At 34.4% G+C, this 45,537-nt stretch carries 23 protein-coding genes; 16 read left to right on the forward strand and 7 right to left on the reverse strand.

Translation table 11 applies throughout. The features are described 5' to 3' along the window. Nucleotides 1-591 precede the first annotated feature (591 nt). From HHU12_RS22420 to HHU12_RS22440, 5 genes are all read left to right on the forward strand, one after another. Nucleotides 592-1,398 (forward strand): hypothetical protein, encoded by an 807-nt coding sequence (locus HHU12_RS22420; RefSeq protein ID WP_169658977.1) that lies wholly within the window; start codon nucleotides 592-594, stop codon nucleotides 1,396-1,398. Then, the gene (locus HHU12_RS22425; protein ID WP_169658978.1) at nucleotides 1,391-1,885 is read left to right on the forward strand and encodes a hypothetical protein; all 495 of its coding nucleotides are present in this window, start codon (nucleotides 1,391-1,393) and stop codon (nucleotides 1,883-1,885) included. Before HHU12_RS22420 ends, HHU12_RS22425 begins: the two co-directional genes overlap by 8 nt. Before the next feature lie 60 nt (nucleotides 1,886-1,945). After that, nucleotides 1,946-3,055, forward strand: coding sequence for an AAA family ATPase (locus tag HHU12_RS22430; protein ID WP_169658979.1), 1,110 nt, complete (start codon nucleotides 1,946-1,948; stop codon nucleotides 3,053-3,055). Nucleotide 3,056: 1 nt separating this feature from the next. Next, nucleotides 3,057-3,665: a DUF3226 domain-containing protein gene (locus tag HHU12_RS22435; RefSeq protein WP_169658980.1), complete on the forward strand. Its 609-nt coding sequence runs from the start codon at nucleotides 3,057-3,059 to the stop codon at nucleotides 3,663-3,665. Nucleotides 3,666-4,184: 519 nt separating this feature from the next. Next, nucleotides 4,185-10,172, forward strand: coding sequence for a starch-binding protein (locus tag HHU12_RS22440; RefSeq protein WP_169658981.1), 5,988 nt, complete (start codon nucleotides 4,185-4,187; stop codon nucleotides 10,170-10,172). Nucleotides 10,173-10,651: 479 nt separating this feature from the next. Here the strand turns inward: HHU12_RS22440 and HHU12_RS22445 are convergent, their stop codons facing one another. Next, on the reverse strand, nucleotides 10,652-10,849 hold the full coding sequence (locus HHU12_RS22445; protein WP_169658982.1) for a hypothetical protein: 198 nt from the start codon (nucleotides 10,847-10,849) through the stop codon (nucleotides 10,652-10,654). A gap of 203 nt (nucleotides 10,850-11,052) precedes the next feature. Between HHU12_RS22445 and HHU12_RS22450 the strand changes: the two genes are divergently transcribed. Then, on the forward strand, nucleotides 11,053-11,397 hold the full coding sequence (locus HHU12_RS22450) for a hypothetical protein (protein ID WP_169658983.1): 345 nt from the start codon (nucleotides 11,053-11,055) through the stop codon (nucleotides 11,395-11,397). A 202-nt stretch (nucleotides 11,398-11,599) separates the two neighbouring features. Here HHU12_RS22450 and HHU12_RS22455 read toward each other — a convergent pair whose 3' ends face one another. Continuing rightward, entirely contained in the window at nucleotides 11,600-12,595 is a 996-nt protein-coding gene (locus HHU12_RS22455) for a hypothetical protein (RefSeq protein ID WP_169658984.1), read from the reverse strand. 11 nt (nucleotides 12,596-12,606) lie between these two features. Then, nucleotides 12,607-13,920, reverse strand: coding sequence for a caspase family protein (locus HHU12_RS22460; RefSeq protein WP_169658985.1), 1,314 nt, complete (start codon nucleotides 13,918-13,920; stop codon nucleotides 12,607-12,609). A 428-nt stretch (nucleotides 13,921-14,348) separates the two neighbouring features. Between HHU12_RS22460 and HHU12_RS22465 the strand changes: the two genes are divergently transcribed. Both HHU12_RS22465 and HHU12_RS22470 read left to right on the forward strand, forming a co-directional pair. Continuing rightward, nucleotides 14,349-15,419 (forward strand): PorP/SprF family type IX secretion system membrane protein, encoded by a 1,071-nt coding sequence (locus tag HHU12_RS22465; protein ID WP_169658986.1) that lies wholly within the window; start codon nucleotides 14,349-14,351, stop codon nucleotides 15,417-15,419. Between the two features lie 19 nt (nucleotides 15,420-15,438). Continuing rightward, nucleotides 15,439-21,123: a PKD domain-containing protein gene (locus tag HHU12_RS22470; RefSeq protein ID WP_169658987.1), complete on the forward strand. Its 5,685-nt coding sequence runs from the start codon at nucleotides 15,439-15,441 to the stop codon at nucleotides 21,121-21,123. Nucleotides 21,124-21,559: 436 nt separating this feature from the next. On the opposite strand, the gene HHU12_RS22475 is transcribed toward HHU12_RS22470, so the two are convergent. From HHU12_RS22475 to HHU12_RS22485, 3 genes are all read right to left on the reverse strand, one after another. Beyond that, on the reverse strand, nucleotides 21,560-22,282 hold the full coding sequence (locus HHU12_RS22475) for a GNAT family N-acetyltransferase (protein WP_169658988.1): 723 nt from the start codon (nucleotides 22,280-22,282) through the stop codon (nucleotides 21,560-21,562). A gap of 134 nt (nucleotides 22,283-22,416) precedes the next feature. Next, nucleotides 22,417-27,540: a T9SS type A sorting domain-containing protein gene (locus tag HHU12_RS22480; RefSeq protein ID WP_169658989.1), complete on the reverse strand. Its 5,124-nt coding sequence runs from the start codon at nucleotides 27,538-27,540 to the stop codon at nucleotides 22,417-22,419. Between the two features lie 255 nt (nucleotides 27,541-27,795). Further along, the gene (locus tag HHU12_RS22485) at nucleotides 27,796-28,308 is read right to left on the reverse strand and encodes a response regulator (protein WP_169658990.1); all 513 of its coding nucleotides are present in this window, start codon (nucleotides 28,306-28,308) and stop codon (nucleotides 27,796-27,798) included. Between the two features lie 321 nt (nucleotides 28,309-28,629). Between HHU12_RS22485 and HHU12_RS22490 the strand changes: the two genes are divergently transcribed. The 3 genes from HHU12_RS22490 to HHU12_RS22500 all read left to right on the forward strand — a co-directional run bounded on the left by HHU12_RS22490 (nucleotide 28,630) and on the right by HHU12_RS22500 (nucleotide 34,268). Further along, a complete protein-coding gene (locus tag HHU12_RS22490) occupies nucleotides 28,630-29,985 on the forward strand; it encodes a sensor histidine kinase (protein ID WP_169658991.1) in 1,356 nt (451 codons plus the stop codon). Between the two features lie 189 nt (nucleotides 29,986-30,174). After that, nucleotides 30,175-31,584 carry a glycoside hydrolase family 28 protein gene (locus tag HHU12_RS22495; RefSeq protein WP_169658992.1) on the forward strand — a complete coding sequence of 470 codons (1,410 nt, stop codon included), beginning with the start codon at nucleotides 30,175-30,177 and terminating at the stop codon, nucleotides 31,582-31,584. Nucleotides 31,585-32,369: 785 nt separating this feature from the next. After that, nucleotides 32,370-34,268: a leucine-rich repeat domain-containing protein gene (locus HHU12_RS22500; RefSeq protein WP_205959969.1), complete on the forward strand. Its 1,899-nt coding sequence runs from the start codon at nucleotides 32,370-32,372 to the stop codon at nucleotides 34,266-34,268. Between the two features lie 179 nt (nucleotides 34,269-34,447). On the opposite strand, the gene HHU12_RS22505 is transcribed toward HHU12_RS22500, so the two are convergent. Next, the gene (locus tag HHU12_RS22505; protein WP_169658994.1) at nucleotides 34,448-36,643 is read right to left on the reverse strand and encodes a T9SS type A sorting domain-containing protein; all 2,196 of its coding nucleotides are present in this window, start codon (nucleotides 36,641-36,643) and stop codon (nucleotides 34,448-34,450) included. Between the two features lie 1,052 nt (nucleotides 36,644-37,695). On the opposite strand from HHU12_RS22505, the gene HHU12_RS22510 reads away from it, so the two are divergent. The 5 genes from HHU12_RS22510 to HHU12_RS22530 all read left to right on the forward strand — a co-directional run bounded on the left by HHU12_RS22510 (nucleotide 37,696) and on the right by HHU12_RS22530 (nucleotide 45,435). Continuing rightward, nucleotides 37,696-39,519 (forward strand): arylsulfatase, encoded by a 1,824-nt coding sequence (locus HHU12_RS22510; RefSeq protein WP_169658995.1) that lies wholly within the window; start codon nucleotides 37,696-37,698, stop codon nucleotides 39,517-39,519. 79 nt (nucleotides 39,520-39,598) lie between these two features. Further along, the gene (locus tag HHU12_RS22515) at nucleotides 39,599-40,663 is read left to right on the forward strand and encodes a hypothetical protein (protein ID WP_205959970.1); all 1,065 of its coding nucleotides are present in this window, start codon (nucleotides 39,599-39,601) and stop codon (nucleotides 40,661-40,663) included. Between the two features lie 195 nt (nucleotides 40,664-40,858). Beyond that, nucleotides 40,859-43,207 (forward strand): DUF2339 domain-containing protein, encoded by a 2,349-nt coding sequence (locus HHU12_RS22520; RefSeq protein ID WP_169658996.1) that lies wholly within the window; start codon nucleotides 40,859-40,861, stop codon nucleotides 43,205-43,207. Further along, a complete protein-coding gene (locus tag HHU12_RS22525; RefSeq protein ID WP_169658997.1) occupies nucleotides 43,200-44,435 on the forward strand; it encodes a DUF3999 family protein in 1,236 nt (411 codons plus the stop codon). The genes HHU12_RS22520 and HHU12_RS22525 overlap by 8 nt, the downstream gene beginning before the upstream one ends. 163 nt (nucleotides 44,436-44,598) lie before the next feature. Next, on the forward strand, nucleotides 44,599-45,435 hold the full coding sequence (locus HHU12_RS22530; protein WP_205959971.1) for a WG repeat-containing protein: 837 nt from the start codon (nucleotides 44,599-44,601) through the stop codon (nucleotides 45,433-45,435). The last annotated feature ends 102 nt before the right edge of the window (nucleotides 45,436-45,537 follow it).

Raw genomic sequence — 45,537 nt, forward strand, 5'->3', positions numbered from 1 at the left:
TACAAAAAACAAAACCAAAATAAAATTTGGTTGAATTATGAAATAAATTTGCTTTTAAACACAGTTCGTCACTTGGAACTGACAATTGGACAAGTCTCCCGACTTGCGAAAGGCATCAATTACCTCACTTACCATACATTCATTTGCACAATACTATTATCCCGTTATTGTCATTTTCTCTTAAAAACAAGATTTTAATCTGTATTATGTTATAGTATTTATTGAAATCTGCCTATATTTAAACCGTAGGTTTTTACCTAAGTTTAATGCCGGTAGCACAAAACGACCAATTGAATAAAATCAACTATCTAAGAGATGGATTTTGTAAGAGGCTTCAGTGGACTGCAAATAATATTAAACATAGCTGTCTATAAAAATAGATTAAACGAAAGAATAGAAGTAGGAAACGGGAAGTATGGCAAAAAAACAGCCCCAAACAAGCAAAAGAACAGATCCAATTTCTTTTTGATAGTATGTTAAATTCGAATAATGTAAAAGCATAACTGTTACAAAAACAAACTGAAACTTTAATTGAGCTTAGAGATTTACTTTTCAATAGGTTGATTTCTAGAAAATAACAATATACAAATAATGAAAAATATTACTTTTTATAGTTATTTAATATATGTAGATGGCAATAGATTAAATCATTCACTATTTTCAGATAATTATGTGTCCTCTAAACATAAAGAATATTCTGATAACTCTGGAAAGAGTATATTTCAGATTGAGGTAAAAGATTTTAATAAAGATTATCTCAACCTTTATTTCTTAGATGGAAAAACCAATCCTAGGCCGAATTTTGTTGTAAATGCAGAAAACTCTCAAAAAGAAAGGAATCCTAGAAAAGGTAATCAAGTGGAACCAAATGAACATTTTGCACTTGTAGATTTTGAGAACGGAATTCTTTGGATTGATTCAACCTCTAAGTCTAAAAAAAATAAGCTGAGAAATTTTTTTGATCTTATCTTTATGTCAAATAAGATTGACATAAAAGAAGTTTTTTCTGAGAATGAATTTCTTGAAAATTTAAATGAGTTAACAAAGGTGAAGTTTTCTGCTGTTCCAAATCTATTTTCCGGGTCAATACCTTTATCAAAAAGGTTAATTGACGAAATGTATGGACCTACTGTAGCAACTTTAGAATTAAAATTTGATAATAAAAAGAATATACCTTTTGATTGGATTAAAAATATACTTGACAATAAGGTTAGTATTAAAAACTTAATTATTCAAGGTAGAGATAGTGAAAATAGAGAATTAATTTTTAAGGAATCAATTTTTATGAAAAAGCTGTCCTTTAAAGCTAGAGTTGATCAGCATGGGAATTTTAGTATTCAAAGTGTTTTTGATAAATTATATAATGAAATAGAGGAATTGAAGGAAAAGAATGAGTAAAATTAAATACATAATAATTATTCTAATAGTAACAATTATTGGTTCAAATAGACCTGAAGTCAAAAATGATCCATTGTATAATTATATTCTTACTTTTTTATCTATTACTATAGGTTTTTGTATCACAGCACTAACAATCATTGGAAGCTCTAAATTTTCTATAAAACTATATAGATTAACATCTGAAAAAGATAGATCAAAAACTTTACTTCATGAATTAACAAACAATTTTAAGAATACTTTGTACTTATTTGTATCTGTTGTTATCCTAATAATCATTGATGCACTTGTGAGCCCAATGTTTTTTTATAAACATACTGTCTCTTTGGAACTTGCTTTTCTAAGCACTAGTTTTGAATTTAGTTTGAAATCACTTCTTTTTATCTTTATTATTTTTTTATCGACAATTGGAATAGTCTCTTTTACTAAATTGCTAAAAGAGTTTGTTGATTTTATCATTCAAACAGCAAAACAAACTGATTTATAAATAATCTAAGACAGATTATAAAATCAAGATTATTTGACTTTCAAAGAAAAAACAAATAGAATGACATTCGATACACTAGAAATAAAAGACTTTAAAGGTATACAATCCCTTACGGTAGAAGGATTAAAGAAGATCAACTTTATTGTAGGGAAAAATAATAGTGGGAAAAGTTCGCTATTGGATGCTATGTATTTAATAGCGAAACAAGGCGACCCTAGATCAATCATCGAAATTTTTGAAATTAGACAGTCTTGGGTACGCAAAGGAGAAGATTTGAAATTTTTATTTCCAAAAGGGAATGTTCAAAAATATGCAGATGTAATTGCTCTTGAAGGTGAAAAGTCGTGGGGAGTTAGACTTGAAGCCTATAATGGTGATGTTAATGGAGGTCATTTAATCGGTCTTGAAAATATTGACTTAGAAATAGATGGAGTCAAATTATTAGTGGAGAAGTCTACCAAAAAAGAAAGTCTTTTAAGAAAAGGTGATAAAGGTTTTTCAGGACAATCAAAAAGTTCTATTTCTGTAAGGCAACATAACGACACAACATATTTTAATCAAAAAACACCTTTTGAATTTCAGTTTAATGATACTCAGAAAGGCTTACTTGTAAATTATGTTCCCTCAAGTCCTACTTACCAGAATTTGCTGTCAGGAACTAAAGATGTCGTTCAAAAGAGAAAAAAATCAGAGTTAGTTGCTGTTTTAAATGAAATTGAACCTCTTGTTGAAGATATTGAGATCTTAGGTGAAGAAATTGGGATTGGATTAAAAGGTTGGGAAGAAATCGCCCCATTGAAAACCATGGGTGAAGGTTTTGTAAAACTTTTTGGTTTGGTGGTTGCCATGCTCAATGCGAAAGATGGAATTTGTCTAATTGATGAAATTGAAAATGGATTACATTATAGTGTTCTTGAAAAAATTTGGAAACATGTAATACACGTAGCAAATGAATTAAATGTTCAATTGTTTATTACTACACATAATATCGAAATACTTGAATCTTTTATTAATAGTGTAGAGGATAATGAACAATTGAAGCAAACGAAGAAAGAAACAACATTGAATAGAATCCTCTTTCACCCTGAAAAAGGACATTTGGCTCAAAGCTATTCTTTTGAGGAGATTCAAAAACAAATTGAACTAGGTAACGAATTAAGAGGAAGATAAGATGGAGTTAGTAATATATTTAGAAGGGGATGCAGATATCCGTTTTTTAGAAGACTTTGTTGCTTATCATTTTCCTGATAAAAAAGAGCATGTGTCATTTATCAATGTTGGAGGAAAAACAAGTCTACCTTCGAAGAAAAAAGATTTAGAAGAAGATAGCTTCAATGATAGAAAGTCTATTATCATTTTTGATGCAGATGATACAAGTAAACCTAATGGAGGAAAAGAAGCTAGTCTAACCTTCCTTCAAAACGAACTAGAGAAAATAAATATTTCTCATATTGAAAATGAAGATATTTTCTTATTTCCCAATCATAATGAAGAGGGTGACTTAGAAACTTTACTAGAAAAACTTATTCCTGAAGATAAATTAGATGTATTGAATTGTTTTAGTAGTTTTCAAATATGTTTAGAAGCTGTTAAAGATAATTTTAATCCACCTCTTAATGTTCCAATCAATAAAACTAAAATGTATTCTTATGAAGATGTTTTAGGAACAAATAGAAAAAAATGTGCTGAATCAAATCGTTCTTATTTGACTGATCATTGGGATTTAGAAGCTGAATCAGCAAAACCATTATATGATTTTTTAGAGAAATATTTAACATAAATACCGTTGACTTAACGCTGCATTTATTTTAATTTAGGTGGTCAAATAGGTGGTCAAATAGGTGGTCAAATAGGTGGTCAAATAGGTGGTCAAATAGGTGGTCAAGCAGGAATAATCATATCCTTATCACACAATACTATATTATCTATAGTAGGTTATCTTTATGTATCAATAGAACATTAGTAAGATTTCTCCCCAAAAAAACGTCTCAATTAAAAAAATGCCTCTTCACCAAGTCACTATACACCAATCAAATTCAAATGTTGGAACATCAAAAATCAAAAAAATACAACTCTCCTTTATTCTGCATTACTAAATAATAAAGCCCCTAAAAACCCTTTAAACACTGTTTTTATCAAGTGCCAATCTGTATAATGGCACGTGCTTTTGATTCTTGAAACCCTAAAATAATTCAACGGTGCGATTGAGAAGCCTACGCTATCTACTTTAGCACAAAATGAGTGTAATGATTGACCGGCGTCATTACAATACTGTACACAATTTTTGTATGAAATGATTATGAAACTAATGCTCTCTCAATGGCTCTTATTGATAGGTTGCCTTGTCATACCTATGTCGAGTCTCTACTCCCAACAGGCCGATGGTAAAGAAGTTTACCTTCAAGGCTTCCACTGGGAATCCGCTGATGCTAGTTCTAAGGATTGGTGGATCAACTTAAACAACAAAGTAAACGCTATTCAAGCAGCAGAAATTGATGGGGTATGGTTGCCTCCTTCTTCTGATGCGGCGGATAGAGCAGGTTATTTACCACGTAAATGGTATGACCTTAATTCCAACTATGGTACTCAACAAGAACTAATTGATTTAATTGCTCACCTCAACAGTAAAGGCATCGTATCTATTGCTGATATTGTGATCAACCACAGAGTTGGTTGTACAGATTGGGCAGATTTCTGTGAACCTACATTAGGCTGTAATGCAATTACTTCTGATGATGAGGTGAATCAGCAATTTCCAGGTCAGGGTTGTGGTGACTTTGATACAGGTACGCCTTATAGTGCAGCTAGAGACATCAACCACAATGATTTCGAGACCAGACAAGCCATCAAAGATTGGATGAACTGGCTGAGATCCGACATTGGTTATGCAGGTTGGAGATACGATTTTGTTCATGGATTTGGTGCAGGATTCTTTGCGGAATACAATAACGCTACTAATCCTTATATTTCTATTGGTGAAAACTGGACAGGCGATACGCAAGCAATCATCAATTGGATGGATGGAACACAAGGTACTTCTACGGCTTTTGATTTTCCTTTGAAATTTGCATTACATGAGGCTGTAAATGGCAATTATGGTGCATTGAACAATGGTGGTAAGATGCCAGGTGTGGCAGGGGTTTGGCCTCAAAACTCAGTGACTTTCCTTGAGAATCATGATACAGAACCAGTTCGCCAAGGGGATCACCCAGGTTCGGCTTTCCCGAATGATCCAAGTTCCAACTCTCAAATTCTTCAAGGGTATGCGTATATCCTAACGCATGCAGGTTCACCAATGGTTTTCTACTCTCATTTATTTGATTATGGAATTTATGATGAGATTGCGAAGATGGTGGCATTGCGTAAAGCCAATGGCATTTACAACAACAGTACGGTGAGCATCCAACAATCGGATGGAAACGGGTATGCGGCGATTATTGATAATAAAGTGGCGGTGCGTATTGGTAATACTTCTTGGTCTCCAGGTGGAAACGGATGGGTATTGCAAGCTGATGGATTGAATTATTCTATCTGGGATAAAGGTGAGGGTGTGAATGAAGCACCATTAGTAAACATCGATCCTTCCATTTTACAATCAGACACTCCTGTACAAGTAACGCTTTCAGCAGTGGATGATCAGGATATTAATCTGCCAATTTATTATACAACAGATGGAACAACACCTACTACTTCTTCTACTCAATTTACTGGTGCTTTCACTTTATCTTCAACAGCTACTGTAAAAGCAATTGCTGTGGATAGTGGTGGAAAAACAGGTTTTGCTGAGCAAAAATATTATATAGGTGAGCCTTTGCCAGAAATGGAGGTTTACGTTAGAAAACCTGCAGGCTGGGGAACACTTTATGCACACCATTGGAATGCAGTGCCAGCAGGTGTGAGTGCTGATACAGAATGGCCGGGTGTTGTCATGGAAAAAGTAGCGGATACACAAGACTGGTACAAAGTCACGTTACCTGGTGTTCAAGAAGCTAGTTATGTCTTCCATGATTTCAATGGAAATCAAGATGATGATATTACAATTTCAGGTACAGGATGGTACGATCAAGGTACAGTTTCATCGACTTGTACAGTGGATTGTCCAGATGTGGTTGATCCTGTGGAAGTGACTGCAAGTATTTCACCTCAGTCTACCAATTTTGATAATCAAATAGCAGTAACACTTTCAGGCACACCAAATGCAACACTTTACTATACATTAGACGGTGCTACGCCTTCTACTTCTTCAGCAGTTTATCAAGGAGCCTTGACTATTACAGCTACTACAACTGTGAAAGCAATTGCTGTATTGAATGGTACTTTATCACCGGAAGTTTCTGCTACCTATACTTTGAATGATGATGATACAATTACTCCAATTCCAGCAAAGAAATCGAAATTTACTTGGGATAACGCAACGGTCTACTTTACAATGACTGACCGTTTCTATGATGGAGATGCATCGAATAATAATTCTTATAACAGAGGTAAAAACGGTAATGGCCAAAACTATACGGATGATTCTTCAGCGGGTGAATTCCATGGTGGAGATTTGAAGGGTATGACAGCCAAATTGCGTGAAGGTTATTTTGAGTCTATCGGTGTCAATGCCATCTGGATTACTTCTCCAGTAGAGCAAATGCACGGATGGGTTGGCGGTAGTTCTGATGGTTCATTCCGTCACTACGGTTACCACGGTTACTATGCCATGGACTGGACTGAAATTGATCAGAACATGGGTACAGAAGCAGATTTCCAAGAGTTTGTAGACGAAGCACACAGCAGAGGAATCCGTGTTGTTGTGGATGTGGTGATGAATCATACAGGTTACGTGACCATGCAAGATATGGAACAATACAACTACGGTTCTGTGGATCCGGCTTGGAGATCTTGGCAACCTGCAGGTGGAGAATCATGGCATTCTTACCACGAGAAATTTGTAGACTACAATAGCGGAGGAACTTGGATTTCAAACTATTGGGGTCCTGATTGGATGCGTCACCCAGATATTGACGGTTATGATGGTTGTTCTTCAGGAGGTGGAATTGATAACTGTGTTGGTTTCTTACCAGACTTGAAAACAGAAGATGCAGGAGAAGTGGGTATTCCACCAATTTTAGTGACAAAGTGGACACAAGAAGGAAAATTAGATCAGAAAAAAGCGGAATTAGATGCTTTCTTTAATGCAACTGGCCTGCCGAGAGTAGTTTCCAACTATATGATTTTCTGGTTGACAGATTGGGTGAGAAAATACGGTATTGATGGATTCAGAATTGATACAGCCAAGCACGTTGAAATGGACCGTTGGTCTAGATTGAAGCAATATGCCATTCAAGCTTTAAAAGATTGGAAAGCGGAAAATCCTGAAAAGAAAATGGATGATTTAGAGTTCTGGATGACGGCTGAAGTATGGGGTCACGGTAAAAACAAATCGGAATACCATACAGACGGTCAATTCAACTCTGTGATCAACTTCAACCTGAAAAATGATGCGAGAGTTTCATCACGTGATGCTTCTTCATTGGAATCACTGTATTCTGAATATGCAACAATCAATGACGACCCAACTTGGAACTCATTAAGTTACTTATCATCTCATGATGTAGTGCCATTGTTTGACAGAAATAGCTTACAGTCTGCCGCGCCAGGTTTCTTATTATTACCAGGTGGTATTCAAATTTTCTATGGAGATGAAACAGGTCGTCCAGAAGGAAACTGGAGTGACGCAGAGCAAAATACGCGTTCTGATATGAACTGGGGCAACTTCAATACAAGCCAACATGAAGTGTGGAAGAAGTTGGGTACTTTCCGTAGAGATCACCCAGCAGTGGGAGCAGGTTCTCACCAAAAAATTGGAGATGCACCGTATACTTTTGTTCGTGATTATAACAATCAAGAAATGGAAATTGCAGACCGTGTTATTGTAGCTGTGGGTGCTCAAGGTAATGTGACTTTCAATGTTTCTGAATATTATGAAGAAGGCGATACGATTGTAGATCATTACACAGGAGCTATGCAGGTAGTAGCAGGTGGTCAGGTTTCATTTAATGCAGACAGCGAAGGCATTGTTTTATTATACAGTAAAAACTATACTTTCGTTTCTAGACCAGTGCTAACGATCTCTCCTGATACAAGATATGACGAAAACAGCATTACAGTTTCTATCTCAGCAGTAGATGCTGACGATCCAAATCCTAGTATTTACTACACTTTGGATGAGAATGCAGATCCAGCAGATTATATGAATTGGACGGCTTATGTTGGACCTTTCACCCTAACTGAATCAGCAACTGTAAAAGCGGTAGGCGTCAATGCTGAAGGACGTACAGGGTCAGCAACAAAGTCTTATTCTATTGGTCAAATTGACCCAATAACAGTTTACTTCTACAAGCCATCGGATTGGGGTTCTGCCAATATGCATCACTATGATGCAGAGCCAGTTGGTGTTTCTGACGATACAGTTTGGCCGGGTGTTCAAATGACAGATATCGGCAATGGTTGGTATGAAGCATCAGTGACAGCTTTAAGTACAGGAATTGTATTTAATGACAACGGTGGAGCACAATCAGATGACCTTTCAAGAGAAAGAACAGGTTGGTACAAAGACGGTCAATGGACAGATACTTGTCCTGGAAATTGCCCAGGTCCTCAAAAGCCTGAAGTGATGATTTCTCCAAATGGAGGTAATTTCTCAAGTGGAAGTGTAAATGTGTCGCTAAGTGCCACGCATGATGGTGTTCTTTATTATACATTGGATGGAACGGAGCCAACTCAAGCCTCAACACCTTATACAAGCAGTATTCCTGTTCAAGGAGTAGAAGGAGAAACGGTGACTTTAAAAGCAATCGCATACAATGGAGAAGGTGCTTCTTTAGTAAAAACAGCGACTTACACATTCAATCCTGTACAGTCATTTACGATTTATGCAAAAGGATATTCTCATGTGTATTATTGGGAAGTGGCTCAAAATGGTACTGTGGTAGAAGAAAATCCAGTGGCATGGCCAGGAGTTGCCATGGTTTCTGCTCCAGAAATCGGAAGCGGATGGATGAAATATGAAGTCACAGGCGGTACTTGTGCCAATGTTATATTCTCTAACAGTGGAGGTGGTCAAACAGGTGATATGAGCACTTGTGGCAATGAAGGTAAAGGCTATGAGAATGGACAATGGGTAGAAATCAATACAGGAGTGGATGAGACAGATCCAACATTGGGAATGACGCCCTCCTCAACATTCAGTGGATCAGGTACCGTAACCCTTACTGCTTCTGATAACTCAGGAGTTGCTCCAACAATTTATTATACTGTAGATGGTACTACACCTACCACATCATCTCCTTCAGGAGTAGGTAGCGTATCGGTTACATTAAACACCGTAGGGACTCACGTAGTTTCAGCCTTTGCCGTAGATGCATCTGGAAATACATCAGCAACTCAATCCACAACGTATGAAGTAACTGAAGCAACAGGCGGTTTTACAGTCTACTTCCAAGGTGTAAATAATCCTTTGATTCACTATTGGAGTGCGGTGCCAGCAGGAAGCATCACAAGTACAACTTGGCCGGGTGTAACGATGACAGAAGAAGCAGATGGATGGTGGTCTTTCGAGTTCCCATCAAGCGTAGCCTCCATCAAACTATTATTCCATAATAATGCAGGTTATCAATCTCCTGATTTGACAAGAAACGCAACAGGTTGGTACAGAGATGGACAGTGGTACGACCAAAAGCCAATCGATCCAACAGGTTTGACAGTACACTTCAAAAGTTCATGGGGAAATAGCACAAAAATTCACTATTGGAGTGCTTCCAACGGGGCATCTTCAGCATGGCCTGGAGAGAATATGATAGATGAAGGAAACGGTTGGTATAAGTTCACGATTGAAGGTGCCACTTCTTCCAATTTACTTTTCCATAACGGTAGCGGAGCACAAACAGCAGATTTATCCAGAACCAATGAGGGATGGTACAAAGATGGTGTTTGGTACAACTCCAATCCTGAGCAAAGTGCAACTCGGTTGGGATTTGACCTTGAAGAAGAATTACAAGTGAATGTCTATCCTACAGAAGTAACACAACAATTGACGATCGATTTAAATGCTCAAAATGCATTAGAGGCCATGATCATGGTTTTCGATCTTAATGGTAAAATTATTTCATCAGAAAGACATCAGTTTAATGTTTCAAATAAACAACTGAAATTGGATACCCAAGGTTTTTCATCTGGTTTACATTTAATCAGAATTGAAGTGAAAGATCAGGTCATCACAAAGAAGTTTATTCGTAAATAAAGACTTATAATTCATATTGAAGCACATAGTAGAAATGCTATGTGCTTTTTTGATTTGTAATAAAAAAAAGGAGTGTATTTTTACTGGCGCAAGTGTTAAGTCGAAGACGTCACTTGTGTCTTACAATTGAAGAAGTCTCCAGACTTCCGATAGACAAAAAAATAGAAACCTAAATAAATATTTCAATCCTATTTTTGTGTACCAATAAAAATCATTTTCAAAAACATTCTAAATATGAAACCAATTGTGACAGCTCAAGAAAACAAACATTTTTATTGTTGAATCGGAAGTCTGGAGACTTTTCCGATTTGTAGACACAAGTGATGCCTCCGGCTTAACACTTGCGCCAGTTGGGGTAGGTCCACTAATTGGATAGTGAGTCTTTGATTTATTATAAAAAAAAGGAGTGTACCACTAACTGTGTAAACTCCTCAATCTTGTAATGTGAGTAAGTCAAGTTTTCACTTACTACAGTCACTTTATTTTTTTGGTATATCTTTTCTCTTCGCTTTAGGCTTTAAAAGATTATTCACCCTTTCATATTCCTTTTTTAATTTTCTATTGTCGGGGTCAAACTTAAGATCCATTTTTAATTTTTTATGTAATCTTTTTAGTTCCATCTTTTTCAAAGACCTCGGACTATCTTTTTCGATAAATGTCTTTTTTGTATTTTTCATGGCCAAAGATAAAAAACATCTTTAAGAATAACGGTATTTAAAGGTCAGATTAAGATATATTACTGTATGATACACCTTATGTTTTTTATTTTTGAAGACCTGAGAATTCTTCCATTTTTGGATACAATTGACACCTACGGCTTAACATTTGCGATAGAGATTTTCAATAGAAAATATTCTATCTAGACTTGTAACAAATATTTATGAAATACTTTATTATTCTATTGGTAGTCGCAATTTTAGCATTCTTATTTCATTTGAGTATTATGGTTAGTGGAATTGAATTTAGTAGGTTGTTTATTATCAAAACAGAAGAGGATTTTATACTTGCAAATGTTTTTTATGTAGTCGCTTTAGTTACGTCTTTATTTTTGAAGGATCGCTTTATTATTCGAATAATATTAGGAGTTTTGTCCATTGCAATGATGACTATTGCATCAGATTTTCAAGACAATAAATATTTTTGGGTAATGTATATAAATACTCCTCTGTTCATGTTAACCTATTATATTCTTGATAAAAAACAAAAAAGAGAAAGAAGGTTTTGATATAATGTTCATAAAGACAACTTAATTGCAGCTTCTAGAATTATCAAATTTCCTTGCAAATGCATTGGTGCGTGGGGTAGGGAGTCTATAGAGTTCTTAAAAATATAGACACAAGTGGTGTCTATGGCTTTTTACACTTGCACTATTGGTTAAGAAGCTGACTCAGTTGATGAGTCAGCAACATGTTTTTTAAAAGAAGTTTTTATTCTTCAATCATCTCTGCCTCTACAGGTTCTGTTCTTGAAAATGAGAATAATTCATATTCGCTATCTTTCAATAATGGATTTTTTGATTTTACTATAATAGACATTCCATCAGAAGATAAGGAAAGCTCTGCGGTGTTATCCCAATAAGAATATTTAGAGTTGCTATTTGATGGGTTTACAACATAACCTTGATTAGTTGTTACCCATAAAAAACTGCAAGTCCATTTTCCTTGATCATTATGTTTGATGATATTTTTAATTCTCGCAGAGCCAATTGTAAGTTTTGTGTAGTTACCTTTTGTAGACCTGTAAATGGATGAAGCTTCCATTCTGACAAATTTTCCAGATGTGCCATTGATCTCAATAATGCAATCGCCTCCATCCCAAAAACCAATTACACTTGTTGTTACACCGTAATTTGTTTTTAAAACAGGGTCTTTAGAGTTACTGAAAATTTGAATGGTAGGGCTATAAGAACCTGGTTCAGTACCTTGAATTTGTGCTGATTGTGGAAGGTCTTCTTCGGTGATTTCAAGACCTACTAATTCCATAGCCATTTTTCGACAACCTTGGTTTACTTGATACGTACTACCTTCAACATAGGAAGTGGCAGGGTTTTCTATTCTACCAGTCTGTAAGTCAATTAAAAAACCTTCTAGATAATAGGATTGATTATCTCTTGTTACTTTAGATACACAGACGTAATCAGCACCGGACATAGCTCCTAGTTTTTCTCGTCCTTCCTCTGATACCATACCAGATTCCTGAAAATTCATTTCCTTCATCATTTGGTCAATGTCCATTCTCGTAAATGCTTCGAAACCCGTTTGCATACTAATCGATTTTGTGAGTTCACCCCTTACCATGTTTTTAACCATCAGCCCTACATCTTCAGATACAGTGATGGTTTCGAGCATAGCCACTTTTTTTACTTGGGCGTGATTGGCTGTAATACAAAGAAAGAAGAGGAGTATTGTTTGAATAGATCTCATTTGTTATAGTTTTAATTATTAATAATTACTTGTTTAAATAGTTGTCCTAATTCTTCAGCAAGTTCATTGTAAGCCTCTTGGCCAGCAACCTGATAATTTTTTCTGCTACCTCCTTTTTTATGGATTACATTACTATAAACTTCATTATTTGAATAGGTTTCTTTTATTGAAATTTCAATATCAACATAGCTAAAATAATTCCCGTATGGATTATTATATTCTCTTGTTGTAGCTTGAATATTTATCGTATAGAAGGCATTCGATTTGTCTTCCGGAAAATAACACTTATATGTACTCATTTCTGATTTTAGCTTTGGTAGAAATGCAGTATATTCCTCACCAAAAAGGTCTGTATTTGTATTGAATGCTATTGCTAAACCTTCTTTATTTTTTGTTTTGGGAGAGGTCGAAACTGTTGCTTTTTTGGTATCTATATAAGTTGGTTTTTCTTCCGTAGACATTCCATGAGCAAACCCAAAGATGAATTCAGAAGTAGGATAGTTTTTACCAAATTTACCATATACTGCCTCTGAAATATTTTTATTTAGATATTGATATATAGAGGAAAGTGTAATGGGAAATTCTGATGTTATACCTCCTGTAAGTGCTTCAATAAAACGTGTGCAAAATGGAGAAAGACGTCCTTTTTTGCCATCCATTACGGGTGTCAAAGCTCCAGAAGTTAAATAAACACGAGTGGGATGTTTTAGTTTTTGAACGATAAAATCATCAGCAGTTTTTTCAAAATAAACACCAGTTCTTGAACGACTTTTGGCTAAATTTTCATTAAATGCACCACCGAAACAAACATCAAGGACAAGGGCTACATGTTTGGCAGGTAAGGCATCAAGCCAATCTTTAAAAGTGCCATAACTCAAATAAGTTTCATGAAGCCGGTCTTCCTTTACAGCCTTTGAATCTTTAAAAACGATAAAACCATCTTTTGAATATTTGCTGTCATAATCACCATGCCCTGCCACATATATTAGAAAACGGTCATTTTCCTTCAATACCTCATGATAAGATAAAAATACTTGTTGTAGTTCTTTTTTAGTAGGGGATTTCAATAATTGACATTCAAAATCATACCTTTCGTTCAAAGTATTATAAACGCTTTCTGCATCATACTCAGCATTATTTAATTGTGACCAAGAGGGGGCATTATAAGTGTTACTGCCAATGATAAGTGCATATTTTTGACTTTTATTGATGACTGATTCAGATTTCGAAACAATCTTCATTCCTCTTGTATATTCAGAACCATTGTTTTGAGCGAAGATGTTTAGAGGAATAGCTATTAAAAAATATAAAAGACAACGTATCATATTAGAATCATGAAGTAAAATGGTGTTAGTATTATCTAGTTTTGAAGCTTAACAATAACATGTTGTGGCTTTAATTTAATAATTTTGGATTTGCCTCCAAAAAGAAAATAAGGATATTTAAACTGTCTAAACCTTTAACATTCAGCACAATGAAATGAGGTGTATTAATTGATATTTTTTGAAGTAATATCTATTATTAATTCTTGTTTGTATTATGATAATGACATCATAATATTATGCGTTATTTAGTAATTAGTAAACAAAATTTTAATAGTAAGGGACTAAAAAACAATCAGCTTCAAATTTGTTTTGATAAAAGGGGGAAATCATTTCATTCTTACAAAATTTACATGAAATTCAAAAAATAAGTAAAATAATGCTTAGCTTTGAACAGCACAGCAAACAATTTTTTAGTACAAAGCAAAACTATGCGTGTTAGATTACTTAAAGTAATTGTGTGTCTTTCGGCAATGCTATTGTTATTCTCTCCTTATAATATTCAAGCTCAAGATGCACAATTATCACAATATTACGCCTCACCTCTCTATCTTAATCCAGCGTTGGCAGGAACCAGCGGTGATGGCAGAGTAAACTTAAACTATCGTAATCAATGGGTTGGAGTTCCATTGAATTACAGTAATTTTTTAGCCTCTTTTGATACACCAATTCCACGGAAGAATATTGGCGTAGGTTTCTTGGCACATCAAGATGTATTGGGTGTGACCTCAGGGACATCAATGACTCGGTTCTCTATGAATTTTACAGGGTCATATCATCTAAAACTTAATGAAAAATATAATCTGAGCTTTGGTTTGCAAGGTGGGTTTGAGCAATCTACTTTAGGCTTTAATGATTTAATATTTGATGATCAGATAGATCAAGATGGTAATATTGGTAACTCTACTGCTGACCGTTTAACAGATCAGAATAAAATCTATCCTGATATATCTTCAGGACTGATGCTTTATGCCAATCATTTTTGGGTAGGTGCTTCGGTTTATCATATGAATCAGCCCAATATTTCACGTCTTCAAAATGGTGCTGATATACTTCCATTGCGATTGAGTGTGAATGCTGGATATAGAATCCCGTTGTCTTACAAATGGAAAGGAGCAATTGCCAATTATGATGATAAAACCATCAGTTTAATGATGCATTATCAGTCACAAGGAACAAGTAATCAGTTGAGTTTGGGAGCGAGTGTCAATTATAATCCAATCATTTTCGGGATGTGGTATAGAGGAATACCAATTAAGAAAAACGATCACCCGACACAGTTTAATCAGGATGCTGTGGTAGTGATGTCTGGAGTGAAGGTAAAACGTTTTATTATTGGTTACAGTTTTGATTTTCCAATAGGTGGCCTTACAGTAGGAGAGGGAAATTCACATGAAATTTCTATCCGTTATGATTTGAATTTCTATCCTAATTATTATAAGAAAAGAAACCTTAAAAAAGAGATTCCGAGTCATGCAAAATGCCCGGTTCCATTCATTTAAATTACAGCAAACTAACAACATGAAAAACAAACTTTTTTATAACATAATACTTCTGGTTGTACTTTTCTGTTTGCCTCACTATTCAATTGCTCAAAAAATAATGGCAAGTGGAAGTGAAGGAATGTCTGGAGGAGAGGATATTACAGAAAAAACGATAGATCGATGTAAAACCTATTATTCCTATTTTTATATTGATGATGAGGGGAAAGGAACGGTCTCCAACATATCATGGAATTTTGGAGACTCCAATACTTCTACAGAAAAGAACCCATTTCACACTTTTCAAACGGACCAAGAACAGACATTTAATCTTGTAGTTTCTTTTACTCAAGGCGGAACGTCGAAATCATTGGAAGCAGTAATCAAAATATCCAAATCGCCTGAAGTTTCATTTACACCAAGTATTACCGCTGGATGTGATGGAGAGCAAGTTTCTTTCACCGTTGAATCCTCCATTGAATTAAGTTCAGTACAATTCATATTAAATGGACAGGTGCTTGATGAAGGTGAAATATCAAGGGCATTGCCAGCTAGAGAGCAACCCTATATTGCTATTATAAAAGGTAGTACTGCGAATGGTTGTGATATTGAGCCTATTCAAGAGTACATTACAATTTCAAAACTGATCATACCAAGTATCAATCCTATGGAAGTGATCTCCTGTGCAACTTCTGTCAATCAAACATTTAAAGCATCTGCTATTTTTGCAGAAGACAGTCTAGCAGTGAATAGTGGTATGTCTTATGAATGGGATTTTGGCGATGGTAATACTGGAACAGGAGCACAGGTTACACATTTCTTTGAAATTGCAAATGGAGATCAGTATACTGTTACAGTAAAAGCAACCTATGGCGGATGTACTCAGACGGCCACAGTTCCTGTTGCTTTAGATGTGGGTAACGATATGTTTTCTTATGAATTACCGCAAACCTATTGTGCTTTTTATCCGGTTACTTTTATACCAAGTTTGCCTGAAAACCTTCAAAACCAAAATATTACATGGGATTTTGGAGATGGTAGTAGAACAGTTTCAAGTTACCATGATGAGGTAGTACATAACTTTACAAATACTAGAAGCTACACAGTATCCTATACTGTAACGGCTTTAATCGGTAAAAACTGTACGTATTCTCAGGTCATAGAAGTACCTCCAATGCGTTTGTCTGATATAAAAATCAAAGCCAACCGCACAATTTTCTGTACCGATAACTTTTCAGTTGATCTATCTATTCAGAACCTTCATGATGTCAATAATTATTTTTGGAGGGTAAAAGGGACTGAATCGAGGAGGTTTGAAAACGAACCTACACCCACTTTTAGTTTAAGTGGTTATGGAGAGCACACGATAGAATTGGTGGCGAATGATGCAGGTGAGTGTGTTATCAATGAAATAGATCTGTATTCTTATCCTATATCAGCCAATATTATTGATGTATTTGATGCATGTTCTCCACATACATTGGATATTGGTTATGAGCTAGAACAAAACCTTTTCCCTTTGAACGATAATTCTGTTTCAAGAAAATGGGAAGCAGTGGGAAGAACTACTGGAAATACTATTTCAGGTAAAAATAAACGTTTTAGCCTAGTGAACCTTGAAGCAGATATCTATGATATCACAGTCTCTATTCAGTTTGAGGCAGGGTGTACCGTTACGGCTTCTGCAGAGTTGAAAGTTGGTGAGCCTGTGAAAGTAGATTTTGAAGTATTGGATGGGCCAGACTTTTGTAATGGAGCACTCGTCAACTTTAATAATACAACAGATTTAGGAAGTATTGATGAGGAAGAAGTAACCTATCTGTGGGATTATTTTGGGAATGGAGCGTGGACTTCTTCTTTCGGTAAAGATGGTTCTCAAACTTATGACCACCTTGAGCCAGGAGAATATAATGTGGGCTTAAAAGCAGTACAAGATGGTTGTGAAGGAAATCCAGTGTATAAAAAAATCATGATTCTTGAGCCACAAGCTAAATTTGAATTAGGTGTGTCAGAATTGTGTAATCCTGACAAAATTGTCATTAAAAATGTTTCGGAGGGTGCAGGCGTAAATAGTGATTATGTTTGGGAGATAATTGTTGGTCTAGATACGGCTAATATTGTGACTAAAGACATTGATGAAGATATTGTCAACCATCCATCATTTCAAGCTTTAGATATTGACTACGGCGATAATATAGAAGTGACATTGACCATAGAAAATCAAGATGCAATTCCATCAGTCACTCCTCCAGATTACTGTATTCACAGCCTTACATCTTCAATTTCAATAGCGACAAAACCAGAACCCATTGATATTCATTGGGACTTCACATCTTATGATGATATAGAAAGTTACCAATCACCAGCAGAGATATGTCAAGGAACACGATTGTTTTTTGATCCTAAAGTAGATGAACCCGGATATTATTATTGGAAATTCAAGAATATTACCACGAATAGTAATTCATATACAAGTTACAGCAGAACACCTTATATCGATTTTAATATAGCAGGAGAGTGGGAGATACAGCTCATCGCTAGCTATTATAATGGATGTACAGAAACTGTAACACAAGGAAAAATAATGGTTTATGCAATGGACTTTACAGTAACAAGTTCATCCTATTCCTCTTGTTTAGGAGAGGAAGTAACCTATTACATTCAATCAGGAGCACGAATTGAAGCACCAAATCCAGTATGGGCTTGGTATGTAAATGATGAAATGATACAGTCGGGTACAGGTAAAGATATTCCATCATTAAAATATACTTATGATGAACTGAATATACCACAAAGTGAAAGTAATAGGGTTTATGTTACTGTCTCATCAGATTTGACAAATTGTGAAATCAATTCAAATACTTATTACTCAACGGTGACAAAACCCATTATAGATTTCTCAAAGGATGTTTCAGAATATATTGATTTCAATTTCCAATGCGATTATATAGAGACTTATATCGATCCGAATATTTCAGATACCACAGTGTATTTTCCTTATTATGCAAAGTACAGGTGGCAAATGAGGGATCCTTCCGGTAAAACATCTTCTATAAGTGAAAGCAGTAGATGGGATAACGTATTTAGGTTTGATTCATTTACAGCGGGAACCTATACAATGCAGTTGGAAATTACAGATAATAATGGATGTTCATCTGTAGATTCCATCACTTTTGATGTACCTGAATTACCGATTGGAGAAGCAAGGTTTACCGCATCAGATACCGTACTGGATTGTCCTGCAAAAGTGGATTTTATTGATAATGCAGATGGTACAGCAGGAAACTCGCTTTTAAGAAAATATTATAATGGATCTGATGTGCCTATTTCACAATGGAATTGGTATGTGGTTCAGGATGGTTTGACGATAAATACAATTGAACTTTACGTTGGTGAATTGGAGTACTACTTTGGTCCGGGAGATTATGAGGTCTATCTAGAAACAATTGATGAGCAAGATTGTTCGAGTGTTTCAGAACCTATTGCCATTAGTGTGAAAGGGGTAAGCGGATCATTTTATATTAATAAAAAGGCAGGGTATGCACCACTGACCACAGAGATGATTGCATTGCCGGCTTTTGTATCAAGTGAAGTAAAATCCATAGGTTACATTTGGGCCTCTGGAGATGGTTATGAAGGAATGGATTCACTGCAAACATTCACTTATAACAATGATTCTAATTGGGTTTATTCTCCAAAGCTAATCTTTGAATCTACATTGGATTTAGGAGATGGAGTAGAGGCAAAATGTAATTATGATGCCATTACTGATGAATCTATAACGGTCTTCAAAAAACCGGAACTTGAAATTGATGATATTGTAGTTTGTATTTCTGATCAAGAATATACTGTCAATGGTTATGATGAAGATTTTGAAGTGGCCGATGTTGAGATACCTGAGAAATACAGTTATAAAGGCACCACAAAATACCAATGGAGTGTGAATGGCCAAAATATTCCTGCTTCTAAAGGCGGAACAAACGAAACGGCAACTTTCACTTATGGTACTTCTGGAGATTATTTTGAAATCAATCCTGACAGTGTTGAAGGTAGAAATTATACTTTAGAAATATGGGTAGATGCCGTTTATAAAGATTTTGTGAAGAGTGAAAATGACCATACTGATACCAAAGTAGGTTATTCTACCAGAACATTCAACGTGAAATTCGTGCCTACCCCAACTGCTGTAATCAGTGATTTAGCACCCGTGTGTGTATTAGATTCAGCTGTTTTTGATGGCAGTAAATCTAACTTTACTCCCTTTACGGCAGGAGATATCAAAGAATATACTTGGGAATTTTTATTAGATGGCCAATATATAGATAGTTATTCTACAGAAGATTCTATCTCATACTATAAATTTGACAAGGCGGGGGTTTACACCGTAAACTTGACCGTGAGTGCTGATAATATCTGTGCTTCTTCAACAACTACCGCTAACATAACGATTTATCCATTGCCGGAAGTGAGTTTTGAAGCACCCGATGTATGTATTGGTGATGCCACAGTTTTTACAAATACATCCACACTAAGTGATCAAAATATCAGTGACAACCCGACAATTGTACAAAGTTTCGAATGGTACTTTGATTGGGAAAATGATTCAACAACTATAAGTTCCACCGAACTAGCACCAACTTTTACTTATGCTAAAGCAGGCACTTATAAAGTCAAATTGGTGATTGAATCATTGAAAGGCTGTGTAAAAGAAGTGGTACAAGAAGTATATGTGAGCGATTATCCAGTATTAGATCAATCGGAGGATTTCTATCTTTGTGAAGATGCTTCTACAACACTGTCTGTTTCAGGAGGAACAGTATTCGAATGGAGTACCGGTGAAACTACCTCAAGCATTACTGTAACACCTGATGAAGATGTGAATGTATACACTGTAAAAGCATGGAATGATACCGGCTGTTTAACCGAAGATAGTGTTACAATCCATAGAATTAATCTACCAAAACCTGAAAAAACTGTTTACTATGCCTGTGAAGGAGATAGCATTTTATTGGATGGAACGATTCATGGTTTTGAAGGGACATTAGGGGAATATCAGTGGTCCAACGGAACAACAGGTCCTAAAGTAACATTATCAGAACCTGGATTTTATACATTGACCAATTTAGTGACACATGATATCTCAGGTATTGAATGCTTGATTACACATGAGTATGAATTTATCCACAGGCCATTACCACCTGAATTTACTGTTCAGGACACCTTATTCTGTTTTGAGGATTTAGGAGAAATAGTTATCCAAGCAGCGGAAGGTGAAGGTTATGTGTATTATTGGGAAGATACAAATGAAACTACATCAGCAGTAAGTAGGTATGATGGAGGTGAATATACAGTACGCATTGTAGATACATCCACAGAAGATAATTGTGAGACCACTACGACAATGAATGTTACAAGAGGATGTCCACCAATTTTCTTCAACCCCACAGCTTTTACACCTAATGGAGACGGCGTAAATGATGAATTTTTGATCCGTTCAAAATATGCAGTCAATATGAAGATGACGGTATACAATAATTGGGGAGAAATCATTTTCCATAATACCTATAAAAATTCAAGTGAAGCACAAGAAAAAGGTACTGGATGGGATGGAACTTACCAGAATAAATTAGTACCGAGCTCAGTCTATACTGTCATTATTGAATATGACAGTGAATTCTTTGGGACACGTCATAGAGATGCAACTCATGTAACGGTAGTGCGGTAATTGATATTAATATGTTTCGTGTACTAAGATTTGAATCTGGTGCACGATACATAAAAGTGAATCTAAATACTAAGTTTTTGAATGTTTATAGTATTTAGAAATCAGGAGATTTTTGATGATTAGTAGGACAGGGATGATGCTTATCATTCGCACAAGTGGACTTTCTACACAATTCGTTTAGCAGTCTTTCTTCCGGCCTTGAAGGGAAAAGCGTTAAGAATTTCATGTATTGAGCCGTTAAAAATGATTTTTTTGTTTGAGCTTTAGCGAGTTTAAAATCATTTAGGCGAGTGGAATGGAATTTAGCTTTTGACTTCTAAGCCTAGATTTTTTGCTTCGTTTTTCATCAATGGAAAAATGAAGAGGAAGGAAGCTTGGAAGTAGAACATAAAAAGCTTGTAATAATGTCAATTGAAAGTAGAGGAAAACATAATTTTTATTGCATGACCCTACATGTTGCTAACTCCCCAAAAACCTCAAACCCATATTTCTTATAAATCGGTTCACCCATAGCAGAAGCATGCAATACACAGTTAGGACACCCGTGTTTCTCAGCTTCAATAAGTAACCTTTCCGTGATATGCTTTCCAATCCCTTTTCCTCTTCCCTCTGGAACTGTACCAATCATGTGGAATCCAGCATTATTAGAAGCATCAACAAAAAGCATCCCACAGCCTAAACTTTGATTGTTTTCTTGAAAAAGGAATGCCTTTATTTTCTCATGTTGGATAATTGTATTGATAATTTCACCATCTACTCTGTAACCAAATGATTTTGAGGCAACATCAGCAAAATGATGTGCATCAGTAGTGGTTTTGACAGGAATAATATTTTTATTGTTTTTGTATTCGATAGAAAAATCCTTCATATCCAACGCCATATTTTTTTGTGACATCAAAAATTGAAGATCTTCATTTGGTGTTATTAATTGAGGTTGATCTATGGTTATCACTTGAGGTAAAACTTTTTTCTGACTCTTAGCAATAACTTCATCAAGTGTAAGAGCAAAATCGATTGGATTTATATCAAATACCCTGTAAGGCCAGTCGGAACCTTCAACAGTTACTGAAGTATAATTTTCATTGACACTGATTGTTTTAGTTAGTTTTCCTATGCAATTCCAAAGTTCATAAAGATTGTTGACAATCTGAGAGTTCATATTATTTATTTTTTAATCATTAGTCTTAAGAACAAAGCCAAAAATAATTGATAGAGAGAATCAATCGTAAATATTGAAGCATAAAAAAACAGCCCTTAACTGGAAACAGTTAAGGGCTGTTGAGCAAAATCAGTTTATTTTATGATTAGACGTTTACTTCCTATTCCATTTTCAGTGTTTATTTTTAATATGTAAACTCCCGATTGTAGGTTTGAGACATCTAATTTATACAGTAGTTTACCTGTAATATTATCAACTCTCAGTACTTGCCCCGAAGAGGTAATGATTGAAAGTCTTACTTCTCCGTTTATCGATGGCAACTGAAGCGTTGCCTCATCTTTAACAGGGTTAGGGAACAATGTGATTGAGTTCGATAGTTCACTGTTGATAGAAGTAGGAGTTTCGCGATCTACAATTATCGTTACCATTATAGAGAAAGCTTCATACATTAAAGTTTCTTCTGATGAAAGTTGTATTTCATAATTTCCGATAGAATTAAGTATCAAAGAGTCCTCAACAATTTCGCCATCACCTGACATAAAAGTTGCTGTAAGAGTTATACCTTCTTCTGTGATAAATTCAGGAAGGAAGTAGGCCCCAGTTTCATTAATATCGTCAAAGAATTTAGTATCAAATGCTTTTAAAGTATTTCTTTCTACAGTGAAAGTTAAAGTAGAGTCAAATGCTTGGTAAGTATCATCTCCTTCGTTGAATAATCTTACTTGAGTTTCTCCAAAAGCATTGATAATTAATGTGTCTTCCTCTATAATTGTATTTTTAGATACAGCCTCAACATTTAATGTTAATCCTTGATTAGTAGTGTAATTTGATGGAATAGTGTATTTACCAGTTTTAGTGATTTTACTGATCCAATGTTCATAATAAATTTCTTGTAACTTTTTCTCAAATTGGACAACAAGTACCGTATCAAAAGGATAATGATGCTTATCTCCATCATTTGAAATAGAGAATGTTACTTCACTCCCCGGATTTATCACTAATTCATTAGATCCGTTGATTTCGGCATCACCTTCTACTACTTCAATGTCAAAAGGAATCTCTTGATCTGTTCTGAAAATTTGAGCACCTAAATTATAAGTTCCATAAACCCTAAAATCTTGGATAAATTTGGATATTGTTTGATGCTTAATGTGTACAGTATCCATTGACCAGAGATGAGGCTTTCCTAAGCCGTAAGCACTTGGATACTTTTCTTCCCAATTGATCAGAATTTTTTCCCCTTTATCCAACTGGAATTCTGAATAGGCAACAATCCCAGCATGATATTCACTATTATAAAGAATATTTCCTCCACACTCATTGTAAACCGTAAATTTTGAAGAAATTTTAGATTTACCTTCAGAGAATAATGTAACGTGTTGATCTTCTGAAGCTTCATAAGAATGCCATACAGATTTATCAGTATTAATATTTAGACCTGGCTTAGCTTCATAAGCTTCTTCGCATGAGTTCAGATTGTAGAGAGGTGCCCAAGATTCAATGTTGTCAATGGTTGTGTTCGGTGTAGATGCTACAGCAATAGTTCTTGAAACTGTATCACCCTCAGCATTTAATTCTCTTAGTGCCCACAAGTTCTCCATTACAAAACTGAAGTTTACAGTATCGAAATCAATAGGTATCTCCAGCTTATAATGCCCCTCTTCCTCAATGTAAGTTAAAGGGTAATCAGTATTTTTGACATCATAATTATTCATGTCGCCCACAGCATATATTTTCCAATGTGAAGGCGTATTGTCAGGTATTGAACTTACGTTATAGGTGTGAATCACTTTTGCACTAAACGTCCATTCAAAAGAATATTTATCTTGATTAAAGCGATGCTCCTTTATTTTAAATAGTACTGTTTCCCCTTTAACAAGTTTTAAGGTCATTTTATTATCAGAATAAGAAGATGCAGTGGCAAATTCTTTTTCTTCACATCCATAATAAGCATATGCACTGAAAGAATTTTTTGCATTTTCAAATGATAGGGTCACTTGAGTTTCATCGTGAGCCGTATAAGAATACCATTGCTCACCTGCTCCTTTTATGTAATTTCCACTTTCCGTTAAAATCATGGGATTATCACAACTGTTTTCTGGATTTGGAAGAGCTTTCCAAGCTACTACGGGGTCAAGTATAAACTCAGTGTCTTCACTTGGGTTGACCGTTCTAGTTACAGTATTACCTTGGGCATCTACTTCTGCAAAAGCATCCATCTTATTTAATCGTAGATAAAATTCCTTTCCCTCTAAACGTTCTGGAAGTACTAAACCTAATGCGTTACTATCTTCAATTGGTCTTAATGAATAACCTCCAAGATCACCTGATGTATAGATCATTGTTTCGCTTGGAGTATCTTCTGGAATAGAGTTGAGTACATATGTTTTTAAGTGTTCTGTTGTTAGTTTAATATTAAAAGCGTCGTGAGCTGTCGGTCCACCAAAGAATTGAAAATAAATCTCTTCCCCTTCTAAAAGTTCCCTAGTTAATGAATGCCCGTCACCAAAACTTCTTACATATTCTGATCGTTTTCTACATGAGAATCCATATTCTGTTCTGATATCACCACTAATAGCATTAGAGAAAGTGAGCGTAATGTTCATTCTAGTGTTTGCTGTAAACTTATACCACATAGGGGTATTACCGACAATCATTAACGAATCCTCAATTATCTCTATACTTTCAGAACAATAGTTTGATGGAGGAGGTGTGTTGTTCCAGGCTATTATATCATCAACAACTAAACTTTCCCCTGTTGAATCAAAATTAATTTGTCTTTCAAACAACTCTCCTTCGGTATTTACCTCATGGTAGAGATCGAATTGATTATATCCAAAACTAAATATTTCAACATCTTCATTTTTAGGGAAATCAAGTTCATAATGTTTTTCTACCTCATTATAAACTAAAGGATAGTATTTAATTCCATGTTTTTCTGATAGATTTCCAATTGCATAAATTTCAGCATCTTCAGGAGAATCATCAGGAATATTTTTTACTATTAATTTTAATAAAGGACCTCTTTCAATGTAAACTTTTGACCAAAAGGATAAATTCGGCCAGTCTGGATTAATAACTCTACATTTATACTCTGTTTCAAAATTGACACTATAATCAAACGTCAATGTTGGAGCATTCTCACCTTCAATAACTTCATCGTCTTTATACCAAACATATGTATTGCCCTCCGTTTGTTCATCTACACTTAAAGTTGTTGTTGCATTTGTAGTATCTTGAACAACATCATAATCTAAAATTCCTTGTGCATCATAATAAAATTTATCAATACCTTTCAAGAAAACAGAATTGATATTCAAGTCATCATACCTCAAATTATTATATCTTATGTCCAAATTGTTTAATGATTCTAATTTTGTAATGGATATAGGGAGGGCATCGAAATGATTGAATGTAATAATGAGAGATTGTAATTCTCTGAGATTACTGATTTCATCTGGTAATTGAGAAATTCCAGCATTACTTAAAGATAGTGATCTGATATTTATTAAATTACCTATTTCGGCTGGTATTTCTCTTATGTTATTATCACTTAACCTTAGGAAGTTTAGATTTGTTATTTCAGTGATGGCGAGTGGAAATGACATGAATCTATTTTCTTGCAAACGCAAGTCACTTAACGCCTTTAAATTTGCAAAGGTAGAAGGTAATTCTAGCAGTTTATTTCCTCGTAATGAAAGATTAACTAACGTTGTTAAATTACCTATTTCATCTGGCAGTGTATACAAAGAATTAAAAGTTACATCTAGAGTAGTCAACTTTTTCAAATTACCGATCTCAGCAGGTAATTCTGTTAAGTAGTTACCGTGAAGTTTAAGACTAATTAAATTTTCTAGATTTCCTATTTCTGATGGAATTGACCAAAGTCCATTATCTTCTAAATATAGCCACTCTAAGTTTACTAATTCGGTAATTTCAATTGGTAATGTTGTCAATTTATTACCTTCTATTTTAAGGGAATTTAAGTTTTTTAATTTAACTATTGAACTAGGAATCCCTGTAATTTTACTATCTACAAAATTAAGGGAGGTTATAGCACTAAAATGTTCAAAATTTGCTTCAAATTCTTTATTAAGATTAGTATCTTCAAATTTTAAACCAGTGATATTCTGATAATTTCTACCTTGTTCATCTACTGTTAGTCGAGTATATATTCCAAACCATTCCTTAACTGATACGTCAGTTAACCAATATTCTTTTTTCTCCCAATTCTCTCCATTATTTTTATTGAAGATAGAGACTAATTCATAGTATTGTTTGTAAGGTATTTCATTACGATAAGGTGAGATTTCTATTGTTGTAGTAGCTTTCGCAGAAGTGAAATTATCTGTTTCCTCAGTGCTAACTTCTACAATAATCTCTTTATCTAATGTATTGTCATCATCATTAATGATGAGCTCACTTCCAGAAATACTGGCATACTCACCACCACTAATAATGCTATAAACTACTGTAGATTCAGAATTTGTATTCGCATGAAACATTACACGCTGACCTGGATTAGTGACAAAAGTATCTTTCAGGTCATAAATAGCTCCACGTTTCTTTCCAGAAGCATCTAACTTCGTTGTAATACTAAAAGTATTTTGCCCTCTATTGACATTATAATCATCAAAAATTACAGCAACAACCTCTTGAGTACCTTCCTTTTGTAAAGCTTCTATATACCCTTCCTCATTAATTTTTATAACACCATTATCATCCCCCTCGATCATGAATGTCAAAGGGTAGATAGTATTATATTTGTTATCAGGTTTGACCTTTTCACCGTGCCAAAGGGTTATATCTTTGATATCGACTTGATATCTATATTCTTTTCCATGATTATCAATTCCACCTAAAAACCAGTCAAATGTTCCTTCAACATTATTATCCAATATCCAGTTAATTAATATTGTGGTACCTTGGAACTTTTTTACGTTTGCTTTCAAGTAGGATTGATCAACACCTTGAACAGTTATACTAGAGAAAAGAGATCTTCCAGTACACTCAGATTGAACATAAAGTAAGGTTTTCAATGAAGTCAAACCGACGCTCGATACAATCAAAGTATCCATGTCATTCGGTACCTCAAAGGCGTACCAACCTTTACTGTCTTTTACTGTATTATACCCTATTTCAGCAGGAATAGAAGTATAGCAGGTTTCACCTTGTGCATAAAGTACATTTAATGTACACGCATAATAAAGTAAAAAGCTTAGCAAGCTTAATCTCAATAGTTTGTTTCTTTTCATCATTAAAAAATTGAAGAAGTATTATTTATTCGTGAAATTTATTTTGTTTACTTTTTTGTAAAAGTATCTATTATTAATATTTGATAACAGTTTAAATTGGTATTTAACATTTAAGAACTTTCTTGTTGTAGTTGTTTTAGGAACGTAATTTTTTTTTAGCAAAAAGTTATCTACTGTATTCTCAATATGCATAAGCAAGAACACAACAAATTTTAGTCATTCTAATGAATGATAACTAAAATAAGAGTTTAAGCCAGCTTAATTATTTCCATTATCCATAGCCCTTTTAATATCTTCAATGATCTTTGGAATATCCACATCAAGGTTATTCAAATCAATAAACTCAGCATGTTCTGTTTCAATCTTATTTTTTTTGATCAGATTTAAATTAGAAGTGTGTTGGAAAAATGGGTAAAGTTTCTTCTGCAGATTACTCATATCTTCTTTCAGGATAATACCGTTGCCTTCCTCTATTATCGTGTAAGGTGCGAGTTCGGTGTTATTGACAGTTCCTGTAATAAATATAATAGGGATCGGAAGTAAGCTTTGAGAAACATATTGGAGTACATCTAGCCCGTTAAAACTATTGAGCTGATAGTCCGAAAGAATAATATCAGGTCGGAACATCTCAATAACGTTAATGGTCTCATCATAGAGCGTAGAAATTTGTATTGAAGGTTTGCTTATAATTTTTCTGATATGATATGAAATCAGCTCAGCATCAGCAATGTTATCTTCCACAATCAGTATTTTTAATGGTAAGTCAAGCATTGGGTGTGTAATTATTGTGAAATAGTATAATGAAATAAAATTCTAAGAGCATGTTTGGAATATATATTTTAGAAGTAAAAATTCCATTTTAGGTTGTGAGGAAATGAATTTCAGAGAAAATAGTGGTGCTATAGTTGATGAAATTAATAAACTCACGTTCTGAAAGGGTGGATTTTTATAAAATAGATATTTCAAACGTACTTTAAGTAGATAAGATTAGCTTACGATGAGTAAAATAAATATAATCTTTGTAAATTATACTATCACATATCTACTTATGGTTATTTCTCAGACGCTAAAATATAAATATTACCTTTTAAGATGAAAAAATTAATATCTAATCTCATCAATATGGGAACAGGTATTGGCTATGACTTTGAAACAGAAAAAAAAATACGATTAACGAATCTATTATCATTGGTTTCTAGCCTCTTTGCCCTGTTTATGTTTATGGACTTTATGACTTCAGGACTATCTATTTATGTCTGTTTATCAGTGTTGTCCCTCTTTTTTATTCTTATTTTCATTCCCATCCTTCATCAGAAGGAATTTAAGCTTTTTCCTCGATTATTGTACTGTGTTTATTCACTCGTCAATGTAATAATTCTCAGTGTAGTGATGGGACCTGACGTACAATCGCAGTATTTTTTATTTGCTTATTTGGGATTGCCAATGGTGATTTTTGGATATGAAATGGGGAATCTGAAGGTGGTTTTATCACTGTTGGGATTAGTCGTTTTTCTTTATCTTGAATGGCATTTCGTTAATTTTAAACCTCTTATTGAGGTGCCTGAAGAACTTGTTTATTCTCAACGGTTGATCAATAATATTATCACTATTCTGGTAGTTATTTTACTTTACTATTTTCTCAACAGGGAAAATAAAAGGTATGTTGATCAAGTAAAAGACAGTATTTTTAAAGAAGAACAAAGTAAGTCTTTAGAGTACTTTGCATATCTCTCTCATGATTTAAAAGAACCTCTTCGTTCCGTGTCTGGTTTTACCAATATCATAAAGATGGAATATCATGATGAAGAAAATAAGGAACTGAATAAGTATTTTGGCTTTATAGAAAATGGTGTTGAGAAGATGAATACTTTAATTGACTCATTATCTCAGTTAGCCACTTCAGGGAAAACTTCTGATCTGAAAAAGATAGATCTGAATTTTGTATTGGAAGAGGTGAAAATAATGTTGAATGAAATGATTATGGACAAACAGGCGATCATTCAAGCAAAAAATCTACCCATCATACTGTGTTATACAACAGATATCAAACAAATATTCTCCAACCTTATTTCCAATGCGATCAAGTATCAAAAGGAAGGGAATCGTCCTGTTGTAAAGATTTCATGTTTGGAGAAAAAAGACGATTGGGAGTTCTGTATTGAAGACAACGGTATTGGTATAACTGAGGGTAATCAAGAGCGGATTTTCAAGTTTTTTACAAGGTTGCATTCTGATGTGGAATATGAGGGCAGTGGTTTAGGTCTTAGTTTTTGTAAAAATTTGGTGGATAGACATTTTGGTAATATGTGGGTTGAAAGTGAAGTGGGACAAGGAAGTAAATTTTACTTTACAATTTCTAAACAGCTTAGAAAGGAAGGTGTGACAAGGGCAGAATTAGGGAATTATAAAAATATGGAGATAAGACCTAATAGAAGTGATGCAGTTTAGATTACACCCCTAAAAAAGAGGTTGTATTTATGTTTTCATAAAAAACTCCCCTTATATCAGTTGTTTTTTTTCATTCAGAAACTATAGTAATATACTATGTTTGTCTTAGAAGATAATTGTTGAAGAGAGACCGGCTTGAATATTTATTTTCTGTGAAATGAATTGAAATAAATCACTAAGATTTAATTGATGAAATCTTTAAATACTACCTATTGCCTGCTATTGCTGATGGTTTTAGGCACTTTTTCGAACTCTCTACTTTTTGCTAAAGATTATTCAGTTTTGGATTATGGTGCTGTTGCTGATGGTGCGACAATAGATACCAAAGCCGTTCAAAAGGCCATTAATACATGTAGTGAGAATGGAGGAGGAAGAGTGATTATTCCTTCAGGAAAAGTAGTGCAAATAGGTACTATTTATCTCAAAGATCATGTCACACTTTTCATTGAAAATGGAGCTACTTTATTAGGTTCTCCCAACATTGAAGATTATACCAAAGACACACACAAAAACAGATATAAAAATGAGCCTCATATGGACCGTTGTCTCATCTTTGCTGAAAATGCCCATTATTTCGGTATAGAAGGCAGAGGAACAATTGACGGTAATGGGCATCCAAAAAACTTCAATAGAAAAACAGGCAGACCAATGCTGATCCGCTTTCTGAATTGCTCAAACATTCAAATGCGATCGGTACAGCTTATCAACCCTGCTGCATGGACTTCGGCTTGGATCAATTGTGAGGAAATAGTAGTAGAAGGAATACGCATCAAAAGCCGTGTAAATCACAATGGAGACGGTTTGGATTTTGATGGTTGCAGGAATGTGATGGTGTCCAATTGTTCTTTTGATACCAGCGACGATTGTATTTGCCTGCAAGCTTCTGACCCTGAAAGAAGTTGCGAAGATGTAGTGATCAATAACTGTATTTTTGAAAGTAAATGGGCTGGAATTCGCATTGGTTTACTATCAAGAGGCGATTTTGAAAGAGTAAATGTGATGAATTGCACCTTTAAGAACATAAAGGACAGTGGCTTGAAAATTCAGATGAATGAGGGAGGAGTGATGAAGAATATGACTTTTTCCAATATGACAATGACCAACGTACCTCGTCCTATTTTTATGACTTTCTGCCAGCAAAGAGCACATGTTGATGCTCCTGAAGAATTGGCACCAATGAATTATATGGGGGATATGACTTTTGCCAATTTCCAGATTGATAATAGCATGGTAGAGAAGAACGCTGTGATTGCAATGACGGGTTTGCCCAAGGGAATTATTAAAAACATTACGCTGAGAAATATAAATATGCACATAGCAGGTGAAGAAATTACTGGCGAAATCGCAAAAGAAAACGTACAGGAATTGACCGTTGATGTTATGGAAGGGTGGTGGCCCGAATTCAGAAGATTAGGTGGAACTTTGCCTGCTTCAGGGATTTATCTGAGACACATGGATGGCGTATTTTTAGAGGGCATTAAATTATTTACAGACAAGAACGATAAAAGACCTCCTATTGTGATGGATGATGTAAAGCATTTTGACATTAACCGTTGTTTTTTAAATGGAGAGAGAATAGAGTCTAAATTAGATAATTAATTCATTAAGGGATTTTCTAAATATAAGTACTGTGACAAAAGTAAAGGTACATTTTATCTTATCTTTTTTATCCTACTCTTCGTTAGATTTTTATCGCGTAACTAAGGCTATGCTCTGCAAATCTGCCTTGATTAGAATAAAAAATATTAAACTAAAATCATCCCTTTTCTTCTGTCACAGTACTTAAGTAATAGGACAGAAGAAAAGGGACTTTTTGAATGAAGAGTTAAGAATGAAGAAAAGTTGATCAGTACTATGGTCCATGTGAACGTTGCAGTACAACATCTCTGCAACGGTTTCCGTCATAAAGATAAGCTTGTATGCCAGAACAAGAAACATTTTTCTTCATTCTTAATGCTTCATTAAAAACACTCGTTTTCACTACCCTGTTTTTTCTAAAAAAGCCTTCGCACAATTTGTAAGTTTATATAGAAAGACTTATTCTTGTGTTTGTAAACAAAACTTAATGAAGCTAACTATGAAAGAGCAAACAACTATTGCTACCCTTATTGAGGTAGTCTCATTGAACTTGTGTAAAAGCAGACTGAACATAAAGGAAGATTTAAACTTTTATTGCTGAAATAGGAGACTTTTAAAAAAACTCATAAGCTATTGATCATGCAAAGACATCATTAATTTTTCTCATGCTACCATAGTCTATTGCAACATGTAGTATTTATCAAGAAGTATAAACTTCTCAATCTGATTATTAAAAAAAGTTAGCTAATGTCAAGAACTGCTTGATGTTATGGTAATAATTTTTTGTCAAACCCTCTTTAAATATTATGTTTCTAACAAAAAAACAACTATTACTATTATCATTTTTGATAGTATCATTTTTTTCATGCCAAAATGAAGAAGAATCATCACCTACTGGAACCGCTAGTTTTAGGCTGTCCGTTCAAGATGAGAACATCGTAAATATCGGCAGAATTCAATCTGTGTCAACTGATGATTTTGTGATAGCAATCATCGATAAAAGCAACGATCAAGAAGTGGCTTCTTATCCTCGATTTGCCGATATGCCTTCCTCTATTTCTCTTGTTCAAGGGGAATATAAGGTAACCGCTTCATCTGGTACAGAAACAGCAGCAGATTTCGACAATCCTGTGTACTATGGTGAATCAGATTTATCCATTACAGCAGGAGAAACAAGTACTGTTTCAATTGAGTGTGTGCTTTCAAATATCAAAGTCCAAATTACGCATACTGAAGATGCAATGACACGTTTCTCAGATGTCTATACAGAAGTAAGTACAGAAAATGGAACATTGACTTTTACGCAAGGAGAATCTCGCTTTGGATATTTTTCTGCGGATGGAGATCTTACAACGCTAACTGTCAATATCTATTATACTCAAGGTGGGGTTGAGACAACTACTACAAAAACGTATGATGCTAGTACCAATGACTACTTTGATATTATGATTAATGCCTCTTTAGATGGGGAAGCAGGTGTTGATGTTGCAGTAGGAGATGAGAACGTGATTGAAGATGAAATCTTGATCGGCGAATTCTCTGACCGAGACATTTTGATGGCCCTATATAATTCCACTGACGGAGAAAATTGGAGTCACAATTTCAATTGGGGAAGTGATGAACCATTAAATCAATGGAGTGGAATAAGTACTGATAATGGTTTTGTCACTCGCATAGATTTAAGTTACAGAAACTTATCTGGTGAAATTCCTGCTGCTTTAGGTAAGCTTACGAATTTAAGATATTTGAATTTATCTAATAATCAACTTACTGGTGGACTTCCCTCAGCATTGGGTGATCTTTCTAATTTGAAAGAGATGATTTTGTATGATAATCAACTTACGGGTGAGATACCATCTGATTTAAGTAAGCTTTCAAAATTGGAAAACTTAGAATTATCTATAAATCAATTTACTAGTGTACCTACAGCCTTAGGTAATCTTACCAATTTGAAAGTGTTAACTTTATCGGCTAATCCATTAACTGAAGTTCCCACAACTTTAGGTAATCTTACTAACTTGGAAAGACTGAGCATGTCCAATAGTCAATTAACTATAATTACTGTTGAGATAGGTAATCTTACTAATTTGAAAAATCTGGTTTTGACAGGTACTAAAATCACTGAAATTCCTTCATCTATAGGTAATCTTACCAAATTAGAATATTTGAATTTGGAAAATAATCAGTTAGTTGATATTCCTGTTGAATTTGGTAGTTTGACTAATTTGAGATCTTTGTATATGAGAGATAATCAGCTTACTGGTGAAATTCCTGCCTCATTAGGAAATCTGACAAACCTAAAGGAGATGCTTCTGTTTAATAATAAACTTACTGGTGAAATTCCTGCTACTTTAGGTAATCTTACCAATTTAGAGATGATGGATTTATCCAATAATCAGCTTACCGGTCAAATTCCTTCAGAATTAGGAAACCTTAGCAGTTTAGAATATATGTATTTGTATAAAAATCAATTGACAGGAACAATCCCATCAGCGTTAGGTAGTTTACCCAATTTACTAGATTTGTATTTGTATGAGAATGACCTCTCTGGTGAAATTCCTTCAGAATTGGCTAATATCACCACGTTGGAATATTTGTATTTGAGATCAAATCAGCTTACAGGTCCTATACCTCAGGCTATCGTTGATGTCATCCTATCTAATGGAGGTTCATTTCTTGTTGATCCTGAAAATGTCCCTTTATAATATAATTTAGTTAAGAGTTAAGAGTTAAGAGTTAAGAGTTAAGAATTAAGAGGGAAGAGTTAACAAGTGTGCTTCATTAAGAAAAATGACAAATCTTGTTGGTATATAATAGTTTTAGAATTACATACTAAAGCTAATCAACACCACGAACCACCTTAACTCTTAACTCTTCCCTCAATCTATTGCTTAATGATCTTTCTGCACTTTTTTCCATTTTCAGAAACGACAGAAAGAATATAGACACCATTTTTTAACCCAGAAATATCAATAGTTCTTTGATCTGATGAGATCAAAACTTCTCCAGAAAGAGAAATAATTTGGTAGTTATCCTTTGCACTTAGTCCATTGATGTGTAATAGATTATCAGTTGGAACAGGATAAACTTGTAATTCTTCATCAAGACTACCAAAGCCTAGTGGTTCGTCCACATTTCCATCATTAAAAACAGAACGTTTTACAGAAGTAGATAAATCAAATGTTTTTAGAATCATTGTCGTCACATGACCGCCAGCGTCGTTGAAATTTAGCGTGATGTTATTGTTTTCTTTCAGTAAATCATAAGGAACAGGTACTTCAATCACACCGAAGAAACGGTCTCTGTAAGGTTGTTCGTTGCCCTTCCAATCCTTAGGGAAAGGAATAGTAGTGTCGTTTACAGTTAAAGTAGGCGAAAGTGATTTATCAAGATCACGACCTAAACCTATTTTTAAGATCGCTTCACCATGTTCTGTCTTAGTTACATTGTTGATGCTGAAGTGAATGTTTGTATTTGCTTTGATTTCCTGAAGGTAAGAAGTGGCGTAAAAATCTTGTTCTTTCTTAGTCTCATTAATATCAAAAGTATTTGCAAAAGTATATTCCAGAATCATCGTTGCTTCAGATCCCAATGTGACCTCATCCAGGTGTTCTGTATGATTTGTAGTATCCAACTGCGTCAATAAATTCGTCTCATAGGCATGTTTTACCATGATATTTTCTACTGGATAGTTTGAAAGCTCACTGATATTCAATTGTACTTTTCTTTCTTCTTGATCAAGGTTGCTTAGGATTAGGTATACTTTTTTACCATCAACATAGGCATCAGAAAGAAGGTCAAAATCAGTAGATTTAGTATCAATTCTTGTTCCTTTTACATTGGCCCAAAGTTGGAAAAACTTGATAAAATCAGTGTATACATAACCAGAATGAGGTGTTTCTCCTTCTACTTCTCCAATTTCTCTCATCAATCTTGGACCATAAGCGTTATATTCATCTTCTGCCTTATTATGAGCCCAAGAAGCTTTCGTCAATACAAAAGGAATGGCATTGATAATCTGATCTTGTCTTTTCAGAAGTTGAAGCATCATAGAAGAGAAAGAACGTACATTGTACCAATCCCTTTCTGGGTAGTAAGGACCATCACAGTCCGGGCAGAACCATCCATATTCTGAAATAGACCAAGGTTTTACCTCGCCAAGACTAATCACACTATAATGATTAATCATATCCATGATTGCCTCAATATTGCTTCCTTTTCTTTGTTTTTCATCCATAGTGGCAGGATCACCCACATAGTCATAAAGGTGGAAAGAGAAGAAATCCATATTTTCACCCGCTTCATCAATAAACATTCTCCAGTTATTATCCCAATGTTTGAAATTACTGCTTTCAAAGGCAGGGTGTGCTGCTGTATAACCACCAACCAACACATCAGGGTGATCTTTCTTCACACGTTGAGCCACCACATTGTGCATTTTTGCAATTTCAAGATTGGTAGTACCATATTGATTTGCTTTTACAAAAGGCTCGTTCAATACCTCCAACATCAGTGGCTTTTGCTTTCCTGTTGTTCCGCCAGTTCCAAAATAATAAGTCAGGTAGTTGCTGTAAAAGTCAGCAACAGCCTCATAACCATCATATTCCCATGGAGTAGCATCACTACAGCATGAACTCGGTTTTGTTTTTTGTCCGTTCGGAAACATCGGCGACATTTGCCCACCTTCCATACTTGTCACAGTACGATGTTCTAGAAGATGTGCAGAAGTTTTTTTTGCATAATGATCTCTAGACTGTTTTCCTTTTTCTTGAAGATGTTGTAGATCCGGCCAGCCTTTTTTATTCGGATCTTCACGCACCTGATTGAATTCCCAAATAATAGAACCATTGTTACGTCCTAAATAAACATCATAGTCATTTAAGAAAGAAGCCCTTTGCTCGTCGCTGTCCCATTCATTACCTATGATACTTTCATGAAAGACCATATATTTAGACCTGTCGAATTCAGCACTGTTCCCCACAATGTGCTTCATATTCAGGTTGATGTCGAGTGTGTCTTGTGCCATAGCAGTACCGCTGATGCTCAAGCCATAGAGAAGTAATAGAAGTAAGTTTTTCATCTCATTTATAAAATTTAATTTATCATACTTAAATAAAAAATCTGATAAACAAGGCTTTTCATAAAAACTGAAACTGTTTAAAGTCTTAAGTTGAATGCGTGAATTAATTGGACCTATACCTAAAAGTCTGAAGACTTAGACTAGCCAATGTTTTTTGTGAAGCCCTGATCTGATAAGAGAAGTAAGTACTAGGATGAAAGTAACGGGGTGTTTCTTGCACCATAGTTAAAACTATGGGCAGGTGATAGGGCAACCTAATCAAGACTAAAGTCTTGAAGGTTGGCAACGAAGACAACACTTTAGTGTTGTTGGAGTCAATATCACTAGCCCATGACTTCAGTCATGGTGCACGTAATTATTGTTTCATTTCTTCTGTCCTAGTGCTTATGCTCTTTTTCCAATATTACAGCATTGAAATTCATAACGCTCAAATTAATTCAAGGGAATACTAGGGGTAAATTTTTGAAATGAATGCAAAGCCATCAAGTAGTTTGTTGTTCAGAAAAAGTCTAGTTGTTAATTCTGCTTTATTTAATTATCGAATAACGGTTAATTGAAACTGTAAATATTGAAAAAGGGGGAGTAAAGGTGAATTAAAAAGTGGGATAATAGAGAAATGGAAACAAATTGATTTTTTTATTCAACGGATGAAGCGGTTTTTCCTCGTAAAACCAATTACAATTTCTTGATTTTTGAAAACCTGACTGGTTGCTTAGATATGCAAGATGGGCATATAAAACAGGTTATTATAATTTCACCCTCATGAAAGCCCTTTTTTCTTCCCTCTAGATTATTATCAAACATATACCTTTAGGTAGTTAAGTCAAAGGAAATAACATTTGAAGGAAGAATTAAGAATGTAGAATGAAGAAAAAAATGGTTTGTTTTTAGAGTATAGATGCCATCTGTAGGGATGTTGTAATGCAGCATTCAAACGTAACAGAACACAAACCACCTTAACTCTTCATTCTTAACTCTTAACTAAAAATTTGTTCCTAGTACTTAATTCTTCATTAAAAAAAACATTCGTAGAACTTTTTGAGCGTTAAGAAATGAAATTGAAAACAGTACAATATTGGATTTCGGGTCTTCTTCTATCTTTGCCATTATTTTATTTAATAGGGTGTGAAGATGGAAATGAAAAACCTAATGTAATTTTGATAGTAACAGACGACCAAGGTTATGGTGACATACAAGCACATGGAAACAAAGACATCAATACACCGCAAATGGATTTACTGCACAGTGAAAGTTTACGATTGACAAACTTTCATGTAAGTCCTACTTGCGCACCTACAAGAAGTGCTTTAATGACGGGTAGAGATTGTAATAGAGTGGGTGTATGGCATACCGTTATGGGCAGATCAATGCTTTATGAAGATGAGGTGACAATGGCCGATATCTTCTCTGAAAATAATTATGCTACGGCAATGTTTGGCAAGTGGCACTTGGGTGACAACTATCCTTTTGCTCCACATTACAGAGGTTTTCAAGAAGCCTTTTTCCATGGTGGCGGAGGTGTAGGGCAAACGCCGGACTATTGGAATAACGATTATTTTGATGATGTGTATTTAAGAAATGGCAAAGAAGAAAAAGCCAATGGTTACTGTACTGATGTGTGGTTCAAAGAGGCATTAAGTTTTATAGAGAAGAACAAGGACAGTAAAAAACCATTTTTCTGTTATATAGCTACTAACGCTCCGCATGGTCCATTAAACGTTCCTGCAGAATATGCAAAACCTTACCTTGATAAGGGGATTCCAAAGAGCAGAGCGAAGTTTTATGGAATGATTGAAAACATCGACATCAATCTAGGACAATTAAGAGCTAAACTCAAAGAGTGGAAAATCGAAGACAATACGATCTTGATTTTCATGTCGGACAATGGCACAGCTTATGGAGCAGGATTCAAAGGAAAAGAATTGAAAGGGGGCTATAACGCCAATATGAGAGGAACAAAAGGAAGTGCTTATGATGGAGGACACAGAGTGCCATTTTATATACATTGGAAAAATGGTGGTTTGAACGTAGGCAAGGATATGGATTTCCTTTCAGCACACCTTGATGTTTTACCGACATTGATGGAATTATGTAATTTGAAATCATCGAAAAAAATTGAGTTTGATGGTATGGACATTACACAAGTGATCAAAGGCGAGGAAGAAGCTATGAAAAAATCAAAGGAAAGAGTATTGATCGGTGATTCCCAACGTATCGTTTACCCTGAAAAATGGCGTAACTCTTATGTGATGAACGGGCAGTGGAGATTGATCAACGGTGAAGAATTATATGACCTTTCGAAAGACCCATCACAGTTGAATGATATTGCCAAAGAGAATGCAGGAAAAGTAGCCGCATTGCGTAAAGCATACGAAGCAAACTGGGCTTCTATTTCACCTACTTTCCAAAACTTCCCTTATATCAAACTAGGAACAAAAGAAGAACCACATTCAATGCTTACAGCCCATGATTGGCATATCAGTGAGGAACAGCCTATTGCATGGAATCAGAAATTGATCCGTAAAGGTGTGGGCATTGATGGAGAATGGAGAGTAGATTTTACAAAAGCAGGAAAATACAAAATCGCATTGAGCAGATGGCCAAAAGAAGCTGATTTAGCAATAGATGCTTCTGCTCCAAAATTCGTTTCTGATGCACCAGATTATATCCTTCCAGAAGGAAAGAAATTTACATTCAAAAGTGCTAAACTAAGAATCGGTGACAAAACCTGGGAACAAACAGTACCTCCAAATTCGAAAAGCGTTGTTTTTGAGGTGGAAGTACCAAAAGGAGAAACTACAATGCAAGCCACTTTTACAACCTCTGATAATACACCTAAAGGGGCGTACTATGTTTATGTAGATAATATAGGCTGAAGTCTCAATTAATGAGAGTCATTTTTTGAACGTTGAAGAAAACTAAAGAGATAAGAATAATCTAATTATAACCAATTAAATGAATAGAAAAGAAAAACTTTTGATGCTTGTCATGATGATAGCGACCTTTCCTACTTTTGGACAAAAATATAACCCAGCCTATCGATATGCAGATGCTTACAAGCAATATCAAAATGCCAACTGCCCATTAGAAAAAGACAGTATTAAACATTTTGTCTATTTTTCCCGTGATAGAGCATTGATACATGACCATGTCTTTTTGCAGGTACAAAGATTAGAAGGAGCCCAAATTATGTATTCTTGGCGTGAATTAGAACCCAAAAAGGGAGAGTACGATTTTTCAATGATTCATGAAGACTACAAATACTTAACTTCTTATGGTAAAAAACTATTTATTCAGTTACAAGATGTGTCATTTAGAGCGAGCTACAAAGCTGTTCCAGGTTATTTACTGACAGATGAATTTGATGGTGGGTGTGTTGCTTCCAATGAAGAAGAAGGTTGGGTTGCTAAAAGGTGGAATCCTAAAGTACAAGACCGCTGGGCAAAGTTATTAGTAGCCTTAGGAAAGGAATTTGATGGGAAAATAGAAGGGATCAATTTGCAGGAAACAGCGGCAGGTTCGAGTGATGAAAAGGATACTTCATTTACCCCTGAGCGTTATGTTGAATGCATCAAAGAAAATATGTCTGCTTTAAAAACTGCTTTCCCAAATTCCGTAACCATGCAGTATGCTAATTTTATGCCCGGTGAATGGTTGCCATGGGATGATAAAGGATATTTGCGAGCTATATATCAGTATGGAAATGATATTGGTGTTGGTTTAGGCGGACCTGATTTAATGGTGCATAGAAAAGGGCAACTTAATCATTTGATTACCATGATGCATGAGAATGTGTATACAGTTCCTCTAGGAATCGCAATTCAAGATGGGAATTATACGGGTAAAACTGGAGCAGATAAAGATTATAATGAAAAGAAGGATAATGGAAAGAATCGTGATAATAACATCGTTCCATTATTACATGCATTTGCAAAAGATTTTCTTAAAGTAAATTATATGTTTTGGGTGAATCAAGAACCTTATTTTACGGGGGATGTTGTTCCTTGTTTGAATAATTAATGGGTAGATAAATGTATGTTAATACTTTGTAAATGAAATATCAGAATACATTTGCTTTACCGAACTTATACAAACTGTATATTTTCAAAGTGAATACATTTTAACCTTGTAGTTAGTGTATTCCCTTTTATTTATTAATTTTATAATCAGATAGACTTTTTTAAGAGTCTCTTTCATCAATAATAAAGACAAACTATGACTAACGACCACAAAAGAATAAATGAACTTGAGGTCAAATTTCAATTACTGGTGGACAAGCAAAATTCTTTTGCTGCTGATATAAACCATTTAAAATATGAAATTAATCAATTAAAAATTTCTATTTCAAAAGCGGATACAGAGATTGAAACTAAACCTTTGACTGATGAACCTGATAAAAGCATTCAAAAGGAAAAAGAAATTATAAATCAGCCAATGTATTCGAAGGTGAGAGCCCCAAACCCTTTGGTCATAAGGCATCCGCAATCTAAGCCAAAGCCCGTCGGGAAATCTAATTTAGAGAAATTTATAGGTGAAAACCTTATCAATAAAATTGGTATACTTATACTAATCATTGGTATTGGCATCGGAGGAAAATACTCTATAGATAATGAATTAATAAGCCCTGTAACTCGAATTATTTTGGGTTATTTAGCAAGTTTTAGTCTTTTAGGTTTTGGTATAAAATTAAAAGAAAAATACACCAATTACAGTGCTGTATTGGTTAGTGGAGCCATTGCCATAATGTATTTTATGACTTTTATGGCACACAGTTTATACGATCTCATTCCTGTGAGTGTTACCTTTGTGATGATGGTTATTTTTACCATTTTCACTGCCATAGCATCATTGCATTACAATAAACAAGTATTGGCAATTATAGGATTAGTGGGTGCTTACGCCGTTCCTTTCTTATTGAGTAATGGTGATGGAAATACGAATATCTTTTTCTCCTATATTGCTGTTATTAATATTGGAATACTATTTCTTGCTTTCAAAAAATATTGGACGATCCTTCAGAAATTGTCTTTTGGTATTACATGGGTGATCTATCTTCTCTGGATATCTGAAAACAGTCATGATGCAGATGTTTACACATCGTCAATATTTTTATTTATTTATTTTGCCACTTTCTATACAGCCTTTCTTGCCTATAAATTATTGCACAAAGAAGAATTTAAGCTCTTAGATATTTTCCTAATTCTTAGCAATGCTTTTCTCTTTTATGGTTTAGGATTTAGCATTATTGATGATCATGGAGGAGAGAATTACTTAGGTTTGTATACTTTATTAAATGCATGTATTCATTTTGGAGTAAGTTTCCTATTGTATACAAAGAAAGAAGTTGATAGAAATGTGTTTTATCTTGCCACTGCATTAGTACTTACTTTTATTACGATTGCTATTCCTGTCCAATTCAATGGCAATGGAGTAACATTACTATGGGTAGGTGAAGCGACAATTCTTTTCTGGATTGGAAGAACCAAAAAGATCTATTTCTATGAAAAACTTTCTTATCCGTTGATGCTTTTGGCTTTCGTCAGCATGTTTGAAGATTATCATACAGCTTATGGTCAATATTATGGTGATAATGAGGAATTGAAAATTAACTTCTTGTTGAATGTACAGTTCTTATGTTCTGTTTTATTTATTGCAGGTTTTTCATTTATCAATTACATACACCTTAAAACACTTCCTCAAAAAGAGATTTCACCTAAAGACACCTTAACCAAATTGGTTTCAATAGGAATACCATCAATCTTGATGATTATTGCCTACCTATCCCTCTTTTATGAAATAGATAACTATTGGGATCAGTTGTATATTGATTCTATAATCTCAACTCCGGAAGGTAGTACGATTAGAAATTATGATTTAAACAAATTCTCAGAACTTTGGTTAATCAACTATACCATCTTTTTCGGGGCTATGCTTTCTATTTTGAACTATAAAAAAGTGAGAAATAAAGCCTTTGCCAAATTAAACTTTATCGTTGTTTCTTTCTCTATATTCCTTTTCCTAATTGTGGGTACAATTAAAATTGGAGCGTTAAGATCACACTATATTTCTCAATACAATGCAGAATACTATAATATAGGGATCATGAATATTGGAATTCGATATGTTTCAATTCTATTAATTGCCCTTGTCCTATTTGTATTACATAAAAACAATACCTTTTTCAAAGGGAAGGTCATCTTTACAAAAGCATATGACTTCCTACTGTATTTTACAGTTTTATGTATTCTAAGTAATGAGCTTATTCATTGGATGGAATTAAGTGAATCTACACAATCTGATAAATTAGGCTTAAGTATATTATGGGGTATTTATGCTTTAGTGATGATTGGAATAGGGATATGGAAGAAAATTAAACACGTAAGGATGGGTGCGATTGCTTTGTTTGGAATCACATTATTCAAACTTTTCTTTTATGATATAGCAGACCTAAACACAATTGCCAAAACCATAGTCTTTGTTTCTCTAGGCGTCCTTCTATTAATTATATCATTTTTATACAACAAATATAAAACAGTCATTTTCAATGAAGATAATAATGAATAGGTACCTGTTACTGCTATTATGGGTTTCGGTGGCTCATATGGGATTTAGTCAAGTGAAAAAATATAATTATTACAAGGATATTCATGGTGTTCAGGAGGAGTGGCACAAGATAATCTTGACTGATGATATATATGCTAAAACTTCACAGCATCTTCACGATATAAGAATTTATGGATTCGCACCCAATGGAGATACACTTGAGGCTCCTTATATCCTTCAGGCAAAAGAAAATAAAACAATAATCAACAGAATTGCTTTTAAAAGGATTAATGAATCCCATAATGATGAGGGGTATTTTTATACTTTTGAGACGCCGTCAAAAGCAGCCATTAATGAAATCAATCTTACTTTCCGAAAAGATAATTTTGAATGGTTTGTGAATCTAGAAGGCAGTCAAAATCAAGAAAATTGGTATACAATTATTGATGATTACCGCATTTTATCGATCAGAAATAATAGTACTGATTATCATTTTACAGATATCAATTTTCCTAAATCAAAATATAAATATTATCGTCTTCAAATTAAGTCCGCTAAAGATCCTTTACTAACCAAAGTAAGTATTCTTGAAAGTCAGACGATCTCAGGTTCTTTCAATACTTTTAAAGTAGACGACCTTATATATTTGAAAGGTAAGAAGACACAAAGTGAAATTGATGTTGATCTAGGAAAAGTCAGTAGGGTCAATAGCCTAAAGCTAAATATCGACGATAAATTTGACTATTACAGACCCGTCACCATTCAATTTTTAGCGGATAGTTTTCACACTGAAAAAGGATGGAAATACAGTTATAAAACACTTGCAAGAGGCATTGTAAATTCATCAAAAGAAAACGTATTTCACTTTGATCAGAAGACCGTTCGTAAATTGAAAATTATTGTAGACGATAATCAAAATACACCATTAAATATTACTTCTCTCACCGTAAATGAGATCATCAATGAACTTATTATAAGGTTTACAAAAAAGGCAGATTATCGTATCTATTTTAATGCTAAACACCCTAGGAAAACAAATTATGATATCCATTATTTTACTAAAAACATACCGGATTCCTTACAAGAACTTTCTCTTTCTAAGACTTTCTTAATACCAAAAGAAAAGGTGGAAAAAGATAAACCACTCTTTGAAAGTGAATTGTGGATATGGGCATTAATGGCTGTTATTATTATAATATTAGGAGGTTTTTCCTTCAAAATGCTCAATAGTAAAGAGGTCGGCTTGTAGAATTTTTGTAAATAAAGAATGGAGAATAATAGGTTCTTGTTGTGGCTTAGAAACCATTTTACGAACCTTAATTCTTCATGCTTCCCTCTTCATTATTTCCAAAGCAATTGATACTGAAATACTTTTAAGCAAACTATATATCTAAACTAATTACTCTTTCATAATGAATAATATCAAACTGAAACGTTTCTTTTTTTGCTCCGTCATTTTGGGGTCTCTCATTATTTTTTCATTTAATGTGATTCCAATTAAAAAATACTACATCAAAACTGTTGAAGAGAGAAAGGTAAAAGAAGATGGAATAGCTTCAACTATTCCCTTAGGAACAAATCCTAAATTAGTAAATGAAGACTATTGGTTTCAAAATAAAAATTTTGATACACTGTATAATAGTTTCAGTGAAAAGAAGAAAACCGATGTTGATGAGGATGAATATTTCATAGGAGCTAAATATGAAGCTGAAACAAAGCAGAATCAACGATTTTTTGAACATCTCAAAAAAGAAAATCCAGAAATAACTTGTATCACAAGAGTAAATAATGATCTGAAAATTGAGAATTACAATTCATTAATTTTTAAAGGGGATTTCAATGCAGATTTTATAGGTCTGAAAGTAGACGGTTATCATATTGTAATTAAAGGCGAAAAATATGGTTTGATCAATGAAAAGGGAGAAGTTACTATCCCTATAGAGTATGATTTGATTGATGTACCTTCAGAAGGAAAAGTAAGTGCTAAAAAAGGGGATAAATGGGGATATTTAAATCTTAAAGGACAAACAGTAATTCCATTTCATTTTGGTGATGCACAGTTATTTATCGATGGATATGCTCATGTTGTTTCTAATGGAATTGAAGGTGTAATTGATAGTATGGGGAATTGGGTTTCCAATAAAACGGAGAATAATAATTGGCTGAGCAGGTATTTGGTACCCATTGAAAATTTTAACGGGATGATAGCTTTTTCTACTCTACCCGATGATAATTGGATAACTTTCTAAAAAGGAAGAAAAGTTGTTATTTTAAATTTCCTACAAAATAAAACAAACAACTTTTCATGAGCCTTAACTCAGTAGCAAATCTACGAAAAACATTTGATGAAT

Source organism: Flammeovirga aprica JL-4 (assembly GCF_012844305.1).
In the GTDB taxonomy this organism is placed as follows: domain Bacteria; phylum Bacteroidota; class Bacteroidia; order Cytophagales; family Flammeovirgaceae; genus Flammeovirga; species Flammeovirga aprica.

Excerpts from the sequence above, each read along its gene's own strand:
- HHU12_RS22475 (WP_169658988.1), bottom strand. The coding sequence starts at position 22,282 with ATGAACTCTCAGATTGTCAACAATCTTTATGAACTTTGGAATTGCATA.
- HHU12_RS22530 (WP_205959971.1), top strand. The coding sequence starts at position 44,599 with ATGAATAATATCAAACTGAAACGTTTCTTTTTTTGCTCCGTCATTTTG.
- HHU12_RS22465 (WP_169658986.1), top strand. The coding sequence starts at position 14,349 with ATGCGTGTTAGATTACTTAAAGTAATTGTGTGTCTTTCGGCAATGCTA.
- HHU12_RS22500 (WP_205959969.1), top strand. The coding sequence starts at position 32,370 with ATGTTTCTAACAAAAAAACAACTATTACTATTATCATTTTTGATAGTA.
- HHU12_RS22525 (WP_169658997.1), top strand. The coding sequence starts at position 43,200 with ATGAATAGGTACCTGTTACTGCTATTATGGGTTTCGGTGGCTCATATG.
- HHU12_RS22490 (WP_169658991.1), top strand. The coding sequence starts at position 28,630 with ATGAAAAAATTAATATCTAATCTCATCAATATGGGAACAGGTATTGGC.
- HHU12_RS22440 (WP_169658981.1), top strand. The coding sequence starts at position 4,185 with ATGAAACTAATGCTCTCTCAATGGCTCTTATTGATAGGTTGCCTTGTC.
- HHU12_RS22445 (WP_169658982.1), bottom strand. The coding sequence starts at position 10,849 with ATGAAAAATACAAAAAAGACATTTATCGAAAAAGATAGTCCGAGGTCT.
- HHU12_RS22455 (WP_169658984.1), bottom strand. The coding sequence starts at position 12,595 with ATGAGATCTATTCAAACAATACTCCTCTTCTTTCTTTGTATTACAGCC.
- HHU12_RS22480 (WP_169658989.1), bottom strand. The coding sequence starts at position 27,540 with ATGATGAAAAGAAACAAACTATTGAGATTAAGCTTGCTAAGCTTTTTA.
- HHU12_RS22430 (WP_169658979.1), top strand. The coding sequence starts at position 1,946 with ATGACATTCGATACACTAGAAATAAAAGACTTTAAAGGTATACAATCC.
- HHU12_RS22505 (WP_169658994.1), bottom strand. The coding sequence starts at position 36,643 with ATGAAAAACTTACTTCTATTACTTCTCTATGGCTTGAGCATCAGCGGT.
- HHU12_RS22420 (WP_169658977.1), top strand. The coding sequence starts at position 592 with ATGAAAAATATTACTTTTTATAGTTATTTAATATATGTAGATGGCAAT.
- HHU12_RS22470 (WP_169658987.1), top strand. The coding sequence starts at position 15,439 with ATGAAAAACAAACTTTTTTATAACATAATACTTCTGGTTGTACTTTTC.
- HHU12_RS22510 (WP_169658995.1), top strand. The coding sequence starts at position 37,696 with ATGAAATTGAAAACAGTACAATATTGGATTTCGGGTCTTCTTCTATCT.
- HHU12_RS22450 (WP_169658983.1), top strand. The coding sequence starts at position 11,053 with ATGAAATACTTTATTATTCTATTGGTAGTCGCAATTTTAGCATTCTTA.
- HHU12_RS22425 (WP_169658978.1), top strand. The coding sequence starts at position 1,391 with ATGAGTAAAATTAAATACATAATAATTATTCTAATAGTAACAATTATT.
- HHU12_RS22515 (WP_205959970.1), top strand. The coding sequence starts at position 39,599 with ATGAATAGAAAAGAAAAACTTTTGATGCTTGTCATGATGATAGCGACC.
- HHU12_RS22460 (WP_169658985.1), bottom strand. The coding sequence starts at position 13,920 with ATGATACGTTGTCTTTTATATTTTTTAATAGCTATTCCTCTAAACATC.
- HHU12_RS22520 (WP_169658996.1), top strand. The coding sequence starts at position 40,859 with ATGACTAACGACCACAAAAGAATAAATGAACTTGAGGTCAAATTTCAA.
- HHU12_RS22485 (WP_169658990.1), bottom strand. The coding sequence starts at position 28,308 with ATGCTTGACTTACCATTAAAAATACTGATTGTGGAAGATAACATTGCT.
- HHU12_RS22435 (WP_169658980.1), top strand. The coding sequence starts at position 3,057 with ATGGAGTTAGTAATATATTTAGAAGGGGATGCAGATATCCGTTTTTTA.
- HHU12_RS22495 (WP_169658992.1), top strand. The coding sequence starts at position 30,175 with ATGAAATCTTTAAATACTACCTATTGCCTGCTATTGCTGATGGTTTTA.